Source organism: Gordonia sp. IITR100, from assembly GCF_002009645.1.
In the GTDB taxonomy this organism is placed as follows: Bacteria; Actinomycetota; Actinomycetes; order Mycobacteriales; family Mycobacteriaceae; genus Gordonia; species Gordonia hongkongensis.
The window spans coordinates 341286-398190 of record NZ_MVKV01000001.1; the positions used below are offsets into that span (position 1 = coordinate 341286).

At 68.5% G+C, this 56905-nt stretch carries 57 protein-coding genes, 1 tRNA gene and 1 pseudogene (2 of these 59 only partly in view); 21 read left to right on the forward strand and 38 right to left on the reverse strand.

Annotation, left to right across the window (positions count from 1 at the left end):
- The 3 genes from topA to B1818_RS01675 all read right to left on the reverse strand — a co-directional run.
- A protein-coding gene (gene topA, locus B1818_RS01665) for a type I DNA topoisomerase (protein ID WP_078111768.1) crosses the window boundary here: on the reverse strand, nt 1-2887 show its 5' portion. Its footprint begins 215 nt before the window's first position; 2887 of the gene's 3102 nt are visible here — the first part of the coding sequence; the start codon lies at nt 2885-2887; its stop codon lies off the left edge, out of view.
- A gap of 185 nt (nt 2888-3072) precedes the next feature.
- Entirely contained in the window at nt 3073-3657 is a 585-nt protein-coding gene (locus B1818_RS01670; RefSeq protein WP_078111769.1) for a hypothetical protein, read from the reverse strand.
- Nucleotides 3658-3830: 173 nt separating this feature from the next.
- Nucleotides 3831-4034: a cold-shock protein gene (locus tag B1818_RS01675; protein WP_004022110.1), complete on the reverse strand. Its 204-nt coding sequence runs from the start codon at nt 4032-4034 to the stop codon at nt 3831-3833.
- A gap of 337 nt (nt 4035-4371) precedes the next feature.
- On the opposite strand from B1818_RS01675, the gene B1818_RS01680 reads away from it, so the two are divergent.
- Nucleotides 4372-6699 (forward strand): DEAD/DEAH box helicase, encoded by a 2328-nt coding sequence (locus B1818_RS01680; protein WP_078111770.1) that lies wholly within the window; start codon nt 4372-4374, stop codon nt 6697-6699.
- Nucleotides 6692-7243: a hypothetical protein gene (locus B1818_RS01685; protein WP_065630533.1), complete on the forward strand. Its 552-nt coding sequence runs from the start codon at nt 6692-6694 to the stop codon at nt 7241-7243. The genes B1818_RS01680 and B1818_RS01685 overlap by 8 nt, the downstream gene beginning before the upstream one ends.
- Nucleotides 7244-7263: 20 nt before the next feature.
- Here the strand turns inward: B1818_RS01685 and B1818_RS01690 are convergent, their stop codons facing one another.
- The 9 genes from B1818_RS01690 to B1818_RS01730 all read right to left on the reverse strand — a co-directional run bounded on the left by B1818_RS01690 (nt 7264) and on the right by B1818_RS01730 (nt 14267).
- Nucleotides 7264-7635 (reverse strand): Rv3654c family TadE-like protein, encoded by a 372-nt coding sequence (locus B1818_RS01690; protein WP_078111771.1) that lies wholly within the window; start codon nt 7633-7635, stop codon nt 7264-7266.
- A complete protein-coding gene (locus tag B1818_RS01695; RefSeq protein ID WP_065630535.1) occupies nt 7632-8027 on the reverse strand; it encodes a TadE family type IV pilus minor pilin in 396 nt (131 codons plus the stop codon). Before B1818_RS01695 ends, B1818_RS01690 begins: the two co-directional genes overlap by 4 nt.
- Nucleotides 8027-8287, reverse strand: coding sequence for a DUF4244 domain-containing protein (locus tag B1818_RS01700; RefSeq protein WP_078111772.1), 261 nt, complete (start codon nt 8285-8287; stop codon nt 8027-8029). Before B1818_RS01700 ends, B1818_RS01695 begins: the two co-directional genes overlap by 1 nt.
- Before the next feature lie 127 nt (nt 8288-8414).
- Nucleotides 8415-8789 carry a VOC family protein gene (locus B1818_RS01705; protein WP_078111969.1) on the reverse strand — a complete coding sequence of 125 codons (375 nt, stop codon included), beginning with the start codon at nt 8787-8789 and terminating at the stop codon, nt 8415-8417.
- A 35-nt stretch (nt 8790-8824) separates the two neighbouring features.
- Nucleotides 8825-9445 (reverse strand): type II secretion system F family protein, encoded by a 621-nt coding sequence (locus B1818_RS01710; protein WP_078111773.1) that lies wholly within the window; start codon nt 9443-9445, stop codon nt 8825-8827.
- Nucleotides 9442-10293 carry a type II secretion system F family protein gene (locus B1818_RS01715; protein WP_078111774.1) on the reverse strand — a complete coding sequence of 284 codons (852 nt, stop codon included), beginning with the start codon at nt 10291-10293 and terminating at the stop codon, nt 9442-9444. Before B1818_RS01715 ends, B1818_RS01710 begins: the two co-directional genes overlap by 4 nt.
- Nucleotides 10290-11498 (reverse strand): TadA family conjugal transfer-associated ATPase, encoded by a 1209-nt coding sequence (locus B1818_RS01720; RefSeq protein ID WP_078111775.1) that lies wholly within the window; start codon nt 11496-11498, stop codon nt 10290-10292. The genes B1818_RS01715 and B1818_RS01720 overlap by 4 nt, the downstream gene beginning before the upstream one ends.
- The gene (gene ssd / locus B1818_RS01725) at nt 11495-12556 is read right to left on the reverse strand and encodes a septum site-determining protein Ssd (protein WP_078111970.1); all 1062 of its coding nucleotides are present in this window, start codon (nt 12554-12556) and stop codon (nt 11495-11497) included. Before ssd ends, B1818_RS01720 begins: the two co-directional genes overlap by 4 nt.
- Nucleotides 12557-13511: 955 nt before the next feature.
- Entirely contained in the window at nt 13512-14267 is a 756-nt protein-coding gene (locus B1818_RS01730) for a hypothetical protein (protein ID WP_058251097.1), read from the reverse strand.
- A gap of 396 nt (nt 14268-14663) precedes the next feature.
- Here B1818_RS01730 and acs point away from each other — a divergent pair, with 396 nt between their 5' ends.
- The 3 genes from acs to B1818_RS01745 all read left to right on the forward strand — a co-directional run bounded on the left by acs (nt 14664) and on the right by B1818_RS01745 (nt 18350).
- A complete protein-coding gene (gene acs / locus B1818_RS01735; protein WP_058251096.1) occupies nt 14664-16604 on the forward strand; it encodes an acetate--CoA ligase in 1941 nt (646 codons plus the stop codon).
- Between the two features lie 168 nt (nt 16605-16772).
- On the forward strand, nt 16773-17282 hold the full coding sequence (locus B1818_RS01740) for a phage holin family protein (protein WP_058251095.1): 510 nt from the start codon (nt 16773-16775) through the stop codon (nt 17280-17282).
- A gap of 3 nt (nt 17283-17285) precedes the next feature.
- Nucleotides 17286-18350 carry an alpha/beta fold hydrolase gene (locus B1818_RS01745; RefSeq protein WP_078111776.1) on the forward strand — a complete coding sequence of 355 codons (1065 nt, stop codon included), beginning with the start codon at nt 17286-17288 and terminating at the stop codon, nt 18348-18350.
- On the opposite strand, the gene B1818_RS01750 is transcribed toward B1818_RS01745, so the two are convergent.
- From B1818_RS01750 to nth, 4 genes are all read right to left on the reverse strand, one after another.
- Nucleotides 18265-19458 (reverse strand): MarP family serine protease, encoded by a 1194-nt coding sequence (locus B1818_RS01750; RefSeq protein WP_078111777.1) that lies wholly within the window; start codon nt 19456-19458, stop codon nt 18265-18267. The two genes, B1818_RS01745 and B1818_RS01750, sit on opposite strands and share 86 nt — an antisense overlap.
- A complete protein-coding gene (locus B1818_RS01755; RefSeq protein WP_078111778.1) occupies nt 19455-20291 on the reverse strand; it encodes a CoA pyrophosphatase in 837 nt (278 codons plus the stop codon). Before B1818_RS01755 ends, B1818_RS01750 begins: the two co-directional genes overlap by 4 nt.
- Entirely contained in the window at nt 20288-20908 is a 621-nt protein-coding gene (locus B1818_RS01760) for a TlpA disulfide reductase family protein (RefSeq protein ID WP_240199209.1), read from the reverse strand. The genes B1818_RS01755 and B1818_RS01760 overlap by 4 nt, the downstream gene beginning before the upstream one ends.
- Before the next feature lie 80 nt (nt 20909-20988).
- On the reverse strand, nt 20989-21678 hold the full coding sequence (gene nth, locus B1818_RS01765) for an endonuclease III (protein ID WP_226514344.1): 690 nt from the start codon (nt 21676-21678) through the stop codon (nt 20989-20991).
- 333 nt (nt 21679-22011) lie between these two features.
- Here nth and B1818_RS01770 point away from each other — a divergent pair, with 333 nt between their 5' ends.
- On the forward strand, nt 22012-22275 hold the full coding sequence (locus tag B1818_RS01770; RefSeq protein ID WP_058251089.1) for a hypothetical protein: 264 nt from the start codon (nt 22012-22014) through the stop codon (nt 22273-22275).
- Nucleotides 22276-22454: 179 nt separating this feature from the next.
- Entirely contained in the window at nt 22455-23129 is a 675-nt protein-coding gene (locus B1818_RS01775) for a Crp/Fnr family transcriptional regulator (protein WP_004022089.1), read from the forward strand.
- 65 nt (nt 23130-23194) lie between these two features.
- Here B1818_RS01775 and B1818_RS01780 read toward each other — a convergent pair whose 3' ends face one another.
- The 7 genes from B1818_RS01780 to B1818_RS23875 all read right to left on the reverse strand — a co-directional run bounded on the left by B1818_RS01780 (nt 23195) and on the right by B1818_RS23875 (nt 28311).
- A complete protein-coding gene (locus B1818_RS01780) occupies nt 23195-24016 on the reverse strand; it encodes an MBL fold metallo-hydrolase (RefSeq protein WP_078111781.1) in 822 nt (273 codons plus the stop codon).
- A 77-nt stretch (nt 24017-24093) separates the two neighbouring features.
- Nucleotides 24094-25236: a flotillin family protein gene (locus tag B1818_RS01785; RefSeq protein ID WP_058251087.1), complete on the reverse strand. Its 1143-nt coding sequence runs from the start codon at nt 25234-25236 to the stop codon at nt 24094-24096.
- Nucleotides 25237-25313: 77 nt separating this feature from the next.
- On the reverse strand, nt 25314-25550 hold the full coding sequence (locus tag B1818_RS01790; protein WP_058251086.1) for a hypothetical protein: 237 nt from the start codon (nt 25548-25550) through the stop codon (nt 25314-25316).
- 40 nt (nt 25551-25590) lie between these two features.
- Nucleotides 25591-26841, reverse strand: coding sequence for an MFS transporter (locus B1818_RS01795; protein WP_078111782.1), 1251 nt, complete (start codon nt 26839-26841; stop codon nt 25591-25593).
- A gap of 59 nt (nt 26842-26900) precedes the next feature.
- Nucleotides 26901-27662 (reverse strand): TSUP family transporter, encoded by a 762-nt coding sequence (locus B1818_RS01800; RefSeq protein WP_065630674.1) that lies wholly within the window; start codon nt 27660-27662, stop codon nt 26901-26903.
- An 8-nt stretch (nt 27663-27670) separates the two neighbouring features.
- Nucleotides 27671-28144 carry a RidA family protein gene (locus B1818_RS01805; protein ID WP_058251083.1) on the reverse strand — a complete coding sequence of 158 codons (474 nt, stop codon included), beginning with the start codon at nt 28142-28144 and terminating at the stop codon, nt 27671-27673.
- 2 nt (nt 28145-28146) lie between these two features.
- Nucleotides 28147-28311, reverse strand: coding sequence for a DUF4177 domain-containing protein (locus B1818_RS23875; RefSeq protein WP_004022081.1), 165 nt, complete (start codon nt 28309-28311; stop codon nt 28147-28149).
- Nucleotides 28312-28354: 43 nt separating this feature from the next.
- Between B1818_RS23875 and B1818_RS01810 the strand changes: the two genes are divergently transcribed.
- Both B1818_RS01810 and B1818_RS01815 read left to right on the forward strand, forming a co-directional pair.
- The gene (locus B1818_RS01810; RefSeq protein ID WP_078111783.1) at nt 28355-29425 is read left to right on the forward strand and encodes an ArsA-related P-loop ATPase; all 1071 of its coding nucleotides are present in this window, start codon (nt 28355-28357) and stop codon (nt 29423-29425) included.
- On the forward strand, nt 29425-30519 hold the full coding sequence (locus B1818_RS01815; RefSeq protein WP_078111784.1) for an ArsA family ATPase: 1095 nt from the start codon (nt 29425-29427) through the stop codon (nt 30517-30519). Before B1818_RS01810 ends, B1818_RS01815 begins: the two co-directional genes overlap by 1 nt.
- Before the next feature lie 263 nt (nt 30520-30782).
- Here the strand turns inward: B1818_RS01815 and B1818_RS01820 are convergent, their stop codons facing one another.
- The gene (locus B1818_RS01820; protein ID WP_004022078.1) at nt 30783-31091 is read right to left on the reverse strand and encodes a WhiB family transcriptional regulator; all 309 of its coding nucleotides are present in this window, start codon (nt 31089-31091) and stop codon (nt 30783-30785) included.
- Between the two features lie 320 nt (nt 31092-31411).
- Here B1818_RS01820 and B1818_RS01830 point away from each other — a divergent pair, with 320 nt between their 5' ends.
- From B1818_RS01830 to B1818_RS01845, 4 genes are all read left to right on the forward strand, one after another.
- Nucleotides 31412-33859, forward strand: coding sequence for a penicillin-binding protein (locus B1818_RS01830; protein ID WP_078111785.1), 2448 nt, complete (start codon nt 31412-31414; stop codon nt 33857-33859).
- 84 nt (nt 33860-33943) lie between these two features.
- Nucleotides 33944-34951 carry a metallophosphoesterase gene (locus B1818_RS01835; protein ID WP_078111786.1) on the forward strand — a complete coding sequence of 336 codons (1008 nt, stop codon included), beginning with the start codon at nt 33944-33946 and terminating at the stop codon, nt 34949-34951.
- Nucleotides 34948-35673, forward strand: a complete 726-nt coding sequence (locus B1818_RS01840; protein WP_078111787.1) for a haloacid dehalogenase type II — start codon at nt 34948-34950, stop codon at nt 35671-35673. Before B1818_RS01835 ends, B1818_RS01840 begins: the two co-directional genes overlap by 4 nt.
- Nucleotides 35670-35864 (forward strand): hypothetical protein, encoded by a 195-nt coding sequence (locus B1818_RS01845; RefSeq protein ID WP_078111788.1) that lies wholly within the window; start codon nt 35670-35672, stop codon nt 35862-35864. Before B1818_RS01840 ends, B1818_RS01845 begins: the two co-directional genes overlap by 4 nt.
- A gap of 71 nt (nt 35865-35935) precedes the next feature.
- Here the strand turns inward: B1818_RS01845 and B1818_RS01850 are convergent.
- A tRNA-Pro gene (locus tag B1818_RS01850) sits at nt 35936-36009 on the reverse strand.
- A 200-nt stretch (nt 36010-36209) separates the two neighbouring features.
- On the opposite strand from B1818_RS01850, the gene B1818_RS01855 reads away from it, so the two are divergent.
- Nucleotides 36210-36635 carry a hypothetical protein gene (locus B1818_RS01855; RefSeq protein WP_058251076.1) on the forward strand — a complete coding sequence of 142 codons (426 nt, stop codon included), beginning with the start codon at nt 36210-36212 and terminating at the stop codon, nt 36633-36635.
- A 142-nt stretch (nt 36636-36777) separates the two neighbouring features.
- A complete protein-coding gene (locus B1818_RS01860) occupies nt 36778-37392 on the forward strand; it encodes a lipocalin family protein (protein WP_078111789.1) in 615 nt (204 codons plus the stop codon).
- Between the two features lie 65 nt (nt 37393-37457).
- On the opposite strand, the gene B1818_RS01865 is transcribed toward B1818_RS01860, so the two are convergent.
- Complete coding sequence (locus B1818_RS01865) at nt 37458-37901, reverse strand: helix-turn-helix transcriptional regulator (protein ID WP_078111971.1); 444 nt, start codon at nt 37899-37901, stop codon at nt 37458-37460.
- Between the two features lie 213 nt (nt 37902-38114).
- Between B1818_RS01865 and B1818_RS01870 the strand changes: the two genes are divergently transcribed.
- Nucleotides 38115-39182: an acyl-CoA dehydrogenase family protein gene (locus B1818_RS01870; protein WP_078111790.1), complete on the forward strand. Its 1068-nt coding sequence runs from the start codon at nt 38115-38117 to the stop codon at nt 39180-39182.
- Here the strand turns inward: B1818_RS01870 and B1818_RS01875 are convergent.
- Together B1818_RS01875 and B1818_RS01880 are read right to left on the reverse strand one after the other, a co-directional pair.
- Nucleotides 39169-40475: pseudogene (locus B1818_RS01875) on the reverse strand (dipeptidase). The gene B1818_RS01870 and the pseudogene B1818_RS01875 overlap by 14 nt on opposite strands.
- 78 nt (nt 40476-40553) lie before the next feature.
- Nucleotides 40554-41930, reverse strand: coding sequence for a DUF2252 domain-containing protein (locus B1818_RS01880; RefSeq protein ID WP_078111972.1), 1377 nt, complete (start codon nt 41928-41930; stop codon nt 40554-40556).
- Nucleotides 41931-42195: 265 nt separating this feature from the next.
- Here B1818_RS01880 and B1818_RS01885 point away from each other — a divergent pair, with 265 nt between their 5' ends.
- Nucleotides 42196-42735, forward strand: a complete 540-nt coding sequence (locus B1818_RS01885; protein WP_078111791.1) for a hypothetical protein — start codon at nt 42196-42198, stop codon at nt 42733-42735.
- A gap of 77 nt (nt 42736-42812) precedes the next feature.
- Here the strand turns inward: B1818_RS01885 and B1818_RS01890 are convergent, their stop codons facing one another.
- The 7 genes from B1818_RS01890 to B1818_RS01920 all read right to left on the reverse strand — a co-directional run bounded on the left by B1818_RS01890 (nt 42813) and on the right by B1818_RS01920 (nt 49437).
- Nucleotides 42813-43286, reverse strand: a complete 474-nt coding sequence (locus B1818_RS01890) for a Dps family protein (protein WP_068969841.1) — start codon at nt 43284-43286, stop codon at nt 42813-42815.
- Between the two features lie 78 nt (nt 43287-43364).
- Nucleotides 43365-43796: an organic hydroperoxide resistance protein gene (locus tag B1818_RS01895; RefSeq protein WP_065630665.1), complete on the reverse strand. Its 432-nt coding sequence runs from the start codon at nt 43794-43796 to the stop codon at nt 43365-43367.
- 129 nt (nt 43797-43925) lie between these two features.
- Nucleotides 43926-44615 carry a hypothetical protein gene (locus tag B1818_RS01900; protein WP_078111973.1) on the reverse strand — a complete coding sequence of 230 codons (690 nt, stop codon included), beginning with the start codon at nt 44613-44615 and terminating at the stop codon, nt 43926-43928.
- A gap of 63 nt (nt 44616-44678) precedes the next feature.
- Nucleotides 44679-45941 carry a lipase family protein gene (locus tag B1818_RS01905; RefSeq protein ID WP_078111792.1) on the reverse strand — a complete coding sequence of 421 codons (1263 nt, stop codon included), beginning with the start codon at nt 45939-45941 and terminating at the stop codon, nt 44679-44681.
- A 127-nt stretch (nt 45942-46068) separates the two neighbouring features.
- On the reverse strand, nt 46069-47490 hold the full coding sequence (locus B1818_RS01910; RefSeq protein WP_058251068.1) for a hypothetical protein: 1422 nt from the start codon (nt 47488-47490) through the stop codon (nt 46069-46071).
- 31 nt (nt 47491-47521) lie between these two features.
- Nucleotides 47522-48919 carry a GntP family permease gene (locus B1818_RS01915; RefSeq protein WP_058251067.1) on the reverse strand — a complete coding sequence of 466 codons (1398 nt, stop codon included), beginning with the start codon at nt 48917-48919 and terminating at the stop codon, nt 47522-47524.
- Nucleotides 48919-49437: a gluconokinase gene (locus B1818_RS01920; RefSeq protein WP_078111974.1), complete on the reverse strand. Its 519-nt coding sequence runs from the start codon at nt 49435-49437 to the stop codon at nt 48919-48921. The genes B1818_RS01915 and B1818_RS01920 overlap by 1 nt, the downstream gene beginning before the upstream one ends.
- 125 nt (nt 49438-49562) lie before the next feature.
- Between B1818_RS01920 and B1818_RS01925 the strand changes: the two genes are divergently transcribed.
- Complete coding sequence (locus tag B1818_RS01925; protein WP_058251066.1) at nt 49563-50282, forward strand: FadR/GntR family transcriptional regulator; 720 nt, start codon at nt 49563-49565, stop codon at nt 50280-50282.
- Here B1818_RS01925 and B1818_RS01930 read toward each other — a convergent pair.
- Entirely contained in the window at nt 50279-51304 is a 1026-nt protein-coding gene (locus tag B1818_RS01930) for an aspartate-semialdehyde dehydrogenase (RefSeq protein ID WP_058251065.1), read from the reverse strand. The genes B1818_RS01925 and B1818_RS01930 overlap by 4 nt on opposite strands.
- A 2-nt stretch (nt 51305-51306) precedes the next feature.
- A complete protein-coding gene (locus tag B1818_RS01935; RefSeq protein WP_058251064.1) occupies nt 51307-52572 on the reverse strand; it encodes an aspartate kinase in 1266 nt (421 codons plus the stop codon).
- A gap of 226 nt (nt 52573-52798) precedes the next feature.
- Here B1818_RS01935 and B1818_RS01940 point away from each other — a divergent pair, with 226 nt between their 5' ends.
- A complete protein-coding gene (locus B1818_RS01940) occupies nt 52799-54022 on the forward strand; it encodes a mannosyltransferase family protein (RefSeq protein WP_254859541.1) in 1224 nt (407 codons plus the stop codon).
- Between the two features lie 310 nt (nt 54023-54332).
- Here the strand turns inward: B1818_RS01940 and B1818_RS01945 are convergent, their stop codons facing one another.
- Entirely contained in the window at nt 54333-54995 is a 663-nt protein-coding gene (locus B1818_RS01945; RefSeq protein ID WP_058251062.1) for a TetR/AcrR family transcriptional regulator, read from the reverse strand.
- 114 nt (nt 54996-55109) lie between these two features.
- Between B1818_RS01945 and B1818_RS01950 the strand changes: the two genes are divergently transcribed.
- Complete coding sequence (locus tag B1818_RS01950) at nt 55110-56726, forward strand: MFS transporter (RefSeq protein ID WP_058251146.1); 1617 nt, start codon at nt 55110-55112, stop codon at nt 56724-56726.
- A 40-nt stretch (nt 56727-56766) separates the two neighbouring features.
- Nucleotides 56767-56905: the start of a nitroreductase family protein gene (locus B1818_RS01955; RefSeq protein ID WP_058251061.1), read on the forward strand. 440 nt of this gene lie beyond the right edge of the window; 139 of the gene's 579 nt are visible here — the first part of the coding sequence; the start codon lies at nt 56767-56769; its stop codon lies off the right edge, out of view.

Below are 56905 nucleotides of genomic sequence, written 5' to 3' on the forward strand. Positions count from 1 at the left end.
GAGCCCGACGATCGGCGAGCAACTCCATCGCGCGCTCCGGCGTGATCGAGGCGACCTCGTCGCCCTTGCGCAGGCTTGCGTTGGTCTCGCCGTCGGTCACGTACGGTCCGAACCGACCGTCCTTGATGACCATCGGCTTGCCGCTGACCTCGTCGTCCTTGCCGAGCTCACGCAACGGCGGCGCGGCGGCCTGACGACCGCGACGCTTGGGCTCCGAGTAGATCTTCAGCGCCTCGTCGAGGGTGATCTCGAAGAGCTGCTCCTCGGTGCCGAGGGACCGCGAGTCCGAGCCCTTCTTGAGATACGGGCCGTACCGGCCGTTCTGCGCGGTGATCTCGTCGCCCGACTCCGGGTCGACGCCGACGACGCGCGGCAGCGACAGCAGCTTCAGAGCGTCCTCGAGCGTGACCGTCGAGATGTCCATCGTCTTGAACAGCGAGCCCGTACGCGGCTTGGGACCGGCCTTCTTCGCCGCCTTCTTCGCGGTCTTCTTCGCCGCCGGCTTCGTCTTGGTGGCCGTGCCCCCGCCGGGCGAGTCGAGCGGGACGATGTCGCCGTCGGCGGTGTCTGAACCTCCGGTACCGCCCCCCGACCCGCCGTCACGCGGCGTCGGGCCCGCGGGAATGGTTGCGGGCGTGTCCCCGTCGTCGTCATCGTCGTCCGACGGCAGGACCTCGGTCACGTACGGACCGAAACGTCCTTCCTTGGCGACGATCTCGTGACCGGTGGCGGGGTCCGTACCGAGCGAACGCCCCTCTTGCGGTGTCGCGAAGAGCTTTTCGGCGACCGCGAGGGTCAACTCGTCCGGGGTGATGTCAGCGGGAAGGTTGGCGCGCTGCAGATCCTCGTCCGCACCGTCCGCGGCGACATTGCGCTCCAGATACGGCCCGTATCGGCCGACCCGCACATAGATCGGGCGGCCCTCTTCGTCGTTGAACAGACGGATGGAGTTGACCTGCCGTGCGTCGATCTCCTCGAGATTGACACCGACGAGCTTCTTCAAACCGCCGTATTGCGCGATTGCCGAATGGGCGGAACGGGTTTCACCGTCGGCACCGGAATGGTCGTCGCCGAAGTAGAACTCCGACAACCACTTCGTGCGGTTCTCGTTACCCGTTGCGATCTGGTCGAGGTCGTCTTCGAGGGTCGCGGTGAAGTCGTAGTCGACGAGGCTCTGGAAGTACGCCTCCAGCAGACCGACGACCGCGAACGCGATCCACGACGGCACCAGGGCGTTGCCCTTCTTGACCACGTACCCGCGGTCCTGGATGGTGCCGATGATCGACGCATACGTCGACGGTCGGCCGATCCCGAGTTCCTCGAGCACCTTCACCAGCGACGCCTCGGTGAACCGCGCGGGTGGGTTGGTGGAGTGACCGTCTGCGGTCAGGTCGGTGGCCGTCAGCGACTGCCCCTCGGTGAGCTGCGGCAACCGGTTCTCGGCGTCGTCGGCCTGGCCGCCGCTGAGCTCGTCGACCGTCTCCACGTAGGCCGACAGGAAGCCCGGGAAGGTGATCGTGCGACCTGACGCGGCGAAGGTGCAGCGCTCTCCGGAAGAGGCGGTACCGGCGATACGCAGGCTCAGCGTGGTGCCCTTGGCGTCGGCCATCTGCGACGCGACCGTGCGCTGCCAGATCAGTTCGTACAGGCGGAACTCATCGGCCTCGAGCTGCCCGGCCACCTGGCCGGGGGTACGGAAGGTCTCACCGGCGGGTCGGATCGCCTCGTGTGCTTCCTGGGCGTTCTTGACCTTGCGGGTGTACTGGCGCGGCGTCGGGTGGACGAAGTTGTCGCCGTAGAGCTCGCGGGCCTGGGCGCGGGCGGCGTTGATCGCCGACTCGCTGAGGCTCGTCGAGTCGGTACGCATGTAGGTGATGAAGCCGTTCTCGTACAACCGCTGCGCGATCCGCATCGTGCGGTCGGAGGTGAACCGCAACTTGCGGCCGGCCTCCTGCTGCAGCGTCGAGGTCATGAACGGCGCGTACGGACGGCGCGTGTAGGGCTTCTCCTCGACCGAGGTGACGGTCATCCCCGCACCTCGCAGGCCGGTGGCCAGACTCTCGGCGCGGTCGGCGTCGAGCACGATGACGCCGTCGGACCTCTTCAGGACACCCGTCGACTCGAAGTCGCGTCCCGTGGCGACCCGGGCTTCGTCGACGTTGACCAGCCGCGCCTTGAAGGTCTGCGGATTGGAGCTGTCCGCGCTCTCCGCGCTCGCGTCCATCGTCGCGGAGATGTCCCAGTACTCGGCCGACACGAACGCCATGCGCTCGCGCTCCCGCTCGACGATGATGCGGGTGGCCACCGACTGCACGCGGCCCGCCGACAGCTTCGGCATGACCTTCTTCCACAGCACCGGCGACACCTCGTAGCCGTAGAGGCGGTCGAGGATGCGTCGGGTCTCCTGCGCGTCGACGAGGTCGATGTCGAGGTCACGCGGGTTCTCGGCAGCCGCCCGGATGGCCGGCTCGGTGATCTCGTGGAACACCATGCGCTTGACGGGGATCTTCGGCTTGAGGGTCTCGAGGAGATGCCAGGCGATCGCCTCCCCCTCGCGGTCACCGTCGGTGGCGAGGTAGAGCTCGTCGACGTCCTTCATCAGCGACTTGAGTTCGCTGACGGTCGACTTCTTGTCAGGCGACACCACGTACAGCGGCTCGAAGTTCTCGTCGACGTTCACGCCGAGACGTGCCCAGGACTGCCCCTTGTACTTGGCCGGCACGTCGGCGGCACCGCGCGGGAGGTCGCGGATGTGCCCTCGGGAGGACTCCACCACATAGTTCGCCCCCAGGTACCCGGCGATCTTGCGGGCCTTGGTCGGGGACTCGACGATCACGAGGCGTCGAATACCCCTGTTCGAGCGGGATGCGGTGCTGGTCTCTGCCACCGGGGCGTCCTTCGGTTGACTGGGTGGAGAACGTTCCTGCGTGTCAGTTCAGGTGTGTTCGATGGGTTTGTACCTTATGTATAGCGCCGTTTGCACATCTGAATTCCGTCTCGGACCCGGCGAGGTGACCGATCCGACACCGTTCTGACCCGTTGTAGCAGCTCAACGGCTCGAATGCGGGATGACTAATGCTCGTCGACCGGAGGCCAGTCGGCGACGGCCTCGGCACAGGGCGGCACACCGACGTACTCGTGCAACCGGGACAGGCGCCGGTGGCCGGCGATCCGCAGGGCCGGGGCCTGCCCGCGCGTACCGACGAGGGTGGGTGCGATGCCGACACGCATAAGCGCCGTCGCGAGTGCCGCGTGCGACTCCGGAGCGTGGGGATCCAATCCGAGCTGGTAGCGGCCGGCATCCGAGTGACCGGCGGCGATCACCCACAGGCGCAGGGCCCGGTAACTCGGAACCCAACCGGGGGGCATCGCCTTGACCGCTCCCGCGGACCAGGCCGCGTGCAGGGAATCGAGTTCATGGCAGGGCGCGGTCCGGGCCAGCGGGGTGCCCTCGTCCGAGACCGTCGACTCGGCTTCGAGGCCGGCCGCACGCATCTCGACGACGATCTGCTCTGCCCGCCAGCGGTCGGCGACCACGATCGAGACCCGCGTACCGGTTTCGGAGCGGACGGCCTGTCCGTGCGCCGCGAGCAGCCCCGCGAGGTCGGCGTACGCGGGCTGTTCGGTCTCCGCGGAGAAAAACGACAACTGGCCCACGAGTCGAGACTAGTGCTGTGTCTCGGAAATAGGTGGGCGGTTCCGGTGGCGCGTTCGCGACGCGCGGAGCGCTACGGAACAGGAGCCAGACAACAAACCGCTCCCGCCTCGACGAATCGAAACGGGAGCGGTGGTTTGCCCCGACTGCGTGGTGCAGTCACACGCGGGTCTTCTCAGACAGCGCGGACGCCGGTGGCCTGCGGCCCCTTGGTGCCCTGACCGACCTCGAACTCGACCCGCTGGTTCTCCTCGAGGGTGCGGAAACCGGATCCCTGGATCTCGGAATAGTGGACGAACACGTCGTCGGAACCCTCATCAGGCGCGATGAAGCCGAAGCCCTTTTCCGCGTTGAACCACTTCACAGTTCCCTGTGCCATTCTTGCAATCCTTTACATATCAACTGTCGCGACACGATGGGTCATCGTGTCGTGGCCGGTCGACCGCCATACCTCAAAGAGCCCCGCGAAGATCTGCATCGATCCGCCAAACTAACCTCAGTACCACGGCTGCAACATGCTTGTCGCCCACCGGGCGGTGGGTCGCGAAAGCTGCGGCCGGAACCAGTCAATCATGTTCGGCCCCCCAGCGATAGTCACACGAACCAAAGTGAGTCAAAACCTCGTCAAACTTCAGACCAACGACACCCGCCGGTAACATCGACGCAGGTCGGAGACCCGTCGCTGCAACGCTATTTCGAAGAGTTCTCACCAGAAGATGCAGTACTCCACATTCGGGACAGGCCTGTTGGCCCGTACCCTCGCGGGTTCCGACGCCGACCCCTCCCCTCTCACCCACCTCTCGGTAATCCCGTCGCGCTCACCATCTTTCGACGCCTGGCCGGAGTGGGTGCCGCAACCCCTGATCGACGCCTACGCCGACAACGGCATCGAGAAGGTGTGGACTCACCAGGCGCGCGCGGCCGATGCCGCATTCCGCGGCAATCATGTAGCTATTTGCACCGGGACCGCATCGGGCAAATCGATGTCGTATCAAATGCCCATTCTCACTTCTTTGCTGAACGAAAAGAATGCGACCGCGTTATACCTCGCGCCGACAAAAGCTCTCGGGGCCGACCAGATCCGGGCAGTGTCCTCGATCATCGCCGGGCGACCGGAGTTCGGGCACCTCCAGCCGTGCGTATACGACGGCGACACCGACCCCGAGATCCGGCAGTGGGCGCGCGCCCATTCGCGCTGGATCTTCACCAACCCCGACATGCTGCACATCGGCATCCTGTCCCATCACCACCGATGGCGTCAGTTCTTCCGTCATCTGCGATTCATCGTCGTCGACGAATGTCACCACTACCGAGGCGTGTTCGGGTCTCACACCGCCCTGGTGATGCGGCGTCTGCTGCGGATCGCGCGGGCCGCCGGTGCCGATCCGGTCGTCATCGGCGCGAGTGCGACGGTCGCCGAACCGGCCGAGGCGCTGGGCCGGTTGATCGGTGAACCGGCCGTCGCGGTGACCGAGGACGCATCTCCCCGCGGGGAGCGGACCGTCGCCCTCTGGGAGCCCGATTTCCTGCCGGTGGTCACCGGCGAGAACGGTGCACCCGTCCGACGCTCGGCCGGCGCTGAATCCGCCCGACTGCTGGCCGATTTCGTGGTGGAAGGTGCTCGTACACTGTGTTTCGCCCGGAGCCGGCGGGGCGTCGAACTGACCGCACTCAGCGCACGACACCTGTTGTCACAGAGCGCCCCCGAGCTCGAGTCCCGGATCGGCGCGTACCGGGCGGGATACCTGGCCGACGATCGGCGACGTCTGGAGAAGGCCATCTCCGACGGCGAACTGCTGGGCGTGGCCACCACCAATGCGCTCGAACTCGGCGTGGACATCAGCGGACTCGACGCCGTGATCGTCAGCGGGTACCCCGGAACGGTCGCCTCGTTCTGGCAGCAGGCCGGGCGCGCGGGACGCCAGCGCGAGTCCGGCGACTCACTCGTCGTGCTCGTCGCCCGCGACGACCCGCTCGACACCTACCTCGTGCATCATCCGGAGTCACTCCTCGGCAAACCCGTCGAGGCCACGGTCACCGACCCCGCCAACCCGTACATCCTCGGTCCGCACCTGCTGTGCGCCGCCATGGAGAAACCGCTGTCGGACAGCGAGATCGACGCCTGGAACGCCCGCGACGTGGCGCAGGACCTGGCCGCCGACGGCCTGCTGCGCAAACGTAAGTCCGGCTGGTACGTCACGGCCGGAACCGAACCCCACGCCGACGTCGACATCCGCGGCGGCATCGGCGGGCAGGTCCTGATCGTCGACACCACGACGTCGCAGCTGCTCGGTACCGTCGACACCGGCCGGGCCATGTCGACGGTGCACCCCGGCGCCGTCCACATCCACCAGGGCGAGACCTATCTCGTCGACGAGCTCGATCTCGACGACGGTCTCGCGCTGGCGCATCCGGAGGACCCGGACTGGACGACGTCGGCGCGGGAGACGACGGACATCAGCATCACCGCGACGCTCGCGAGCCGGCGATTCGGCCCGCTGACGGTCGCATTCGTGGAGGTCGACGTCACCCATCAGGTCGTCGGTTACCTGCGCACGTTGCGCACCGGAGAGGTGCTCGACGCCGTCGAGCTCGACATGCCCGAGCAGACCCTGAGCACCCGCGCCGTGATGTACACCCTCACACCGGAGGCACTCGCCGACGCCGGTGTCGACGAGACCCGGTTGCCCGGTTCGTTGCACGCCGCGGAACACGCGGCCATCGGCCTCCTCCCTCTGGTTGCGACCTGCGACAGGTGGGACATCGGTGGACTCTCGACCGACCTCCACCCGGACACCGGTCTGCCGACGGTCTTCGTCTACGACGGGTACATGGGCGGTGCCGGTTTCGCCGAACGCGGGCATTCGGCGTTCCTGACCTGGATCGACGCCACCCGAGACGCCGTGGCCAGCTGCGGTTGTGAGAGCGGTTGCCCATCCTGCGTCCAGAGTCCCAAATGCGGCAACGGTAACGATCCGCTCGACAAGAATGGCGCAGTAGCCGTCCTGGATCTTCTCCGTCGGGAATACTTGGCCCATGCATGACGAGGCATCCGACCGGGGGACCCACACGTATCGTCAGGTCACCCGACCCTCTCGTGCCTTCTTCCTGCTCGCCCGCCCGACGCAGAACACCGACCAGTTGCCGTCGTCCATCGGCGAGCGCGACGTGTTCTTCTCCGAAGACGAGGCGCTCGACGCCCTGGACCTCCACTACGCCTGGTGCGCGGCCCGTTCCGGAGGTTTCACCGATGTCGTGACCACGGCACAGTGGTATCTGCAGACGGCGATGGTCGGTCCGCGGGTCACCGCCTCCCTCGGTGAGGTCTATCTGGCGTCCACCGATGCCCACTCCGGTGAAACCTGGGCAGCAGCAGGCGGTTTCCTCACCGAGGGGGAACTCATCCACTGGTCGTCGTTCGTCCGGGCCGCCCGATCGTGGATTCCGCTGAACACCGGGACCGATGCGCTCGAACTCGCCTATCGCGGCGACACCGACGTGCACTTCCACCAATTGTGGTTCGCGCCCATGCAGTCCATCCGGGTGTACCCCAAGCGGATCTCCGTCGAATCCGACGGTCTCGGGTAGGGCCGCCCTTCGGCACGGGGTCAGTCCACCGGTCCCGCGCGCGCCTGGGCGGTGGCGTCGCTCGTCCCGAAGCTCCCGAGTGCCACCGGCACCCGAACCGTCACCACCACATCGTCTCCGGCGGTACGGCACTCCACGAGCTCGGCCCCCGAGTCCTGTCGGCGGCTCAGATCTCGTGCCGCCGCGCATGGATTCGGCTCACCCGCGGCATGCTCGATCGCCGCGGCCAGAGCGGACAGATCGGCCGCCGACTGGGCGCGGTGGCGGGCGAGCACCGCTGCCGCGACATAGATCACCATCACGAGAACCGCAGCCAGCGCCGCGATCACGAATGCGCCCAACACCGTTGCGTGACCGTCGTCGTCGGCGATCAGCCCACGACGGCGCGTCATGGCCCCACCCCCGGCGCGAACACCACCTGATCCGCACCTGTCGGCTCCTTGGCCGCGACCGCCCGGGCCGACACCGTGAGACCCGGCAGCATCGCCACACCCGATCGGACCTCGACCACGACGACCCGATCGTCCGCATCCGAGATCGACACGCGCGCACCGTCTCCGACCAGCCGTTGCGCGACCTCGCGCCCCGAAGCATCACCCGCAGCGGACAGGCGAGCCACCTCGCGCGCCGCATCGGTACAGCGGATCTGGGTGGTCACCGCGGCGACCGCACCCACGGCGATGAGCACCATGACGACGATCGCGGCGATCGCGTACGCGGCCTCGACCGTCACCATGCCTGATTCGTCGGCGAGCAGGCGTCGCAGCCACTTTCGGCGGTTCATCAACCGACCGAGGTGTTGAGCGCCTTTCCGATGATGCCCGTCAGGGCACTCACGATGTTGTCACCGGTGACGACCGTGTAGAGGATCGCCCCGAACGCCGCCGCGGCGATGGTGCCGATCGCGTACTCCGCCGTGGACATGCCTTCCTCGTCGGTCATCAGGCGCGTCATGTGCGCGCCGAGACGTCCGATCACATCGCTTCGATCGTGCGGCGCCGCGGCCTGGGTGGCGTCGTGGGTCCGGAACATGGTGCGTGACATGGTCTCTCCTGGGAGTCGATGGAACCGAGTGAACGGTGTTGCACGTACTTGGACGCAGCGCGTCGCCGTTCGGATCCCTCGGATTTGCCGACCATGCCGTTCCGGCGCAAACCCGGACGATCGTCAGTTACGAGGTCGACCACACCCCGAGTTCGTTGCCGCTGGGATCGGTGAAGTGGAACCTACGACCACCGGGGAAAGCATAGGGGCCGTTCACGATCTCGCCACCCGCCGCGCGCACCCGCTCCGCTGAGGCGTCGAGATCGTCGGAGTAGAGCAGCACCAGGGGACCACCGCGTACGGCCGCGACCTCGCTCGTCGCGAGACCCCCGACCTCGGGCAGGTCCGGGCCGCCCGGATTCGCGATTCCCGCGTATGCGGGACCGTAGTCGTTGAACTGCCAGCCGAACGCAGCCGCGTAGAACGCCTGCGCCGCGGCCGAGTCGGTGACGGTGAGTTCGATGTAGTCGATGGCATGGTGTCGGTGCCCGGAGTCGGTCATGGAGAACATTCTGCGTCGTCGCACCGACAGATACGTCAGATCGAACCCAGAACCGACGAGGCGAGCCCGACGACGACCGGGACGATCCCGAGACAGATGAACGCGGGCAGGAAGCACAGTCCGAGCGGGCCGCTGATCGCGACACCGGCCCGTTCGGCGGCGGCGAGTGCGTCGTCGTGCGCCCGGCGTCGAACATCATCGGCGAGTTCGGCGAGACCGCCCGCCAGCGACGAGCCGGCCCGCGCCGACCGGCGCGCCATCGCGGCGAGTGCATCGAGATGGTCGTCGGACGTCTCGCCGTCCGATCCGTCGAGCAGGGCCGACCATGCCGCGTCCGGATCGGCGCCCAGCTGCAGCAGGTCGGCGACGTGAGCGAGGGGCGCCGCCATCGACGCCGGCGCGCGTTCGGCGACCACCGAGGCCGCGGTCCCCACCGGCAGACCGGCGCGTAGGCACACCGCGAACAGATCGAAGGCCGCCGCGACCGCGAACGGGTCGTCGGCGGTGGGACCGGCACCGAGCCACCGCGGCGTGCGATCGGGCGGCGGCGGATCGGTCACCCGATAGAGCAGCCAGCGCGGCGCGGGCCAGATCCACAGCGCGGCCGCGAGCAGCACCGCCGAACACGCCGTGCCGGTGAGGCCGCCGGCGATCATCGTGCCAGCACCTTGCCGGTGATGCGCTCGGACCAGCCGATCCCCGCGGCGACCAGAGCGCACCCGACCACCAGCAGGATCCCACCCAGGCCACCGCCGAGGAGGACCTGGATCGGACCCGCACCGGTCGCCTGACCCAGGGCGATCCCGAGCAATGGCAGACCGGCGAGGACCGCCGCCGTCGCCCGCGGTCCGGACAGTCCGGCTCGCGTCCGATCCGCGAAGCCACGCCGCGCCTGAAGATCCGAACGCACTGCACCGAGCAGGTCGACCATCGGCAGGCCGCGGTCCTCGGCGATCTGCCAGGCCACGCCGATACGACGCCAGGACGCCTCGCCCGAGACCCTGCCCGCCAGGCCGGCCCCGGACACCGGGTCGATCACCGACCCGCCCAGGGCGGCCCGGAACGCCATCGACTCCAACCCGTTCGCGATCTCCGCTCCGGTGGCCGGGTCATGGGGCTCGCGACGACGGAGTTCGGCGACCGCGACCTCGCAGGCCCGGACCGGTGGCGCGCCCACCGACAGTTCGGCGATCATCAGCGACAGCCCCAGGAGCAAGTCATCCGACTGGCGGTCGAGGCGCTTCTCCGCCGACCGCCGCCGACGTACCCACAGCACGACCGTCACAACGATCGCGGCAGCGACGGCGGCCGCCAGTCCGCCGATCAGGAGCGCCCCGAACGGGACCGTCATCGGGATCAGCACGGCCGGTGCCGATCTCCGGGCGGGGCGGGGTTGTCCGGACACCGTCTGGAGTCGGTGTCTCGCTCGCGGCGCGGCCGACAGCGGCAGCGCGACGCCCACGGCTCCCAGGACCAGCGCGACGGCGACCGGCGTGGACATCATCGTCGGTCCCCCGACACCGGCCCACGCCCGGCGACCAACCGGTCGAAGTGATCGCGCTCCGCCGTGAATCCGCTGTTCCGCAACCAGATCGGCACGATCGTCACGCGTCCGGCGTCGTCGCGCCGGACGACCCCGACCTCGGCGAGTCCGCGGGTCCCGCCCGCGTTGCGCGCCACGCCGAGCACCACCTGCAGTGCGGCACCCAGCTGACTGTGGAGAGCGTCGCGGGCCATGCCTCCGAGGGCGGCGAGGGCCTCCATCCGCGCCGGCACCTCCGACGTCGAGTTCGCGTGGACCGTGCCGGCACTCCCGTCGTGCCCGGTGTTCAGCGCGGTGAGGAGGTCGATGACCTCACCGCCGCGAACCTCTCCGACGATGATCCGGTCGGGTCTCATCCGAAGTGCCTGACGGACCAGGGTCCGCACCGGCACCTCGCCCACGCCTTCGACATTCGACGCGCGCGCGACCAACCTCACCACCTGCGGATGGCGCGGGGCCAGTTCGAGCGCATCTTCGACGCAGACGACCCGCTCGCGCGGATCCATCGCTCCGATCAATGCGTTGAGCAGGGTCGTCTTGCCGGTCCCGGTACCGCCGATCACCAGGAATGCCAGGCGGTTCCGGAGGATGTCCCCGATGATCGGCACCACCTCGGACGGGATCGCGCCGCTCTCGACGAGGCTCGGCAGATCCTTGGATGCCGAACGCAGGACCCGCAAGGAGATACATGTCCCGTCCGCGGCAAGCGGCGGGATGATCGCGTGCAGCCGCACGGTGTATCCGCGCCGACCGACGTTCGACAACTGCCCGTCGACCCAGGGCTGGGCGTCGTCGAGCCGCCGCCCGGCGCCCAGCGCCAGCCGACCCGCGAGGCGGCGGACCGACGCCTCGTCCGGGAAGCGGATCGTCGTCTGCTCGAGTCCGGATCCGCGGTCGACCCAGACCTCGTCGGGACCGGCGACCAGGATGTCGGCGATGTCGGGTTCGGCGAGGAGTTGCTCGAGCTTGCCCGCCCCGGTCAGCTCGGTCTGCAGGAAGCGGAGGGCGGCGAGCAGGTCGGTGTCACCCAGCACTCCCCCGGCCTCTGCGCGGATCGCGTCGGCGATGACGGCCGGACTCGGGTCGGCCGCGTCGGCGGCCAGTCGCGAGCGCACCCGGTCCAACAGCGCCTCGTCGGCCGGTCCGTCGATTCGCGCCTGGGTCACGACGCACGCTGTCGGTGCTCGGCGACCCTGGCGTGCACGGTGTGCGCCGCGCGTCCGAGCGGACTGCGGCGTCGCAACCGCAACGGACCACCCTCCAGCCGCCCCGCGAGACGGGGCTCCGGCCGATAGGCGGCGAGCAGTGGGAGTCCGATGGCATCGGCGACCTGTTGCGGACGCAACCCGCCGGGCGACGGACCGCGCACCACCAGCTCGACGGCCACCTCGTCACCGACGACACGGTCGACGATGCGTCGAGCCGCGGCACATCCGCCGACGGTGGGTGTGGTCACCACCACCACGACGTCGGAGGATGCGATCGCGGCGCGCACCACCGGTGCGTCGGACCGGGGCAGGTCGAGCACGACGAGATCACCATGGGTGTGCCCCGCGTCGATGACCGCGGTGACCGCCTCGACACTCAACCCGGCGCTCGGCAGGCGTTGTGAGGTCAACACCGCCAGGCCCTCGCCCGCGCTCGGCAGCGCCTGGTGGAGCGCCGTACCGCCGACGACCCCGCCGTCGAGCGAGAGATCCTGCCACCGCAGCCCGCGGCGGCGCTCGATGCCCAGCAGGAGGTCGGCTCCGGCGCCCATGTCGTCGAGGTCGAGCAGCAGCGTGGGCGACTGGGCACCTGCCGACGTCAGCGCGACCGCCGCTGCCAGGGTCGACGCCCCGGCACCACCGTGAGCACCGATGAGCGCCACGACACCCGCGGGTCGGCGTCTGGGCACCCGGCACTCCGTCAGTACCCGGACGAGGCGTCCTTCGTCGGCCGGGAGCGTCGATGAGTCCTCGATACCCAGCTCCATCGCCATCCGCCAGATGTGTGCTCCCGGTTCGGCCGCACTCACCAGTACGAGGCCGGGTCGCCGAGGTGGGCGCACCCGGGCGAGGAGGGCGATCGCGGATGGGTCGGCCGCGACGGCCCGGGCGGTCAACCATTCGCGACGGCAATCGTCCGCCGGCGCGCTGAGCACGTGGTATCCGGCTGCGGCGGCGCACCGTGCGACGTCGTCGTGGAGTTCGGGGTCTACGAGAACCAGGAGTTCATCGGGCATGCGGCCGATCATGCGGCAGGTGCGGCGCTCCGACGGGTGGGGTCCCGGGCAATTGGGGATGGCGGCGAAGGCTGTGGACAAACTCTCGCGACCAGCGGGGTCTCGGGCTACAAAAGACCCCAGACAGAGGACAACCCCGGCCAGGGGGGGAGGAGGCCGGGGTCGTCACGTTTCAGCCCCGGGGGGTCGGGCTGAAACGCACCGGTATGAGAACCGGGTACCGATGACTATACACACGGTTTTGGGTTATTTGCAAGCACAACAATCCCATTCACTAATGTCCGTTCTACTGCGGAGTAACCAGCAGATCGAATCAGACGCCCGTTCCGGGCGCATATTCGGGAATCGCGATTCAGGCCCGCGAAACGCGCAACGTCTTTGCAACGTTCCCGCTCGAGGCCGCCGAACTCCGAATCGGCCACCTACCACCCCCGAACCAGCTGCCGATTGCGTCGAAGATGGTGAGTCGCAGAGTGTTTCGCTGCCATCCGCAAGTCGTTCAACATTCCGGCGCGGAACGCTTGATGTGATCGGCATCACGGTGTAGAACAGTGGTTACGGAATCTCGGAAGGCCAAGTTCGATCCGGAAGAGAAGGAACGAACCCCCACGCCGAGCACTTCCCAGCACGGGCGGCAAGCACCCACGCGGAGCACGCCGCATATGGCAAAAGTGTTGTGCGCCTGCGACATCACAGTCAGGACGACCGACCGCCACCACTCGATGCGCCACCGCCTTCCTCTCGTGAGGCGCCAGGCCCGAGAGGAATGGCCCACAGCTGGCAGCACGTGGACGGTCAGTAATCCCGACTCGCGATCAATCGCCGAGGCGGTGACCACAACCCACCAAGCACGCTTGGTAACTTGAGTCCGTGCTACGCGGGCGGCAACCGCGTCGTTTACGACGCCGGCGGCCGCCCGCAGTGCTGTCCGGGCCGGGTTCGAGACCTCGCGAGACTAACCAGACCGGGCCGCGTCCGCGATCGACTTCGCCTCGGCCGCACCGGCTTCCAGGGCCTCGCAGCAGAAGATGATCCAGTCCCGCAGGCCCGACTCGGTACCAGCCCCGAAGTTCGTAGCCAACGTGCGATACTCGCCGACCCGCTTGAACCAGGTCACCTCCGGCACGCCGAGGCAGTGCGGGTCCAGCCCGGTCGCGGCGCCGACGAGCCGAGACGCGGCACGAGCGACGACACCGTTGGCAGCGGGGAAGGCGTCCACCGCCAGCAACTCGCCGTGCACCACCGCCACGAGCACCGGCGCCGGAACCGAGGTGGCGCCGGTTGTCAACTGCCCCAACAAGTTGAGACGTTCGGCGACATCCGTCCCGCTCCGGGGCCGCCCGAGATCTTCCGGGTCGTCGACGAGGTCCGCGGCGGCAAGGGTGTGCAACCTCGCCAGCGCTTGCGCGGGTGCCCGGCGGATCACCGAGGTGAGTGTGACCAGCGAATCGCCGTCGAGGGCCTGCGACACCCGCATGGCGCCGGCCAGGATGGGGTCGTCGAAGTCGCCGTCGCGTCGGAGCTCGACACTTCCACCGTCGATCGCGGCCGAGGACCGGCCCGCCCGCCACGACGCCTCGGTGGCGGTCTTGTCCCATCCCCGCAGGTTGGCGGGGTGCCGGTGCACTGCGGACAGGGCATCCCGTGCTCGATCGGCGGCGGCGACGACGCCGGGCAGCTCCAGCAGGGGCATCAGTGGGTCGGTGGTCACGCACCGACGATAGTTGCGGCCGCGGACCGCTCACCAGGTCGCCCTCGGTCCGGTCGATCAGGGCTACCGATTCGGACACCCGCGGCGCTCAACCGAATAGATACCGATGATCCATTGTTAGTCACCGTTTCAGATATTGCGCACCTGTAATTGTTCACGGTGTTCGTCAGTTGACTGACTGAAACGCATCGCTCCGACGTCGGCGCGGGGTCCACAGGGCATCGCGACCGTTCGTCGCCGCCCACCCGCCGTTCGTCGCCAATCGGCCGCGCTCACATACCGGACGGTTCCACCCTAGACCGCGACGTGACTACGCTCACACTGATTGCCCGTTCTGACGCCAGGTCACCCTACTGTTGAGTGACCGCCGTCGACAGCGAAAGGCCCTTGTCACCGATGTCCTCCACCGTCCAGGCATTTCCTCCCTCCGACGAGTTCGCCGCCCAGGCCAACGGCACCGCCGAGATGTATGACCATGCCGATGCCGACCGCCTCGAGTTCTGGGCCGAGCAGGCCCGGCGGCTGGACTGGGCCACCGAGTTCACCACCACCCTCGACTGGTCCGACGCCCCGTTCGCCAAGTGGTTCGTCGGAGGCAAGCTCAACGTCGCGGTCAACTGCGTGGATCGGCACGTCGCCGCAGGCAAGGGCGACCGCGTCGCCATCCACTGGGTCGGTGAACCCGGCGACACCCGCGACCTCACCTACAGCCAGCTGCTCGCCGAGGTCAGCAAGGCCGCCAATTACTTCTCGTCCATCGGGCTGGTCGCCGGCGATCGCGTCGCCATCTACATGCCGATGGTCCCCGAGGCCCTGATCTCGATGCTCGCCTGCGCCCGCCTCGGCCTCACCCACTCCGTGGTCTTCGCCGGCTTCTCCTCCGGAGCGCTGCGCTCCCGCGTCGACGACGCCGAGGCCAAGCTCGTCATCACCACCGACGGGCAGTACCGCCGCGGCCAGCCGGCGCCGTTGAAGACCCAGGTCGACGAGGCGCTCGGCACCGGCGACGACGCCGCGAAATCCGTCGAGAAGGTCCTCGTCGTGCGTCGTACCAACCACGACCCCGACCTGAACTGGGTCGAAGGCCGCGACGTGTGGTGGGAAGACACCGTCGACGAACAGTCGGACACCCACGACGCCGAGGCCTTCGACGCCGAACACCCACTCTTCCTGCTCTACACCTCGGGCACCACCGGTAAGCCCAAGGGCATCGTCCACTCCTCCGGCGGTTACCTCACCCAGGTCAGCTACACGTTCCACTACGTCTTCGACCACAAAGAAGGCCGCGATGTCTTCTGGTGTGGCGCCGACATCGGCTGGGTGACCGGCCACTCCTACCTCGTCTACGGTCCGCTCTCCAACGGCGCTACCGAGGTCGTCTACGAGGGAACCCCCAACTCCCCCAACGAGCACCGCCACTTCGAGATCATCCAGAAGTACGGCGTCACCATCTACTACATCGCGCCGACCCTGATCCGCACCTTCATGAAGTGGGGACGGGAGATCCCCGACGCCCACGACCTGTCCAGCATCCGGCTGCTCGGCAGCGTCGGCGAACCGATCAACCCCGAGGCCTGGAAGTGGTACCGCGAGGTCATCGGCGGCGACTCCGCGCCCATCGTCGACACCTGGTGGCAGACCGAGACCGGCGCCATCATGATCTCGCCGCTGCCGGGCGTGACCGCGACCAAGCCGGGATCGGCGATGAAGCCCCTGCCCGGCATCAGCGCCAACATCGTCGACGACCAGGGCAACCCCGTCGGCGCCGGTGAGCAGGGCTATCTCGTGCTCGACCAGCCGTGGCCGTCGATGCTGCGCGGGATTTGGGGCGACGACGAGCGCTTCCGCGACACGTACTGGTCACGGTTCGCCGAGCAGGGCTGGTACTTCGCCGGCGACGGCGCCCGCTACGACGAGGACCACGCACTCTGGGTCCTCGGACGCGTCGACGACGTCATGAACGTCTCCGGCCACCGCATCTCCACCGCCGAGGTCGAGTCCGCGCTCGTCGGGCACTCCGGTGTCGCCGAAGCCGCGGTCATCGGCGCCGCCGACGAGACCACCGGCCAGGGCATCGTCGCCTTCGTCATCCTGCGCGAGGGCGTGGAGAACACCGGGGACCAGCTGATCGCCGAACTGCGCCAGCAGGTGTCGGTGGAAATTTCGCCGATCGCCAAACCCCGCGAGATCAACGTCGTGCCCGAACTGCCCAAGACACGCTCGGGCAAGATCATGCGCCGTCTGCTCAAGGACGTCGCCGAAGGCCGCGAACTCGGCGACACCTCCACCCTCGTCGACCCGTCGGTCTTCGAAGCGATCCGCGCGAAGAAGGCCTGAGGCCGTTCGAGTTCTCCAGGGCCTGCCGACCTGAGGTCGGCAGGCCCTGCCCGTCTTCGCGCCACGCCATTCGATGGGTGGCTCGCCACTCCATTCGACGGGTGGCTCGCCACCCGGATCGCCCGCGCATGGCAACATATGGCCATCAGCCGAACAACGGAGGATTCTGTGAGCCCCAACGAGCACGGCCTGCCCGACGCGGGCCGGGACTCCGTCCCGTCGATCCCGCTCTCCGACGCCAACGCCGGCCGCAACGGCGAGCCGACGATCGGAAGCCTGGTCAAGGACGCGACCGCCAGCGTCTCCACCCTGTTCCGATCCGAGGTCGCGCTGGCCAAGGCCGAGCTGGTCACCGAGGCCAAGAAGGCCGGCGCGGGCACCGGGCTGCTCATCGTCGCCGGTGTGATGGCGCTCTACGCGAGCTTCTTCTTCTTTTTCTTCCTCGCCGAACTGCTCGACGAGTGGGTCTGGCGCTGGCTGGCGTTCCTCATCGTGTTCCTCATCCTGGTGGCGGTCACCCTGATCGCCGCGTTCGTCGGATACCTGTTCTTCAAACGCGTGCGCGGACCCGCGAAGACGATCGAGACGGTCAACGAACTGCCGACCGTCCTGCCCCACCGCGGCTCGGCGCACGACACCACCACGCACCCGAGAATCCCGCCCGCCCGCGAAGGGTGATCCGTGAGCGAGGAGCCCGACCCCTCGACCGTTCGTCTCCCGGGTGATTGGGAGCATCTCGACGTCCGCGCCAACGGAGTCCGTTTCCACGCCGTCCAGCCCGCCGGCGTTCCCGCCGACGACCGCCCGTTGGTGCTGCTGCTGCACGGATTCGGCGAGTTCTGGTGGAGCTGGCGACATCAGCTGACCGCGCTCACCGACGCCGGCTTCCGCGCCGTCGCCGTCGACCTCCGCGGCTACGGCGACACCGACAAACCACCGCGCGGCTACGACGGCTGGACCCTGGCCGGCGACACCAACGGCCTCGTCCGCGCGCTCGGACACACCCGGGCCACCCTGATCGGACACTCCGACGGCGGCCTGGTCTGCTGGGCGACCGCCACGCTGCACCCGCGCGTCGTCGACCGGATCGTCGTCATCGCGTCCCCGCACCCCCGCGCCCTGCGTCGACGCGTGTTGCGGGACAAGGCACAACGCGCACAGTTCTTACCTCTGTTCCTGCGCAACCAGATCCCCCGCCTCGGTGAACGGCAGGTCACCCGCGACGACGCGGCCTTCGTGTCCGACTACTTCGCGGAACGGTCGTCTGCCCCCTGGCGCGGTGAACCCGACTACGCGCACACCGTCGAACTCAACCGGTCGGCCATGCTGATCCCCAACGTCGCGCACTGCAGCCTGGAGTACCGGCGCTGGGCGTTCCGTTCGCAGTTCCGACCCGACGGCGCCCGCTTCATGGAATTGATGGACCAGCGGCTGCATCTCCCCGTGCTGGCCCTGCGGGGCCGCGACGACCCGTACATCCTCGACGACGCGATGGCCGACAGTCACCGATGGGCCGCGCACCAGACGTATCGGCAGGTCGAGGGCAGCGGCCACTTCGTCCATCAAGAACAACCGGCCGCGGTGACCGACCACATCCTCGAGTTCCTACGCCACGAACCCGCACCCACGCCTGACCGCGCGCGCCGATCGGCCCGCGAGGTCAGGCGAGGACGCAGCGTTGCGTACTCACCCGCTCGCTTCGTCGCTCGGATTCGTCGAAGTCGGAGCGCACCTGACGGGCGGTGAGCACGAAACCGGTCTCGTCGGCGGCATTCTCGGCCGCGCCGAAGACCACACCGAGCACCTCGCCGTCCGAATTCAGCAGCGGCCCACCCGAATTGCCCTGCCGGATCAGACCACGGACGGCGTAGACCTCACGGGTCACCTGCCCGGTCCGGTAGATGTCGTCACCGGTGTGGGCGAAGACCGCACGCACCCGCAGCGGGCTCACGTAGAACGGTCCGGCCTCGGGGAAACCGAGTGCGATGGCGTCGTCCCCGGTCGACGCGGGGCGTGAGGCGAACCGCAGGGCCGGCGCCCGGAGGCCCGGCACGTCGAGCACCGCGACGTCGTTCTCGCTGTCGAAGAGCACGACGCGCGCCGGGAGCTGCGCCCCCGTCGAGGTCTGGACCTCCAGCCGTTCGGTGCCCGCGACCACGTGCGCGTTCGTCATGACGCGCTCCGGAGAGACGACGAACCCGCTCCCCTCGAGCGCCTGCCGGCAGCTCGGCGCCACGCCTTCGATCTTCACCACGCTGGGACGCGCCTGCGTCACCACCGGCAGTTCGGCCAGCGCCTGATCGGGAGGGTCGACGTTCGTCGACGGGGTGCTGACGAACGGGAGCTTCGGGAGTCCCGAACTGTCCAGGAGCGCCTTGAAGTCGTCCGGGATGTCGTCGACCCACTGCGGCGACACCGCGTCGACCCCGGTGAGCACCTTCGAGTCCCGAACCGCCCCGGCGATCGCCGGGTCGGCGGACTCGCGCAGCGGGATCGCCAGCAGGCCCGCGGCCAGCAACACCGCGACCACCTGTAGGAGCGAGCCGACTCCGCTGTCGACGGCGCGCAGCCCGGGCGACCGGATGCCACCGCGAGCCGCACGTCCCAGAACCATGCCGGCCACCTCGCCGACGACCACGAGCACGACCAGCACCAGAATCCCGGCGAGCACCCGCACCTGCAGATCGTCGAACTGCTCGATCAGGCGGGGCGCGAGCAGCAGACCGGCTACGGCGCCGAGTGCGACTCCGATGAACGCCAGGGCCGAGGCGACCGCACCCGACCGGTACCCGCTGGCCGCCGCGAGCAGGGCGATGCCGATCACGATGATGTCGACCCATGTCGAGCCGGTCATCGGGCACCTCCGGACTCGGCGTTACCGGCGTCGACCACGTCGCGGTCGTCCGGGTACAGCTCTGCGAACCCGGATTCCTGCCGGCTCCCGGCGAGCTCGATCATCTTCTCCAGCGAACGAACGTCGGCGGAGTCCCACGGACGGTCCCAGCCGGACACCTCGCTGATGGCGGCGATGAGCCCACCCGTGAATCCCCAGACGAGCAACTGGTCGACGAAGAACGCGGGCCCCTTGTAGACGATGCCGACCGCCTTGCGGCGGACCTGGAACCGGTTGTCCGGGTTCAGCAACTCGCGCAGATTGATCCGGTCCACGCGCGCGGTCTCGCCCTGGTCGACGACGCGCACCTCGCTCGGGCGGTGCCAGTAACCGATCACCGGGACGACGTCGAAGCCCGACACCCCCACGGGAAAGCTCGGCAGGGTCGCGAGGATGGTCACCCCGGATGCGTCGAGGCCGGTCTCCTCCGCCGCCTCGCGCAGCGCGGTGCCCACCGGGAAGTCGTCGCCGGGATCGGCCGCGCCCCCGGGGAACGCGACCTGCCCGCTGTGCTGGCGAAGTGTGGGAGCGCGCTCGGTCAGCAGGACCTCGGCGTCGGCCGGCACCCCGCCGGGATGATCGTCGGCCGACTCCCACGTACCCGAGAACAGGATCAGAACGGCCGCCGACCGGGAGTTGGTCGGCAACATCGTCGCCCAGCGCGATCGATCACCGCCGCGGTTGTCGACGCTTGTCGTGACGGCGCTGACATCGTCGGTCAACGCCCGCAGCCACGGCGGGATCTCGTCCCGCGGGACCAGCGGTCCCGCGTCGGCGCGCGAACGCCCGCTCATATCCGCACGCCCAGATGCTCGGCCACCGAATCGGCGATCTCCTCCGGACTGTCGAAGACACCGGGATAGACCTCGGCGACCGTGCCGTCGGGTCGAAGGAAGACGGTCGACGGGAACACCCTGGGTGCGTTGATGGCCGCGGCCACCTTTCCGTCGAGGTCGAGCACGGACGGCAAGCGGACTCCGATCTCGGTGAGCAGCGTCAGCGGGAAGAACGGGTTGCTACCGCCTTCCTTGGCGTGCAGGGCCAGCACGGTGACCCGGTCGCCGGCCCGCGCGGCGAACTCCTCGAAGTAGGGCAGCTCGGTCTTGCACGGACCGCACCACTGCGCCCAGACGTTGATGACGAGCGGTCGGCCGGCCGTCGAGGCACCGAGGTCGTAGGGCGCTCCGGTACTCAAGCAGGGTTCGACGACGCCGTCGAGGACGGAGTCCGGCGACTCCGGCAGTCCGGTGACCGGGCAGTCCGGCAGGTCGGCGGTGCTGCGCGCCTCCGCCAGACGCGCCTCGTCCACCGGCGCATCGATCGGGCGGACTCCACTCGACGAGGGCGGTGCGCTCGACATCGGCGACGGATCGTCCCCGCGCGGCCAGATCGCCACGATCAGCGCGATCATCACGACCACGAAGACCACGGTCCACCGCGCGGCAGGTGGAAACCGAGAACCCCGGGGTGACGTCGGCCCGCTTGGTTCGCTCACGGGGCCGCGATCCCGGCCAGCGCGAGGAGATGCTCGGTCTCCGGCCCTTTCACCAGGGCCGCGGCCTCGGCCTTGTCCATCGGTCCGGTGCCCACCGACGGACAGTCCTTGGCGAGGACGCACACCCCGCAGGCCGGCTTGCGCGCATGACACACCCGTCGGCCGTGGAAGATCACCCGGTGCGACAGATCCGTCCACTCCCGCCGCTCGATCAGCTCGCCGACGGCGTGCTCGACCTTCACCGGATCGGTCTCCTCGGTCCACTGCCAGCGCCGGACCAGGCGGCCGAAGTGGGTGTCGACGGTGATGCCTGGCACACCGAAGGCGTTGCCCAGCACCACGTTCGCGGTCTTGCGCCCGAACCCGGGCAGCGACACCAGATCCTTCAGATTGTCCGGGACCTCCCCGTCGAACCGCTCGACGAGCGCCTGCCCGAGTCCGATGATCGAGTTCGCCTTGTTCCGGTAGAAGCCGGTGGGACGGATCATCTCCTCGAGCTCGGTGCGGTCCGCCCCGGCATAGTCCGCGGCCGTCCGATACCTGGCGAACAGCGCGGGGGTGGTCATGTTCACGCGCACATCGGTGCACTGCGCCGACAGGATCGTCGCCACCGAGAGCTCGAGCGGGTCGGTGAAGTCGAGTTCGCAGTACACGTGCGGGAAGGCGACCTGGAGGGTCCGATTCATCCGCCGAGCGCGCCGGACCAATCCGAGATGGGTCTCCTGCTTGCGTGCCGGGGTCGGTCCCGCGGCCGCAGACTTGCGTGCGCTCACCTGATTCAGGTTAGCGATGCGCACGGCGAAGCCCGATTCCGCTGGCCCCCGACACGGGGCGAAGCACTCTCACACACCCCCTGAATGGAACATCACCGCAGGTCAGAACCGCGTGTTCGCCCTGGGCGAAGGGCTGGTCACGGCCACATCGGCGTGCTCACGCGCAACCTACGGTCAGGTAACAAGTCAATGACGGCGGCCCTCTCGATGCGGTTCCGGGCGGGTCGATTGTGTTTACTTGTCCCCATGCACGGTCTCGCGGCGCTGCTGTTCCCGGCTGTACTCATGTTGTTCGCCATGGGCATGGACAAGGTCCAGTCCCGGATCGACCGCTCGGCGGTCTCACGCGATGAGGTGGAGGACTTCCTCGACTCGGCCGACGCCCAGAACGTCCAGACCCTCGCCCGCGAGGGCATGCCGGCCGCGCTCGACGAACTCCGCGACCGACGGGTCACCCGTCACGAATCAGCGGTGTCCGGCCACACCGAATCGCCGCAGCGGGCCAGCTGACCGGCCGTCGCCGCCCCCGCTTCCGTACCGCCCGACCACCGCGTCGACACTCCGCCAATCGGACACACCCGCAATGAGCTTCCAGTGACCCATCCAACACATATGCTTGTGCGCGGGGTAGCGTAGCCAACGGCGCGATCTGACGCGGGCTGTAGAGAGATTCGAGAAAGGTTCCCTAGGTGGAAGAAGTACTGGCGCGGGCGGGCATATTCCAGGGCGTCGAGCCCTCCGCCGTCGCGGCGCTGACCAAGCAGCTTCAGCCCGTCGACTTCCCTCGCGGACACGTGATCTTCCACGAAGGCGAGCCCGGCGATCGGCTCTACATCATCATGTCCGGCAAGGTGAAGGTCGGCCGACGCTCGCCCGACGGACGCGAGAACCTGCTGACGATCATGGGCCCGTCCGACATGTTCGGCGAACTCTCCATCTTCGATCCCGGCCCCCGTACCTCGTCGGCGACGACGGTCACCGAGGTCCGCGCGGTGTCGATGGACCGTGACGCGCTGAAGGCGTGGATCAAGGACCGTCCGGAGATCGCCGAGCAGCTGCTGCGCGTGCTGGCACGCCGCTTGCGCCGCACCAACAACAACCTCGCCGACCTCATCTTCACCGACGTGCCCGGTCGCGTCGCCAAGCAGCTCCTGCAGCTTGCGCAGCGCTTCGGCACCCAGGAGGGCGGCGCGCTGCGCGTCACCCACGACCTGACCCAGGAAGAGATCGCCCAGCTCGTCGGCGCGTCGCGCGAGACCGTCAACAAGGCGCTCGCCGACTTCGCCCAGCGCGGATGGCTGCGCCTCGAGGGCAAGAGCGTGCTCATCGCCGACTCGGAGCGTCTCGCGCGCCGCGCGCGCTGACTCGAGTTCACCACGAAGCCGCTCGGTCCTCCGGGAGCGGGCGGCTTTGCTCTTCCCTCGAAGGGTCAGGCTTCGCGCAAATACTCCAACTGTGCCTTCACCGACATCCGCGCGGCGGGCCACAGCTTCTTGTCGACGTCGGAGTACACCTTTCGCACCACCTTCATCGGCTTCGCGTCGCGGGCCGAGACACCCATCGTGTCCAGAGCGGCGACGATCTGGTCGATCCGCTCCTCGCGATGCGCCTTGTAGTACCGCGCGACGGGGCCCAGATCGGGATGGTCCGGACCGTGCGCCGGGAGCAGTGCCGCTCCTTCCCCTTCGACGATCAGACGGTTCAGCGAGTTCAGATAGTCGCGCAACCCGCCGTCGGCGGGATCGAGCACGGTCGTGCCACTCCCGAGGATCGTGTCGCCGGTCAGGACCGCACGTTGTCCGTCGTGTTCGACGAGGAAGCTGACGGAATCCCCCGTGTGTCCCGGGGTGAACAGCACCGTGATCCGCAGACCCGCGGCCTCGATCACCTCACGGTCCCGCAGTGGCGCCCCGTTGCGGCAGTGCTTCTCCAACCGAGCGCGTACCGGCGCACCCGTGCGCTTGTGCAGGCGCGACACCCCGCCGGTGTGGTCGAAGTGCCGGTGGGTCACCAAGACCAGTGCGACCCCGGGCAATTCGGCGAGGCGCCGGGCGTGGTGTTTGTACTTCGGCGGTCCCGGGTCGACGACCACGCATTCCTCACTGCCGGGAGCGCGCAGCACGTAGGTGTTCGTGCCGTCGAGTTCCATCATCCCGGAGTTGTCGCACAGCAGGACCGACGCGAAGGGGGTCACTTCCCGCAGCACCCCGTAGGCAGGGTGCGTGGGTGCGGCGTCGTTCGGTGAGCTCATGGTCCCCGAGCCTATCCACTCGGTGCGAGGAACCGGGCGAAGCCCGACGATCCGACCATGCCGAGTCGATCCCCGGGTCAGACCCCGCCGACCGTTGCACCGTTCACGGACTGCTCGCCGGCCGACCCGTCCACCACCGTGGGCGCCACCTGATCCTGCAGGCTGCGCAGCAGCGCGGCGCCCTGGGTGATCACACCGGTCATGATCTCGTTGACGCCCTCGGCCCCGTTGTACACGGTGAGGTTCGCGGTGCTGAGGCCCTTGGCGACCTCGCCGACAAGCGTGGGCAGGGCCTCGATGAGCTGCTGATCGAGGGCGATGCGGTTGTGCTGTGCGGCGGCCGCCGACTGGATCTCGACCGCCTTGGCCTCCGCCTCGGCGATGATCTGTCGTCGTAACGCCTCGGCCTCGGCCGGTTTCACCACTTCGGAGATCAGCTCCTGCTCACGCAGTTCGGCCTGCGCCTGCGCGAGCACGGACTGTTCGCGGATGACCTCCTGGTTGACCCGCGCCTGCGCGAGCGGACCGGCCTGGGCGGCTTCGGCATTGGCCTTGTCGGTCTCGGCCTTGATCGCAGCCCGCTTGATCGCGGTCTCCCGCTCGTAGTCGGCCTGGTTCCGCAGCGACTCCTGCTGCGCCTTCGCCGACTCCTGGTCGGCGCGAGCACGTTCGACCGCCGCCTCGCGCTGCACCTTGGCGATGTTCGGGGCAGCCAGCGCGTTGATGTAACCGGAATCCATGTCGTCGATCGACTGGATCTGGAACGAGTCGACGACGAGACCGATCGATCCCATCTCACGCTTGGACGCGTCGAGCACCTGACGGGCCAGGGTGTCGCGCTCGCGAATGATCTGCTCGACGGTCATCGAGCCCACGATGGAACGCAGGTGACCCGAGAAGATCTGTCCGGTCAGTTGATTCATCTCGTTCTCCTGCTCGGAGATGAAGCGCTGTCCGGCGTTGACGATCGACGCCACGTCATTGCCGACCTTGTGGGCGATGACCGCCCGCACGTTGAGTTGGATGCCCTGGGTCGTCACACAGACCTCTCGGATAGTCGCCTCGTGCAACGCCATCGACAGGAAACGGACCTTCCGGAAGAAGGGCATGACCCACTTCCCGTGCCCGACGACGACCACGAATGGCGCATCGTCGAAGTCGGACTTGGCGCCGGAGATCAGCATCGCCTCATCGGGTTCGGGAACGTAGTAGCCGAGCATGGTCTCTCCTCGAGCGGCAGGCGATATGTGTCGACGTCAGATCCTGCCGCATCCGGGACCTTTCGACGATCGGTTGTTCACATGGTTCGGTTCGCCGTGCCGGGGACCGGTACCCATGGCTCGACATCGACGACTCGGCCGGAACGTTCGGCGATGACCAGAACGGGCGCGTCGAGCCCGATCGGTGCGGCGGCGCGGGCGAGGAACCGCTCGGTTCCGCCGGCCAACGGCAGTTCGATCTCCCCGAGGAGTTCGCCGCCCGGTATCGACATCGTCACCGTCCCGGTACGCCCGACGAGTTGCGATGCTGCCATCCGACGGCCTCCCCAGTGTCCCCGATCCGTGTGTCGAACCCTAGGCCATGGCGGTCCGTCGTCGGTCGCGGACACCGTCGAGCACCACGTAGGCCGCCGTGAGCACCGCGATCACGGCGGCGCCGAGCACCAGCACCCCGTAGCCGAAGGCCCCGACGACGAGTCCGGAGAGCGCGCCCGCGGCCGCGCCGGCCAGACTCATCGCGGTGTCCGAAACCCCCTGCGCCGGTGCGCGTCGCGCGGTCTCGACACTGTCGGTGAGGAGCGTGGAGGCCGCCACCGTCGACGCCGACCATCCCACGCCGAGCAGGACCAGCGCGACGACGAGACCCGTCTGCGATTCCGCGAAGACGAATCCGACGACGCAGCTGACGACGAGTGTCGCCTGACCGCCGAGGATCACCGGGATCCGGCCGGTCCGGTCGGCGAGCAGGCCCATCACCGGTGCGAGCGCGTACATCCCGGCGATGTGCGCGCTGATCGACAGGCCGACCAGCGTCACCGAGGCGCCCCCGTGATGCATGTGGACCGGCGTCAGCGCCATCACCCCGACCATGACCGCGTGCGCCGACACCACCGCGGCCATCGCGGCCCGCGCCGGCGGCGAGTGCGTGATCGCCGAAAGCCCCTCGGCCAGCGACACTTTGACACGTCCCCCGTCCGTGTCGCCGGTCGCCACGACCAGCGGGTCGGGGCGGAGGCCGACGAACAGCACGGCCGCCGCCCCGAGGCACCCGACCGCACCCACGAGGAACGGACCCGACAGATCGGCCATCGCGAACCACCCGGCGACGGTGGCACCGATCGGGACCACCGCCGGCCCGATCACCGCGCCGACCATCGTCGTCCACACCACGAGCGAGAGGTCGCGGCCACGAGTGCCGGCCGACGACAGATCCGTTGCCGCGAAACGTGCCTGCAGGCTCACCGCGGTGCCCGACCCCACCCCGGCCATCCCGACGAGCATCAACGCGAACCAGCCGCGATCGACGGCGGCGGCCACGACCAGCGAACCGGCCCCGGCGATCACCAGGCCCGTGGTCAACGCGGGACGCCGCCCGCGTCCGGCGGCCAGGGACGCCAACGGGAGACCGGCGGCCGCAGCCCCCAGCGTGACCACGGTCGTCGGTATCCCGGCCAGGGACGCCGTTCCCGACAGTTCCTCACCGAGGATCGCCCCGAGCGCCAGCGCTCCGCCCATCGACAGGCCGGCCAGGATCTGGGCTGTGCCCAGCAGGACGATGGTCCGCCGTTGCAGAGCGAGGCGACTGGAGGCGGCGTCGATGTTCACCCGATCAGCATCGACGTTGACCCGGCGCCCGCCAAGTCGGATCGCACCCCGGCGCGGTGTCAGCCGACGATCAGGTCGTACCCGAGCTTCCCCACCATCACGACGACGACGGCCAGCAGGACCCACCGCACGAACGAACTGCCGCGGCCGATCGCCATGTGCGAGCCGATCTGGGCGCCGACGATGTTGGCGACGGCCAGGCCGAGACCCAAGAGCCACAGCACATTTCCCTGCAGGCCGAAGACCGTGAGGGCGCCGAGGTTGGTACCGGTGTTGATGACCTTCGCCATCGCCGAGCTCTCCAGGAAACTCGTCCCGACCAGCGCGGTCAGGCTGATGATGAGGAAGGTACCGGTCCCGGGACCCATCACCCCGTCGTAGAAGGCCACGACGACACCGGCCAGCACGAGGCCCGCGATCGTCGAGACGCGCGAGCGCGGTCCCGTCGACGCGTCGGTCCCGAAGCCGGGATTGAGCGCGACGAACAGTCCGACGCCGACCAGCATGACCAGCACGATCGGCGTGAAGATCTCGGTGGGCAGGACGACGGCCACCGTCGCGCCGAGGGCCGAGAAGACGAGCGCCGCAACGAACACCGGGATCAGGCGACGAAGATCGATCCGGACGTGCCGCACATAGCGCCACGCCGCCGACGCGGTCCCGAAGACCGCTGCCAGCTTGTTGGTCCCCAGGGCCGTCGCGATCGGCAACCCCGGCTGGGCGATCAGCATCGCCGGGATCAGCACGAGGCCACCGCCGCCGACCACGGCGTCGACCCACCCGGCCGCGGCGGCCGCCGCGATCAGCAGCGCGACGTCCAACGGAGACGTCAGGCCACTTCGACGATCAGTTCCACCTCGACCGGCGCACCGAGCGGGAGTTCGGCGACCCCGACAGCGGACCGGGCGTGCACGCCGGCGTCGCCGAAGATCTCACCGAGGACGTCCGACGCCCCGTTGATCACCGCCGGCTGCCCGGTGAAACCCGGTGCGGACGAGACGAACCCCACGACCTTGACCACCCGGACGACCGAGTCGATCCCGACCAGCGCGTGGATCGCGGCGAGGGCATTGAGCGCACAGACCCGAGCTGCCGCAGTCGCCTCATCCGGCCGAACGACGCCTTCGGCGCCCTCATGGACCTTGCCCCGCGCCGACAGTTCGCCGTCGACGATGGGCAGCTGTCCCGAGGTGTAGACGAGGTTGCCGGTGCGCACGGCCGGGGTGTAGCTCGCAACCGGTGGCACCACCGACGGGAGTTCGATGCCCAGTTCGGCCAGACGATCGGTCCACGTGGTCGCCATGGTCAGCCCTTCGGTCGCTTCAGGTAAGCGACGTGCTGCTCGCCGGTGGGACCGGGCAGAACCGAAACCAGTTCCCAACCGTCTGCGCCCCACTGATCGAGGATCTGCTTCGTGGCGTGCGTCAGCAGCGGCACGGTCACGTATTCCCACGCGGTCACTTCACTCATGGACTCACCCTATCTGGCGACGGTCAATGGATAAGGTGTTGCGGTGGCCAACGAACAGGGCTCACGATCCGGGTCGGGTGAGGCGCTCGATTCCGGCGTGACAGACAACTCCTCCGTCGCGCGCGACAACGAGTGGCCGGCGGCCGCCGCGCGCGCACGCCTGCACTTCGTGACGGGCAAGGGCGGCACCGGCAAGACCACGATCGCGGCGGCGCTCGCACTCGCGCTCGCCGCCGATGGCAAGAAAGTCCTCCTCGTCGAGACCGAGGGTCGCCAGGGCATCGCGCAGGTCTTCGACATCCCGCCGCTGCCACCCACCGACACCCGCATCGCGACCGCCGAGGGCGGCGGCGAGGTGTCCGCGCTCGCCATCGACATCGAGCACGCCCTTCTCGAATACCTCGACATGTTCTACAACCTCGGCTTCGCCGGCCGCGCGATGAAGCGGATCGGCGCGATCGACTTCGTGACGACCGTCGCTCCCGGACTCCGCGACGTCCTGCTCACCGGCAAGATCAAAGAGCGCATCATCCACACCGACAAGCAGGGCAACCGCGTGTACGACGCGGTGGTCGTCGACGCGCCGCCGACCGGCCGGATCGGCAATTTCCTCGACGTCACCCAGGCCATGGCCGACCTCGCCAAGACCGGCCCGATCCGCAACCAGAGCGAAGGTGTCGTCCGCCTGCTCCACTCGGAGGAGACGATCATCCACCTGGTGACGCTCCTCGAGGCGATGCCGATCCAGGAGACGATCGAGGCGATCGACGAACTGCGGGGCAAGAACCTCAACCTCGGCAGTCTCGTCATCAACCGCGTCAGCGAGCCCCATCTGCCCGCCGAGGTGATCGACGAGATCGCCGAAGGTCGGGTCGACGCAGGGCGTGTCGAGGACGGCCTCACCGCCGCCGGACTCAAGCTCGCCGACGGCGACCTGGCCGGCCTGCTCACCGAGACCATCGAGCACGCGACCCGCCTGCAGGCGCAGCAGATCGCCAAGGCGCAGCTCGACGAGGTGGAGATGCCGACACTCGAACTGCCGTCCCTCGGTGACGGCGTCGACCTGGGGTCGATCTACGAGCTGGCCGACCTCCTCCAGAAAGCGGGTGCGTGATGCCACTCGACCTCAAGATGGGCGCGGTGCTCACCGACCCCGCGACCCGCGTCGTGATCTGTTGCGGCGCAGGCGGAGTCGGCAAGACGACGACGGCTGCCGCGATGGCGATGTACGCCGCCGAACAGGGCCGGACCGTGGCCGTGCTGACGATCGACCCGGCCCGGCGCCTGGCGCAGTCGCTCGGGATGTCCGAACTCACCAACGACCCGCAGCCGGTCTCGATCGACGGCAAGGGCACGCTCGACGCGATGATGCTCGACATGCGACGCACCTTCGACGAGATGGTGCTCGAGTACTCCACTCCCGAACGCGCCGAGGCGATCATGCAGAACGCCTTCTATCAGACGGTCGCCTCGTCGTTCTCCGGGACGCAGGAGTACATGGCGATGGAGAAGCTCGGCAAGCTCCTCGAGCAGGACCACTGGGACCTGATCGTCGTCGACACCCCGCCGTCGCGCAACGCACTGGACTTCCTCGACGCCCCGCAGCGGTTGGGGTCGTTCCTGTCCGGGCGTCTGATGAAGGTGCTGGTCGGCGGCGGTCGCGGCGTCGGCCGGATGGTGACCGGCGCGATGAGCCTGGCCATGCGTGGTGTCTCGACGATCATCGGCGGCGAGATGCTCCGCGACGTGGCGACCTTCGTGCAGTCACTGGACTCGATGTTCGGCGGCTTCCAGGATCGCGCCGCGAAGACCTATGCCCTGTTGAAACAACCGGGCACCCAGTTCGCTGTCGTGGCCGCGGCCGAGGCCGATGCCCTGCGGGAGGCCGCGTTCTTCGTCGACCGCCTGTCCGAGGAGTCGATGCCGCTGGCCGGACTGATCCTCAACCGGACCCACCCGAACCTGACGTCGATCCACGAGGAGGCGGCGCTGGTCGCCCTCGAGTCGGTCACCGACGAACTGGCTCGCGGTGTACTCCGGATTCACGCGGATCGGGCCGCCACCGGGAAGCGCGAACTCCATCTGCTGCAACGGTTCACGGCGTCGCACCCGCGGGTGCCGATCGTCGGGGTGCCGGCGCTGCCGTTCGAGGTGGCCGACGTGACCGCCCTGCGCGCGGTGGCCGAGCAGATCACCGGCCGCGGCTGATCACCGAGCGCGACGAGCCGTCCCCCGCTGGTCGAGAAGGCGAGGAGCGTGCGACGAACCGTTCCCCCCGCTGGTTGAGCAGGCGAGGCGTGCGCCGAGACCGCCCCCTGCTGGTTGAGCAGGCGAAGAGCGTGCGACGAGCCGTCCCCCGCTGGTTGAGCAGGCGAGGAGCGTGCGACGAGCCGTCCCCCGCTGGTTGAGCAGGCGAGGAGCGTGCGACGAGCCGTGTCGAAACCACTCGACACGGCTCAGGGGAGAAGAGGTCAGACGGCGTCGCGGTGCCGCCGGCGCTGCGCGGCGAAGAACGCCGACCAGGACGTGACCTCGGGATGCTGGCGGAGAAGTGCGCGACGCTGACGTTCGGTCAGTCCGCCCCAGACGCCGAACTCCACGCGGTTGTCGAGTGCATCGGCACCGCATTCGAGCTGCACCGGGCAGTGGCGGCAGATCGTGGCGGCCTTGCGCTGGGCCGCACCCCGCACGAACAGATCATCGGGGTCTCCCCCTCGACAACGCGCCTGAGCAACCCACGCCAAGCGATCCTCTTCGTTGGAAACTGCCGCTGTCGCCATCCGCCACCCCTACCTGTCGTATCTGCGTAGCTGCGAGAACGTCTCAACTCGCTGCTCAAGCCACATTTGCAGCGAACTGTTAAGTGAGTCACATTCTGCACTCAATCTAGGGATCTGTGCTTGGGGGCGCAACCCCTGGAGCCGACAAAGTGGGACAACCGTGCAAACTCATCCGAACGGACGGCTCGCGGGCGGCGGTTTCCGGCGCATACACCGGCGATCCACCAGCCCCCCGACCGTCGGCTCGGGGCCAAGCTGCGCCGATGCCGCGGGCGAGGCAGGACGATGTTCGGAACCAACGCACGTATCCTGTCGGGGTGATGTCGAAGAAACTGTGGTCGCTGGCGTGGGCGAGCCTGCTGGCCGGAGTTCTCGTCGCCGGCCTGCTGTACCCCGTGGCCAGCGGAATCGGCGTCGTCTCCAACCGGGCGGCGGCCGCTGTAGAGAACGTGTCCTCCGAACTGCTCAACGGCACGTTGCCGGAGGTCACCACGATGACCGACGTCGACGGGAAGCCGATTGCGGTGCTGTTCGACCAGTACCGATATCAGGTCGGCTACAACGACATCTCGCCCGATATGATCCGGGCGATCATCTCCGTCGAGGACCGCCGGTTCCTCGAACACGACGGCGTCGACTGGAAGGGCACCATCCGTGCCGCGCTGAAGAACTCGTCGTCGGGCGAGGTCCAGCAGGGAGCGTCGACGCTCGACCAGCAGTACATCAAGAACTATCAGCTCCTGGTGCTCGCACGGACCGAGGCGGACCGCCAGGCCGCGATCGAGACCACGCCCGCGCGCAAGCTCCGCGAGGTGCGCATGGCGCTCACCCTCGAGCAGACCCTGATCGACCAGGCCAAACGCGACAAGGGACTCGACGACGCCGCCGCCAAGCAGGAGGCGAAGAAGCAGATCGTCACGCGGTACCTGAACGTCGTCCCGTTCGGCAACAACGCCTACGGCATCGAGGCCGCCGCGCAGACCTACTTCGGCATCCCCGCCAAGGACCTGCGGGTCGAGCAGGCCGCGTTGCTGGCCGGCATGGTGCAGTCCAGCTCCGCGCTGAATCCGTACTCGAACCCCGAGGCCTCCCTCGCGCGCCGGAACGTCGTGCTGGACACGATGATCGACAACTTCCCGGAACGACGCGCCGAGCTCGTCGCGGCCAAGGAGGCGCCCCTGGGCGTGCTCCCGAGTCCGCGGACCCCGACCCAGGGCTGCATCGCGGCCGACAACAACGGCTTCTTCTGCGACTACGCCCTGCAGTTCCTGGCAGAGAACGGCATGTCCCGCAATTCGGTCCTGCGCGGCGGCTACATCATCCAGACCACGCTCGACCCCGAGGTCCAGCGGTCCACGGTGCGGGCGGTGAAGAGTCAGGCGAGCCCGACCGCCGACGGCGTCGCCGACGTGATGAGCACCCTGCGTCCGGGCAAGAAATCGCACGACGTGCTCTCGATGGCGTCGAGCCGCGACTACGGTCTCGATCTCAACCGCGGCGAGACGATGCAGCCACAACCCTTCTCGATGGTCGGCGACGGTGCCGGCTCGGTGTTCAAGATCTTCACCGTCGCCGCCGCGATGGAGAAGGGTCTCGGCGCCGGCTCGAACATCCCCGTCCCCGGGTCCATCGCCGTCGAGGGCATGGGCAACAGCGGCGGGGCCAACGGATGTCCGGCCAATGCGTACTGCGTCAAGAACGACGGCCGCTACCCGGCGTCGATGTCGGTGACGAACGCCCTGGCCCAGTCGCCGAACACCGCGTTCGTGAAGCTGCTGCAGCAGGTCGGCGTCAAGCCGGCGGTGGACATGGCCGTCCGCCTGGGCCTGCGTTCGTACACCATCCCCGGGTCGTCGGGTTACGGCGAGAAGAGCATGGCCCAGTACGTCAAGGACGGGAACTTCGGCTCCTTCACCCTCGGCCCGCTGCCGCTCAACGGCCTCGAGCTCGCCAACGTCGCCGCCACCATCGCGTCGGGTGGCACCTGGTGCCCGCCCAACCCGATCAAGTCGATCAGCCAGATCAAGCGGGACCAGTACGGCAACCCGGTCATGGGACCGGACGGCCAACGCGCCCTGACCGCGGTGCCGTTCACACCACCGCCGTGCGAGCAGGTCGTGGACGAGGGCCTGGCACACACCCTCGCCAACGCCATGAGCAAGGACGACGTGGGTGGTGGTACCGCGGCCGGTGCGGCCGGCTCCGCGGGCTGGACGCTGCCGATGTCGGGTAAGACCGGCACCACGGAAGCGCACCGCTCCTCGGCGTTCGTCGGGTTCACCAACCAGATCGCCGGCGCCGCGTACGTCTACAGCGACGGCCCGAACCCGCAGGGCGTCTGCAGCAGTCCGCTGCGCTCCTGCTACGACGGCGACCTCTACGGCGGCATGGAACCGGCGCGCACCTGGTTCCAGGCCGTCAAACCGGTGGCGACGAAGTTCGGCCCCGTCAACCTGCCCCCGATCGACCGCGAATACTGGAACGGCAGCGACCGGGGCCGCATCCCGCAGGTCAGCGGCCTACCCGCCAGCGAGGCCACATCGCGGCTGCAGGGTGCCGGGTTCAAGGTCAGCGAGCTCGACGTGGACAGCGGACGCCCGCAGGGAACCGTGGTCTTCACCGCACCGTCCGACTCGGCCATGCCCGGCAGCACCGTGACGATCTACGTCAGCAACGGCCGCCGCGCCGACGGTGACGAGGGCGGCCCCACCGAGACCACCGTCGTGGTACCCGGCGTCGGCCCGGTGGTGATCCAGCTACCTGGCTGACCCGCGATCAGACAATCGACGCCCCGCCCGCGCTGCTCACGAAACCGGGGCGGGATCGTCGTGGGGGATGCGTATTCTGGGGTGATGCAGCACTCCGAACTCGACATCGCACGCCTCGGCATCTCTCGCCTCGGTCCGTCCGGTTCCGGGGTACCCGCGCGCGCTCTGGCCGGCGTGGCGGGGCTCGCCGCCGCCGGACTGCTCTACTCGACGGTGATCGAGCGCAACGCTTTTGCGTTGCGACACACGACGCTGTCCGTTCTCGAACCGGGCGCCTCGCCGTTACGTGTCCTGCACATCAGCGACCTGCACATGATGCCCAACCAACGCCTCAAGCAGGCGTGGATCGCCGAGCTCGAGGCGCTCGAACCCGACCTCGTCGTCAACACCGGGGACAACCTCGCGCACCCGCAGGCCGTGCCGTCGGTCATCCAGTCGCTCGGCGGCTTGTTGTCGCGGCCCGGCCTGTTCGTCTTCGGGTCCAACGACTACTTCGGTCCCAAACCGAAGAATCCGTTCAAGTACTTCAAGAAGGACCATCAGCGCACCCAGGGCGATCCCCTGCCGTGGCAAGATCTGCGTGCCGCATTCACCGAGCGTGGATGGCTCGACGCGACGCACACGGTCCGCGAGCTGGAGGTCAGCGGCGTGCGGGTCGTCGCGGCCGGCGTCGACGATCCCCACATCGAACGAGACCGCTACGAGACGATCGCGGGCCGCCCGAACCCGCTGGCCCACCTGCGGCTCGGGCTCACCCACTCTCCCGAACCGCGGGTCCTCGACCGGTTCGCCGCGGACGGCTACGACCTCGTGATGGCCGGACACACGCACGGCGGCCAGCTCTGCCTGCCGTTCTTCGGCGCGTTGGTGACGAACTGCCAGTTGGATCGCTCCCGGGTCAAGGGTCCGTCGAGCTGGGGGTCGTCGATGAAGCTCCACGTGAGCGCGGGTCTGGGCACGTCCCCGTATGCCCCGGCACGCTTCTGCTGCCGCCCCGAGGCCAGCCTGCTCACCCTCACGCCGGTGTCGCACGGTGACGCCGACTACGACGCCGACCAGTCGCTTCCGCAGCTGGCCCGGGAGACCATGTGAGCGTTGACCTTCATCCCCGTGTGAAGGTCCTGGCGTTCGACACCTTCGGGACGGTCACCGACTGGTTCACCGGGATCTCCGGTGCCGTCGGCGCGATCGCCCCGGAGGTCGACGCAGCGGCGTTCGCCAAGGAGTGGCGACGCCGGTACTCGCCGATCCTGGCTCGCGTCGAATCCGGCGAACTGCCGTGGCGTCGCCTCGACGACCTGCAGACCGAGACGCTGCACGACGTCGCCTCGCTGTTTGCGCTGACACTCGACGACGATCAGGCCCGCACCCTCGTCCGAGCCTGGCGGACGATTCCCGCCTGGCCGGACGCGGTCGAGGGTCTGCAACTCCTCAAACGCGATCACATCATCTGCGCACTGAGCAACGGCACCGTCGCGCTGCTCACCGACATGGCCCGGCACAACGCGTTCCCCTGGGACGTGATCGGCGGGTCCGACCTCTGGCGGCACTACAAACCTGCGCGCGAGACCTACTGCGGGCTGGCGGATCTGCTCGAGGTGGAGCCCGCCGAGGTGATGATGGTGGCCACCCACCAGAGCGATCTCGACGCCGCGCGCTCCTTCGGCCTGCGGACGGCCTTCGTCGAGCGGCCGGACGAGTGGGGCGGGGACGAGAAGGATGATTCCGGCTCGCCGGACAACGACTTCCACGCGACGGATCTCCTCGACCTCGCGCGGCAGCTGAGCCCGTCGGTGACCGGCCCGTCCCGATGACCCTCGACGACCTGCTGCGCTGGGAAGATTCGGGGGCGTCGTGGCGGGTGGTCCATCACGGACCGGATGGAATCACCCTGGGTCTGCTGCGCTGCGACGGTGGCGAGGAGGTGGACCGCGTCGTCACCGACGATCCGATCATCCTGGCCCACATCGGTGGCCGGTCGTCGTCGGACGAGGAACCGGAGTGACCCCACAGAGACGAGGAGACCCCGACCGGATTTCTCCATGTCAGGGTTTCTTCTGCAATCTCAACCTTGCGTCGGGGTGGCGGGATTCGAACCCACGACCTCTTCGTCCCGAACGAAGCGCGCTACCAAGCTGCGCCACACCCCGTGTGTAGCCTGCGATAGCTTATACCCCGCCCCGGCCGACTACTAAATCGCCTGGTCAAAGATGCGTCCGGTCTGGCTGAAACCCGTGCGGAGGAGAGTCGCACACCCCATCCTTGCTGTGGTCCATCCGTACCAGTGCCGCCGCGCCGTCGGTCGGGACCAAGGAGTCGGCGCACAACCACTGAAAGGACACGCCAAACAATGAGCGCTTCCCCCGATCAGCAGGCCAACTCGTCGGCCAAGCAGGGTTTCGCCTTCGGTATCGCGATCGTGGCCGCCGCGCTGCTCTTCGTGGCCGGCTTGGTCTCGATCTTCCAGGGCATCTCGGCGATCGCGAACGACGACCTGTTCGTCGCCGGCCAGAACTACATCTTCGAGTTCGACCTCACCACCTGGGGCTGGATCCACCTGATCCTCGGCATCGTCGGGGTCCTCGTCGCCGGCGGTCTCGCGGTGGGCGCCGACTGGGCGCGGATCTCTGCGATCATCATCGCCTCGCTGTCGATCATCGCCCAGTTCCTGTGGCTTCCCTACTACCCGGCGTGGGCCATCCTGATCATCGTGCTGGACCTGATCGTGATCTGGGCTGTCTCCACCTGGAACCCCAACAACGAATACAACCTGTGACCGACCGCTCTGACGCAGTGACGACAGTTCGCTGAGACGAGGGCTGCGGGGGAACCAATCCACGACGCGCATCCGGTCCGAATCGTCTCGTGACGCTGCTCCACCTGGGCGGCGCGACGACGAACCGCCCGAAAGGAACACCATGCGCATCACCCGGTCCCTCGCAGCCCTTGTCGCCGGCGTCCTCCTCAGCGTCGGCTTCGCCGCCGGGACGGGTCCGGCGCAAGCCGCGCCGCTGGCCCCCGTGGCGAAGGTCGAGGTGGATCGCTACCTCGGCGAGTGGTGGCAGCTCGCCACCGTGCCGTCCTTCTTCGGGGTCACCTGCGCCCGGGACACCAGCGCGACCTACACCTATATCGACGCCAAGACGATCGGCGTCGACAACCGCTGCACCGGGCCCACCGGCATGCGTGGTGGCGTCGTCGGACGTGCGACGGTCGTCGACCCGCAGACCAATGCCCAACTGAGCGTCCGGTTCCCACAGACACCGGGCAGCATCAACCCGGGCGGCGCACCGAACTACATCGTCGCCTACCTCGAAGACGGGCCGGATCCCGCCGGGCCGTACCGGTACGCGATCGTCGGGGACCCCTCGCGCGGATCGGGATTCCTGCTGTCGCGCGACAAGGTGGTCCCCAACTCGGAGTTGCGTCGCCTGGCCAAGGAGATCGAGAAGGTCGGGTACAACCCGTGCACGTTCCTCGTCTCGCCGACCACCGGTGGTCGCAGCGACTATTCACCGCTCTGCACGGTGTGACGGTCAACGCCAGACGGTGACGACGACTCCGGCGCAGACTTGAAAAGGTCTGCGCCGGAGTTGTTTCAGCCGGCCTCGGCGTCCGGTCCCGACGCCGGCGCCATCCGGCGGAACTCGTCGGGGGTGCACCCGAACTTCGACCGGAAGCGGTTGCGCATCGTCGCCGTCGAGGCGAATCCCGACGCGTGGGCGATGGCCTCGAGTTTCAGGTTGCCCGGACCCATGAGCAGCGCCTCCGCCCACTCCAGACGTCGATCGGCGATCATCTCGGCGAGCGACGTGGTGCCACCGGCGAGCACCCGGTACAGGTGCCGGCGGCTCACGTGCAGGTGCCGGGCGACGACCTCCACACTGAAGTCGGGATCACGGAAATTCTGCTCGATGAGGTCGGCGACCGCGGCACGCAGGTACCGCTCACTCGTCCGGACGTCCGACCGTACTACACTCGAAACCGATTCCGGCACAACACGTATCGACTGAACGTCACGACCATTGAGGACTGCGGTCACCTGGGTTCCTTCCACGCGAGAGAATGCTCCCACCCGATACACGAGTTTATCGACGGTCACACCTGCGGTCTTGGGCCTTTGGTCCCACTTTCAAGCATTCCGGTCCCGCGATTGTGCTGCGCGACGCGAACTTCCGTGAGCGGCCGCGACGGCGGAGTCGGTCAGTCGTCCAACTTCCCTGCCGGCCCGGACACTCGTCGTACTGTGAGAGTCGTGACCACCCAGGACGCCGGAGCCGAGCGACGAGCCGAGTTGCGAACAGCAGCGCTCAGGGTTGCCGACGAGGTCCTGTTCCCGGCGGCCGGCGAGGTGGACCGCACCGGAGCGGTCCCCGAATCCCACTGGCGAGCGCTGGCCGACGCCGGCCTGTACGGCATCGCGGCGCCGGTCGAGGCCGGCGGGCCGGGACTCGAATTCGGTGAGGTCACCGAGGTCCTCGAGGTGCTCACCAGTGGTTGCCTCGCCACCGCTTTCACCTGGATCCAGCACCACGGCGTCGTCCTGTCCCTCGCCCGGAGCACCAACGACGAGCTACGTGGCGAACTCCTCGACGCGACCGTGAGCGGACGTCTACGCGCGGGCGTCGCCTACGCCGGAGTCGTCCCCACGCCACCACGGATGGTCGCGACGCACACCGACGACGGCTGGCTCCTGAACGGGCACGCGCCGTTCGTCAGCGGCTGGGGTGTCGTCGACCTGCTTCAGATCTCGGCGCGCGACGCCGAGACCGATGACGTCATCTCCGCGATCCTGCGCATGCCCGACCTGGTCGGCGGCAGGTCGTCCGCAGCGGTCCGGGTAACACCCGTGGATCTGTCCGCCGCCGCCGCGACGACCACGGTGTCCCTACGGGTCGACGGTCTGATGGTCCCGTTCGATCGCGAGGTCACGCGCGTGGGCCTCGCGGAATTCTTCGCGACCCAGAACGTCGGCGTCCGACTGAACGGCACCCTCCCGTTCGGCCTGGTGCGGCGCTGTGCGGCACTGCTCGATGTCGGCGGCCATCACCGGGAGGGGCGGGCGCTGCGCGAGCGCGCCGACGTCGTCCGAACCGCGCTCGACGCCGGGATGGCAGATGCCACCGCACTGCTGGTGGCCCGGGCCGACGCCGCGGCGCTGGCGCTCGATGCCGCGGCCGCGCTGGTGTCCGCGGACGGCGGCCGCGCCGTCGAGCGCGGAAGTGATTCCGAACGGCTGTTCCGCGAAGCCGCGTTCGTCCTGGTGGCCGCGAGCCGCCCGGAACTCAAAACAGCTCTGCTACACCGCTTCAGCGGTACCTGAAGTCGCGCAGGAAGAGCGCCTCGGCCAGGGCGATCCGCTCGATCTCGGACGGGTCGACGCTCTCGTTGGGTGCGTGGATCAGGCACCGCGGCTCCTCGACGCCGAACAGCATGACCTCGGCGTCGGGGAACAGCGACTGGAGAACATTGCACAACGGGATCGATCCACCCTGCCCCTGGATCAGCACTTCGCTGTCGTAGGCGGTCGACAGGGCGCCGGTGAGCGTGTCGTACGCCGGGCCGCTGGTGGATCCGACGAAGGGCGCGCCCACCGCCTCACGCTCGAAGGAGACCCGTGAGTTCCAAGGCGCGACCTTGCGGAGATGCTCGACGAGCGCGTCCTGCGCAACCATCGGGTCCATCCCCGGTGGCACGCGGAGGTTGATGCGCGCCCGCGCCCGCGGCTGCACCGCCGCCGACGATCCGACCACCGGCGGGCAGTCGATGCCGAGCACCGTCGCGGCCGGGCGCGCCACACCATGTCGGACACCGATCCCGATCCGACCAGGTCGACCCCGTCGAGAACCGTTGCATCGTTGCGGAATCGGTCGGGCGGGTAGGACACACCCGGCCACCGGGCGTCGGCGTCGAGTCCGGCGACGGTGGTGTTGCCGTGCTCGTCGCGCAGGGTCGCGAGCATCGAGATGAGCGCCGCGAGTGCATCCGGGGCGGCCCCGCCGAACATTCCGGAGTGCATCGCCGACCCCAGCGTCTCCACGGACACGACGACGTTCGCGATGCCGCGCAGCGTCGTCGTCAGACTCGGTTTCCCGACCGCGAAGTTGCCGGAGTCCGCGATCAGGATCGCGTCGGCGGCAAGCAATTCCGGATTGCGGACCGCGAAGTCCTCGAGGCCTCCCGTCCCCTGCTCCTCGGACCCCTCGCCGATGATCTTCACCGTCACCCCGGCCTGGCCGGCGACTGCGCGCAGCGCGGTGAGGTGCACGGCGATGTTGCCCTTGCAGTCGGCAGCGCCGCGGCCGTACCACCGCCCGTCCCGCTCGGTCAGTTCCCAGACGGGAGAGTCCCATTCGTCGTCGCCGAGCGGCGGTTGCACGTCGTGGTGGAAGTAGAGCAGGACGGTCGGAGCACCCTCCGGGCCGGGAATGGACCCGGTGATCGCCTTGCTGCCGTCGCTGGTGACATGCGCGGCAGCGTCGTCGACGCCGACGGCACCGAAGGCCGCCAGCAGCCAGTCGACCATCCCGTCGCACTCCTCGACGGGAAACTGCTGCGGGTCGTGCACCGACCGGAACCGGACCATCTCCGCGAGATCCGATCTCGCCTGCGGCATCAGCGCGGCGACCTGCTCCCGCAACGACGTCTCATCCTCGCGCGCAGTCGGTTCCACCGGCAACCTTCCCTGTCGGACTCAACTCTTACCCTCGGCCGCAAGGTCGTACACCTCGAGCTCGCCTCGACCGATGGCCTCCATCATCCGGGTGTGATCGGAGTCGTTGAGATCCGCGTACGCGAGCGAGAACTCGGCGATCGCGTCACTGAAACCCTTCGTGCTCCCGAGGTACTCGGCGATCCGGAACCGGCTCGCGGTCCGGGCGTGCGCCTGACCGAGAACCAGCCCGCACAGCTGTGCGTACAACTTCATCCCCTCCGCGCTCAGGGCCTCGACGACGACCGAGCCCTTTCCGTCGCGGAGCTGCCGCACATAGAAGTCGCGTCGCTCACCGTTCTCGTCGATCCCGGTCGACCAGCCGAGGAAGAGGTCGCTCGTCGCCTGGAGCAGGCGCTGCCCCTCGACCACCCGCTGCCCTTGGTTGTCGAAGCCCGATGCCGGCACATGGTCGGCGAGCACCGACCGCTGCGCTTCCTTGACCTGCAAGAACAACGGATCACCCAGTACCTTGCCGGTGAGCAGGATGATCCACGCCCGCGTGCCGACACTGCCGACGCCGACCACCTTGAACGCGATGTCGACGATCGCGAACTGGTCGAGGAGCGCCTGCACGTGCAAGGGCACGGTGTCGCGGTAGGCGCTGACCCGCTCGCGGACCCGTTCGGCCACGATCTCGGCGGTCTCGGCCGGGAACCGCTCGTGCAGGGGTACCAGCAGCGGCGGGTCGCTGCGGATGTGCGCGGAGCCGTCGGCGCCGATCACACAGAGCTTCGCGAGGGCCTGCGCACTGTCGCGGTGCCGCGCCTTCTTCAGCGCCTTCTGCGTCCGCTCGCTCATCGACGTGTCCAGCTTGGGTCCGAACTCCGCCAGGAAATGGTCGACGTCGATCCCGGCGTACCAGTTCTCCAGAGTCGTCTTCGACGCACTGCGCACGACCGTCCGCCGGTACGCCTTGGCAACGGTCTTGGCGACCCTACGATTGGTCGCGTCGTCGAATCCGTTGTTACGTCCCGCGATCGCGAAGCTCGCGGCGAGACGCTTGACGTCCCACTCGAACGGTCCGATGTGCGTCTCGTCGAAATCGTTCAGGTCGAACACCATTCGACGCTCCGGGCTGAAGAAGAGGCCCAGATTGCTCAGGTGGGCATCGCCGCACAGCTGGGTGATGATCCCGGTGTCCGGCGTTCTCGACAGGTCGTCGGACATCACCGCGGCCGCACCACGATAGAAGGTGAACGGCGTCGCCGACATCCGCGCGTGCCGCACCGGGATCAGATCCGCGACCCGGGTCTGCGCCTGCGCTTCCAGGATGCGCAGCGGGTCGGCCCGCTCCGTCGGCGTCGGGCACTCGGCGAGTTCGACAGCGGTGGGCGGAGTGGACAGGAGTGTCGACACGGAGTGCTCCTTCACGTCGATGCGGGCCCGCCACAGGCAGAGGTCCGTGTGTCCGGGCCCGGTCGGAACCCGCGGGTGAACGCCGCCGAAAACGAAGTCCTCCGAGGGAGAATTCTCCCAGCCCGTCGGCAGTTCCGCCGATGGATCGGTGATCAATCTGCGCCACGTTCCCTCGGTCGCGTCCGGGTCGCGTCCACCGGGATCTGCCGACCGCCGCCCAGGGTGTGTGACCCGCTTCACGGCTGCAACAGGTTCTAGTTGTAGCGTGAACGTCGTGGATTACTGGGGTGTGATGGTCGGGTTGGGGCTCGTGGCGACGGCGCTCGGCGTCGTCGGGTTCGTGCGGTACCGCGAGCGGGAATCGACGAGTCTGCAGCGGCAGACCCAGCTGGCGCGCGAACTGCGTGACCTCGCCGGCGGCGACGAGGTCCGGCTGGCCGCGGTCGACGAGTTCTCGCTGACCATCTACCAACGGCTCTTCTACGTCTCGGTGGTGGCCCCGTGGATACGGAGTGCCGCGTGGGCTCTGCTCGGCGCGGCGCTGGCCGGTGCGGGAGCGCTCGCGACCGGGCCGCTCGACGGGGTGTTCGCGACCGTCGCACACATCGCGGCGATCCTCGTGTCCGCGGTGTTCGCGGTGGCCGCCCTGGTGTACGTCGGCATCGCGCTGTACCACTCGGCGACCACGCCTCGGGTGTCCTTCAGCGACTCCTATGCCGACGATGACGCCGATCCCGCCCCAGACACCCCCGATCCCGGCACCTCCGATCCCGGCACCCCCGAATCTACTCGGTCCGTCGACTGATCAGGCCCCCGGACACAACGAACCCCCGTCGCGAGTCGACGGGGGTTCGTTGCTGTGAGAGGGTCAGGCGTACTCGCTCACGCGATCTGCGCCTGCCACATCCAGTGCAGCTGCTCGAGTTTCGACGCGAACGAGATCAGCAGGTCCTGAGTGACCGGATCGGCCTCCTCAGTGACCCCGATTCGCTCGCGGAGACCCGCGACCACTGCCTTGAGATTGTCGACGATCGACTCGACGACGTCGCTGTCCTTGGTCCAGCCCTCACCGAATCCCTTGGTGTGGGCGGTCTTTGCAACGGTCTCGGCACGGCCGTCCGGGCTCACGCCGATCGCGGTGGCCCGCTCGGCGGCCGCGTCGGTGAACTCCCTGGACACCGTGACCAGTTCATCGAGGTCGAGGTGTACCGACCGGAACTGCTTGCCGACGACGTTCCAGTGCGCCTGCTTCGCGATGAGGGACAGGTCGATGAGGTCGACGAGGGTGTCCTGCAACGCCTTTCCGGCGACGGACTGCTGCTCGTCGGTGAGCGTGCTGGTGATCGGGTTGGTCATGATCAAGAACTCCCTTCTTGTCATATCTGGGCGCAGTACGACTCCGACTGCGCTGGTGATTGCCGGTTATCCGGGCGATCAGACGCGTACGGTGACCGACGAGTCGATGTTGCCCTTGGTCGCCTTCGAGTACGGACAGAATGTGTAGGCGAGGTCGGCGAGTTCCTTGGCCTTGGCCTCGTCGAGGCCGGGCAGCGAGACCTCGATGGCGACGGTGAGACCGAATCCGTTGTCCGCCGGGTCTTTTCCGATCCCGACGGCCACGTCTACGGTCGCCCCGTCGGGCACCGGGGTGTCGGCCTGCTTGGCGGTGGCGCGCAGCGCGCTCAGGAAGCAGGCCGCATAACCCGCCGAGAACAATTCCTCGGGATTGGTCCCCTCACCGCTGCCACCCAGTTCCTTCGGCGGCCGCAGGTCCAGATCGATCTGGCCGCTCGCCGAGACGACTTCGCCGTCGCGTCCGCCCCCGGACGCCTTCGACGAGATGGTGTACACCGGTTCGATTGCCATTCGAAATCCTCCTGGATGCTCAGTGCGGGTTCGGGCCAACGGTCGGTTCAACCCACCCCGCTCGCGGAACATTCCGACGACACCGGCGACGGCGACGTGATGGTCACGACACCGGCGTCGGAGTCCGGTTCACCGTCCGCGCATCATCCGCGTGGGCTTCATCCGGGTCGACTCCGGCAGCCACTGGTTGACCGGTCGCCGGAGGGTGCAGAGGGCGGCGACCACCAAGAGACCGAACTGGAGGTAGCTCAGGACGACCATGACGGACGACACGTCCGGGTATCGGAACAGCAGGTCGACTCCGACGGGGATGCACAGCAGATGCACGACGACGGCGGCCAGGAAGAAGTTACGGAGATGGCGGCTGTGTTGCGACGCAGCGGTCACCAGGCACGCGTACTCGATCGCCAGCACGACGACGATCATCACCAGCATGAACGGCGGGAAGAAGCCGGCGAGGGTCTCGACCTCACTCTCGGGTGCGGAGTTCGCCGGGTCCGAGACCACGCCTTCGAGCAGTCGGCTGCGCAGATCGTCGGTGATGGTGCCGAGGTTGAAGAAGCCGTAGATCGTCAGCACGAGACCGATCACGGCCGCGCCCCACCACACGATTCGTGCGTGCACCGCCAGCGCCTCCGGCGGCGGTCCCGGCTCGCCCGGCCGCGTCGGATAGAGCGCCGACTGGTCCCGATCGCGCGAGGACCGCTCGATGGCCGCCAGATCCTCGGCGTCCAGCTCGGCCTGGCTCGGGACGCGATCGGGGTCATCCGCGGCAGAATCGCCGGACGCGCCCCCGGCCGGGTCCTTCGGATCCGTCATGCCCCGATCCTGCCACTCACCCCGGCGGGCCTCCAGCATCGAGGAGGTTCGGCCGCGAGCGGCTCACTTCCGGAACTCGGCGAGGACGAACTCCATCCCGGGGACGAATGTGCCGAGCATGGGGACGACATGGTTCACGATCGACTTCGTCAAGATGGGCGGGGTGGGGTCGGTGACGAAGGTGACGTCGGCGCCCTGGGCGCGCCAGTCCGCCGCGAGTTGCGCGACCTGGCCGTACGGGATCACGTCGTCGTGCAGTCCGCCTTCGACGAAGACGGGCGCGTTCGGCTTCAGGCGACCGATCCGCTGCTGGCGGACAACCTCTTGCAGTCCCGGGGATCGTGCGATGAGGGACGACAGTGTCTCGCCGGTTCGGGTCCAGGTCTCGACGCGGCGGAAACCGAAGGCCGGGATGATGTCCCCGATGCAGCTGGTCGAGAGCTGTTTCAGCGCGGCTTTGCCGGTGGGGTTGGTCTCTCGTCGCACCACGTCGGCGACGTTCGGATACCGCTCGGTCAGCCCGTTGACGGCGAAGCCGATCGCCCCCGCGATGGTGGTGCCGTCGATCGCGGGGATGACCTTCTCGAGGTCGGCCGGGGGCGCGCCGGCGTAGGTCGCGCGCACGTCGAGTTCCGGTGCGTAGGTCTCGGCGAGTTCGGCGGCCGACGCGGCTGCGCCACCGCCCTGCGAGTAACCGGCGAAACCTACGGGGGCGTCCTTCGGGGCGCCCGAGATCGCGAGTGCGGCCCGGGCGCCGTCGAGCATCGCCTGACCGGTCTCCGCGCGGTTGACGTAGGTGTGGACACCGGGCGTGCCCATCCCGATGTAATCGGTGATGAACACCCGCACGCCGTTGACGAGCATGTAATACATCTCCGGCGCGGTGTAGTTGACCGAGATGCCCGGCTTCGTGATGTCCACCGCGAGGGGCACGGTCATCAGCTTCGATGGCGCACACTGGTCGCCCTGACCGATGGTCCCGGAGCCGACGACGACGGTCGGGCGCGGACCCGGGCCGCGCCATGGCGCGGTGGGTTCGATGACGGTTCCGGTGACCGCGGCGGGTTTCCCGTCCTGGTAACGCGAGGTGTACATGACCTTGCGGGCGGTCCCCGGCCACTGACCCGCCATGCCGGGGATCTGGAGCAGCAGCGGACTCGGCTGACTGCGGATCACCGATCCCGGCTCGGACGCGAACCGGGCCGGCGGGGTGTAGAAATCCGCCGCCGCTGCAGTACCGACCGCTGTTGGGGCCAGCGACGCGACGCACGCTGCCACCAGCGCGGCGATCCCGAGCGTCCGTCTCGATGTCTTGCGATGGGTCATGGTTCTCCCCGACTTCCAGTTCATGGCTGTGTAACCTACCACACAGTAACTTGAGGTAGGTGACTGGTGTCGCTTCCGGGCGCGCGACGCCTCGCAGAGGGCCACAGGGGTGTCGCCGATCGACGGCCTAGCGGCCCGGCGTCACCTTGAGCATGCGGCTGAGAGTTGCCTGCCACAGCGATCCGTCGGCCGTGATCGTCCCGGTCAGCTCGAGTGGTTCGTCGAACGGCGCCGTCCCGACCGGCACCGTCGCCACCCGCCGGCCGGTCGCGAAGTCGGTTGCCACGTAGGCGACTTCGCCGATCTGCTGTGGGAGGTTCGGCCGGATCGGGCCATACCCGATCGCGTGGATCAGACCGTCTGCGCGAGACAACTTGGGGAGCGTCGCGATCCGGTCGCCGTTCTCCCACACGCGACGGCAGCCGCCTTCCCCGACGTCGATCCGGGTGGCGCCGCCGACGAACGGGGCGTCGGCCGGGACCGACGGACCCTGTACCGCCATCGGCGGGTACTGGTAGCCGTAGGTGCTCGGGATGACCAGCGAATCGCCCCAGGCCATCGGCGAGTTCTCGGTGCCCGGCCCGGACGTCGAAAAGGCCCGCATGCGGCAGACCTCGGAGCCGTCATCGCTGCGCAGCACGCGGAGATCCGGCGGTTCCGCGTTGTCGACGATGGCGACCCAGCCATCGCCACCGGGACCGAAGTACGTCGGCGTCGTCCCCGAGCCCCAGGTGAGCTGTCCGGGTTTGCGTGCTGGTCCCCGGTCATACGCGCGACGCCAGACGACTCGCGGTGCGCGCCCCGGTTCGGCGCGCATCTCGTACAGCGCGTGCGTCGTCAGGATCGACGCCCCCGTTCGCCGGATCGACAAGCCGTTGCCCAGTTCCTCTCCCGCCGGCAGCCGGGTGGCCTGCACGGTGTCATGCCGGTCGACTGTCCCGACCACCCCGCGCGTCGTCGCGAACCACACGCGGCCGTCGAAGTCGGGCGCCAGGCCGGTGATGGCGTCACCCGCCGGTACCGCGTGGTCGACGTCGACCCGATCGTCGACGAACACCCGCCAGCCGCTGGCCGTCTTCGCATGCGCGACACGGAGAATCGACCCGGACCCGTCGGCGACGACCACCCGGTCGCGGTCGTCGAGATAGCCGTACACGCCGCCGAGCAGTCCGCCCTTCGTCAGCTGCGTCGACGCCAGTGGTTGCGCGGTCCGGGGATCGAAGAGGACGACCGACGGCGCCGCGAATGCCGGTGGCGACGATCCGACGAATTGCGTGCACAACGCGACGGGCATCCCGTCGCGTCCGACGAACGTTGCCGCGCAGGCGCCGCCCGGGATCGAGGAGCCGGCCAGTCGAGCCCCGCGGCCGGGGCCTCGATGCGCCGTGGAGTCCGTGGAGGCGAGGTCGCCGTGTATGAGCGAGGTGTCGCTCGGTCCGAGTCCGGTGCTCGGCGAATCGGGTTGTGCCGCTGCGGGGTACGCGAGCGTCGCCACCAACGTCAGAACCCCGGTGACCACCGCCGCCCGGACCCGCATCTTCCGTGTCATGAGTGGTCAAGCTACCGCACAGAGGGCCGGCTCAGATGACCAGACCGAGTGCGAGTACCACGATCAATCCGGTCACCGAGAGGACCGTCTCCATCATCGACCAGGTCTTGAAGGTCTGTCCGACGGTCATGCCGAAGTACTCCTTCACCAGCCAGAAACCGGCGTCGTTGACGTGGGACAGGAACACCGACCCGGCACCGATCGCCAGGACGACCAGCGAGAGTTCTCCCGAACCCATCCCGTCGACCAGACCCAGGATCAGCGACGACGCGGTGATCGTGGCAACGGTCGCCGATCCGGTCGCCAGGCGGATCAGCGCCGCGAGCGTCCAGGCCAGCAGGAGCACCGAGACGTTCGCGCCGGTCGCCCAGTCGGCGAGCAGGGTGCCGATCCCGGTGTCGACGAGGACCTCCTTGAATCCGCCACCCGCGGAGACGATCAGCAGGATGCCCGCGATCGCGGGGAGTGCCGCGCCCGTGCACTTCGAGATGGTCTCGCGGTCCATGCCGGAACCGCGGCCGAGGGTGAACATCGCGACGATCACCGCGATGAGCAGCGCGATGAGGGGCGTGCCGAGGATGTCGAGGACCTTGCGCACGGGCTGGTCCTCGTCGGCGATGAAGATCTCGGCGAGTGCCTTGCCGAGCATCAGCACGACGGGCAGCAGAACGCTGAACATGGTGATCGCGAAGGACGGTCGCTTGGTGGTCGGGCCGTCGGACGGATCGACGTCGAAGGTTGTCGGGGCCTCGACCGTCACCCATCGCCCGGCGAGCACGCCGAAGAGCGGCCCGGACACGATGATGGTCGGGATGGCGACCAGCACACCGAGTCCGAGTGTCATGCCGAGATCCGCGCCGAGGGCGTCGATCGCCACAAGTGGGCCGGGATGCGGCGGGACGAACCCGTGCATCGCCGACAACCCGGCCAGTGCGGGAATGCCGATCGGGATCAGGCCGAGACCCGAGCGTCGGGCCACGAGGTAGATCACCGGCATCAAGAGTACGAGACCGATCTCGAAGAACATCGGCAGACCGATGATCGCGCCGACGAGCGCCATCGCCCACGGCAGCATCCGCGGTGAGGCGTGACCGACGATCGTGTCCACGATCTCGTCGGCACCACCGGAGTCGGCCAGCAGCTTGGCGAACATGGCGCCGAGTGCGATCAGGATGCCGACTCCCGCTGCGGTGGTGCCGAACCCGGCGGTGAACGACTCGAGGACCGTCGGGATCGACTCACCCGCGACGATGCCGACGGTCGCGCCGCCGCCCACCAACGCGAGGAAGGGATGGACCTTGGCGATCGTGATCGCCACGACGATGACGGCGATACCCGCCAGCGCCGCGACGATGAGTTGCCAGCCGGGCGCGACCGGCTGCGGCAGATCTGTGCTCGCGGCGAGGATCGTGGTGGTGGTCGGCGACATCAGTTCTCCTCGGCGTCGAGATCGGAACCGCGCGAGAGGGCCTCGACCAGTTCATCGATGATGGCGTCCACGCTCTGGTCCACGTCGACGGTCAGGCCGCATTCGTCGGGGGTCAGCTGCTCGAGGGTCTCGAACTGCGAGGCGAGCAGGGCCGGTGGCATGAAATGCCCCGGGCGTGATGCCTGCCGTCGCGAGATGACCTCGACCGACCCGGCCAGATGCGCGAACAGCGTCGTCGGTGCGTGATCACGAAGATGGTCGCGGTAATGCCGTTTGAGCGCGGAGCAGCTCATGACACCGCCGTCGGCGTGTTCGGCGAGCCAGACGCCGATCGACTCGAGCCAGGGTCGGCGGTCGTCGTCGTCGAGCGGTTCTCCCGCCGACATCTTGGCGATGTTCTCGGCGGGGTGGAAGTCGTCGGCGTCGGCGAACGGCACCCGCAGGCGCTGTGCCAACGCCGCTCCGACCGTCGACTTCCCGGACCCCGACACCCCCATGACGACGATCCGCGATCGCATGTTCACTCCTCACCACGCTGTGCTGCTGATCACGTAGGCTGCCTCAATAGTCATACTTTTGCAAGCCTTTGCTGAGTTTAAGTACGCACATTGGTCCGTACCTCGATGAATGAGAAGATGAAACGGTGAGTCAGGGCACACGGAGCACAGGCGAGCGGCACGACGAGATCCTCGCGGCTATCGGCCGACGCATCGTCTCGGGAGCGCAGCCGGCCGGCAGCGTGCTGACCCTCGACGCCATCAGCGCCGAACACGGGGTGTCGCGGACGGTATCCCGCGAGGTGATCCGGGTTCTCGAGTCGATGGGCCTCGTCGAATCCCGACGCCGCGTCGGCATCACGATCCAGCCGCGGACCCGATGGAGCGTGTTCGACGCCCGGCTGATCCGTTGGCGCCTCGACGGCGCCGACCGCGCCGAGTTCCTCGCCACCCTCTCGGAGTTACGACGCGGCTTCGAGCCGGTGGCGGCGGCCCTTGCCGCCGAGCGCGCGAACGAGCACCAGTGCCGCATCCTGGCGGCGGCGGTGTCGGACATGTCGGTGCACGGGCGCAACGGCGATCTCGAGTCGTACCTGTTGGCCGACAAGGTCTTTCATCGAACGCTCTTGGAGGCCAGCGGCAACGAAATGTTCCGGTCGCTCACCGGCGTGGTGAACGAGGTCCTCGCCGGCCGCACCCATCACGGGATGATGCCCGCGACACCGAGTCCGGTGGCCATCGCACTGCACGACGATGTCGCCAGAGCAATACGCCTCCGCGACCCGGAGGCCGCGGAGGCGTCGATGCGCGCGATCATCACCGAGGCGGCGGCTGCTGTATCGCCCCCGCCACCTGAGGTGCTCTAGACCAGCAGCTCGGCGATCTGAATCGTGTTGAGGGCAGCGCCCTTCCGGAGGTTGTCCCCCGAGACGAACAGCGCGAGACCCCGGCCGTCCGGAACACCCGGGTCCTGCCGGATCCGGCCGACCAGCGAGGCGTCCTTGCCGGCGGCGGCCAGTGGCGTCGGCACGTCCACGAGCTCCACACCCGCTGCGCCACCGAGGATCTCCTGTGCACGTGCTACCGACAGCGGGTTCGCGAACTCCGCGTTGATCGACAGCGAGTGGCCGGTGAACACCGGCACGCGTACGCAGGTTCCGCTCACGAGGAGTTCGGGCAGCCCGAGGATCTTGCGCGACTCGTTGCGCAGCTTCTGGTCCTCGTCGGTCTCACCCGAACCGTCGTCGACGAGCGAACCCGCGAGCGCCACGACGTTGAACGCGATGGGCGCGACGTATTTGTTCGGGGCGGGGAAGTCCACGGCGGAACCGTCGTGCACGAGCTTCTCCGCGTCGCCGGCGACCGCACGCACCTGGGTGGCCAATTCGTCGACACCGGCCAGACCGCTACCCGAGACCGCCTGGTAGCTCGAGATGATCAGGCGCTGCAGACCGGCCTCGTCGTGGAGCGGCTTGAGGACCGGCATGGCCGCCATCGTGGTGCAGTTCGGGTTGGCGATGATGCCCTTGGGCGGGTTCTTGGCCAGCTCACCGTTGACCTCCGAGACCACCAGCGGCACCTCGGGATCCTTGCGCCAGGCCGACGAATTGTCGATGACGGTCACGCCGGCCTCGGCGAAGCGGGGCGCCTGCTCGCGCGACATCGTGGCACCCGCCGAGAACAGCGCGATGTCGAGTCCGGACGGATCGGCGGTGGCCGTGTCCTCGACGACGATCTCGCCGTCGCCCCACGGCAGCTTCTTGCCCGCCGAGCGCGAGGACGCGAAGAAGCGCACCTCGTCGGCCGGGAAGTTGCGCTCCGCCAACAGGGTTCGCATGACGGCGCCGACCTGACCGGTCGCGCCCACGACTCCGATACGTACGCCCACTGCTATCGCCCCGTTCCGGCGTAGACGACGGCTTCTTCTTCGCCGCCGAGATCGAAGGCGGCGTGCAGAGCGCGCACCGCGTCGTCGAGTTCGGTGTCCCGGCACAGCACCGAGATCCGGATCTCCGACGTGGAGATCAGCTCGATGTTCACGCCGGCCTCGCTGAGGGCCTCACAGAACGTGGCCGTCACGCCGGGGTGCGACTTCATGCCCGCGCCCACGAGCGACACCTTGCCGATGTGATCGTCGTAGAGCAGATCGGTGAACCCGATCTCGGACTGCAGCTTGGTGAGCTTCTCGACGCCGAGCGGCCCCAGCTCGCGGGGCAGGGTGAAGGTGATGTCGGTCTTGCCGGTGTCGACCTTCGAGACGTTCTGCAACACCATGTCGATGTTGATCTCGGCGTCGGCCACGGCGCGGAACACCCGCGCGGCGTAACCGGGCTTGTCGTCGAGGCCGACGACGGTGATCTTGGCCTCGCTGCGGTCATGTGCGACGCCGGTGAGAATGGCTTCTTCCACGGGGATGTCCTCCATCGATCCGGTCACAATGGTGCCGGGTTTGGTCGAGTACGACGAGCGCACGTGAACGGGAACGTTGTATCGGCGCGCGTATTCGACGCACCGCAGCATCAGCACCTTGGCGCCACAGGCAGCCAGCTCGAGCATCTCCTCGAAGCAGACGGTGTCGAGACGGCGGGCGTCGGGCACGATCCGCGGATCGGCCGAGTAGACGCCGTCGACGTCGGTGTAGATCTCGCAGACGTCGGCCTCGAGCGCGGCCGCCAGCGCGACCGCGGTGGTGTCGGAGCCGCCGCGTCCCAGTGTGGTCACGTCCTTGGTGTCCTGCGAGACGCCCTGGAAGCCGGCGACCAGCACGATCTTGCCCTCGTCGAGTGCGCTGCGGACGCGTCCGGGCGTGACGTCGATGATCTTGGCCTTGCCGTGGCTGCTCGTCGTGATGACACCGGCCTGCGAGCCGGTGAACGACTGCGCCTGCGCGCCCATCGAGCTGATCGCCATCGCGACGAGCGAGTTGGAGATCCGCTCACCCGAGGTCAACAGCATGTCCATCTCACGGGCCGGCGGCGCCGGGTTGACCTGCTGGGCGAGGTCGAGGAGCTCATCGGTGGTGTCGCCCATCGCCGACACGACCACGACGACGTCGTTGCCCTGCTTCTTGGTCTCGACGATCCGCTCGGCGACGCGACGGATGCGTTCGGCCGTTGCGACCGAGGATCCGCCGTACTTCTGCACCACGAGGGCCACGTCGAGTTACCTCCCGCCGGCCAGTGTGCCGGTCGATAGACGTCAACTTGCCGGGACAACCTTACCGGGACCGCCGCGACCGCTCTGACCTGGTCTCCGCCCCACCCGACGGGACCGGACCGAGGTGATCCGCCCTAGGATCGCTCGCGTGGCCTCCCCAACCGACGTCGGTGACACCGGAACCGGTCCCGTCGGTACAAACAGCTACGGCCGTCGACTGGCGTCGATGACCCGCGGTTATTTCGGTCCTCTCGGGTCGTCGCCCGCCGCGGTCCGTGGTCATCGCTGGTGGCTCGACGCGCTGCTCGTCTTTCTCGTCATCCGCGCCATCGGCATCCTCGTCCTGGCGCGGTTCGCCGATCTCCGGGGCACCACGCTGGGCGACTCCCTGGCGGTCTGGGATGGGCAGTGGATGATCGCGATCGCGACCCACGGCTACGACGGCGTGCCCTACACGCTCACCGACGCCCGGGGTCTGCACACCGTCGACACCGCGTACGCCTTCTTTCCCGGTTACCCGTACCTGGTGGGCTTGATCGCGAAGCTGCCGGGCCTGAGTCCCTTCGGTGCGGCGATCACGGTGAACCTGATCCTGGGATGCGTGGCGGCGGTCGGTGCGGCACGTCTCGGAATGGTGTGCGCCCGACTCATGGCACGACGGTCCCCGATCGGCCCGGCACCCGAACGCGGAACCGGACTGTTCCTGGTGGCGCTCTTCGCGGCGACGCCGATGTCGATCGTGCTGAACATGGCCTACACCGAGGCGCTGTTCTGCGCGCTCGCGGTGTGGGCGCTGGTGGGGGTCCTCGAGAAGCGCTGGCTCCTCGCCGGCGTCGTCGCCGCGCTCTGCGGTCTGTGCCGGCCGACGGCGGCGGTCCTGATCGGGGTCGTGATGCTCGCGGCCCTCGTGTTCCTGTGGCAGGCGCGCGGGACCGACGTCCCGAGCGCGGCACGCGTCCGCGCGATCGTCGCCATCGCCATCAGCCCGCTCGGTTACCTCACATATCTCTGCGTGGTGTGGGCACACACCGGCTCGCCGACCGGGTGGTTCCGCATCCAGACCGAGGGCTGGGACACCCAGTTCGACTGGGGCGTGGCCGCTTTCGAGTTCATCAACGAAATGCTCGTCCATTCGGCCGAGATCGCCCCGGTGGCCACGTCGTGGATCGTGCTGAGCACGCTGGTGATGCTGGGCGTCGCCGTCTGGTCACGGGTGCCGTGGCCGGTCCTGCTCTACGGTTCGCTGCTGGTCGCGCAGATCGTGCTGTCGAGCGGACTGATGATGAGCCGGCCCCGGTTGCTGTTGCCCGCCTTCGTCCTGCTGATCCCGCTGGCGATGGCGCTCGCACGGATGCGACCCGTGGTCGCGGGACTGATCGTCGTGCCGATCGTGGTCGGCAGCTCGTGGTTCGGCGCGCACATGCTGACCGTGTTCCCCCACGCCATGTGACAACCGCTTGCCCTGCTCCCCGAGGAGCGCGACCCCTCTACCCCCAAGCGCGACGAGCGGACCCCCTCTGCCCCCAAGCGCGACGAGCGGACCCTCTGCTCCCTGAGGTGCGAGGAGCGATAGCGACGAGCCTCGAAGGGCCTGGTGAGATGCCGTGCGAGACCCTTCGAGGCTCGCTACGCTCGCACCTCAGGGAGCAGGAGACGACCCGCTACGCTCGCACCTCAGGGAGCAGGAGACGACCCGCTTCGCTCGCACCTCAGGTAGCAGAAAAACCCTCTTCGCTCGCCTCTCAGGGAGCCGAAGGTTGTCACACCGCCGACGCCGCGAATCCCAGGCAGAGGTAGTCGATTCCGGCGTCGAGCCGCGCCCGGGGATCGAGCAGCCGGCCGGCATCGCGACGGCCGGCGAGGCGGGCGAGATGCGACGGGACCTCGACTTCGGACTCCCCCGAGATCACCTCGGCCAGTCCCGCGGACGGCAGCAGGGCGTCGTCGTGGAGCAACTGATCGCTCACTGCGACAAGGGCGACGCCGTGGACGAAGCTCCAGACCGACAGCGCCATGTCGGTGGCGCGTTCGATGCCGACGCCGAGCTCGAGGAATCCGGCCGCCAGCCAGTCGAGGCACGCCAGCGAATCCTCGCCGTAACTGTGCCGGGGCGACGAGTAGGCCAGGACCACCCACGGATGCCGGGTGTAGAGGTCCCAGTCGACGTCGACGGCGATCCCGACCCGGGTCCGCCACTCGGGCGCGGTGTCGACGGGGTACGGAAACCGCCGGCCGACCTCGGTCGACATCGCCTGCAGCAGCGCGTCCTTGTCCTCGACGTGGCGATACAGCGACATGGCCCCGACCCCGAGCTTCTCGGCGACCCGCCGCATCGACAGCGAGCCGATCCCGGCATCGTCGGCCACGGCGATGGCGGCATCGACGATCGTCGCCGTCGACAGTTTCGAGGTGTCGGCCGTCACGTTCTCGTTCCTCCTGCTCAGGGCGGGAATAATCCGATTGCGTACAGCGTACTCATCCCCGTACGCTGACCCGCGTACACCGTACGCGTAGGTAGCTGCCGCGAAGGAGGAATGATGTCCGCCCAGCTCGACCCGTCGAACCGGCTCCGCCCGACCACCTCGGGTACCGCCGACCGGCGAACGTGGCTGGGACTGGCCGTGCTGACCCTGCCGGTGTTCCTGGTCTCGATGGATGTCTCGGTGCTGTACCTCGCCATCCCGTCGATCACCGATGCACTCGCGCCGTCCGCGGCCCAGCAGCTGTGGATTCTCGACATCTATGGCTTCCTCATCGCCGGCCTGCTGATCACGATGGGCAATGTCGGCGACCGCGTCGGCCGGCGACGGATCCTCCTCGCCGGCGCCGCCCTGTTCGGCATCGCGTCGGTCATCGCCGCTTTCGCACCCTCGCCCGAGATCCTGATCGCGGCGCGCGCCCTGATGGGCATCGGCGGTGCCACCCTGCTGCCGTCGAGCCTGTCGCTCATCGCCAACATGTTCCCCGACGCCCGCGAGCGCGGGCGCGCGATCGGTGTGTGGACCGCGGCGTTCGCCGGCGGCAGTGCGGTCGGCCCGGTCATCGGAGGCGTTCTGCTGCACCACTTCTGGTGGGGCGTGGTCTTCCTCATCAACGTCCCGGTGCTCGCCGCACTGTTCGTCTTCGGGCCGCGCCTGATCCCCGAGTACCGGGCCGCGACGAACGACCCGTTCGATGTCGTCGGCGTCGTGCTCTCGATGGCCGGAATCCTCCCGCTCGTCTATGCCGTCAAGACGGTCGCGAGCGAAGGCGCCACGACCGGCGTGGTGGTCGCCGGAGTGGTGGGTGCCGCGCTGCTCGTCACATTCCTGCTGCACCAGCGCCGGGTCACGTCACCGCTCCTGGACCTCAAGCTGTTCGGCAACGCGCAGTTCAGCGGAGCGGTCGCCGTTGCGCTGATCGGCATGATGGCCCTCGGCGGCATGTCGTACCTGACCGGCGTCTACCTCCAGTCGGTCATGGGCCACGACGTCCTGGCCGCGGCCATCGCCGGCCTGCCGATGGCCGTCGCGGTGGCGGTGTTCTCCATCGGCGCGACCCGGGTCGCCGCGTTCCTGGGCACCCGGCTGGCCTTCGTCGGTTCTGTCGGCCTGGCCGCCGCAGGCAATCTCGGCATGCTGACCCTCGGCACCTCGACCCCGGTCTGGGTGTACGTGCTGTGCACGACGATCGCGGGCGTCGGCTACGGCATCCAGTTCAGCCTGGTGTCGGTCGTGGTCGTCGGCTCGGTTCCGCCGGAGCGGTCGGGCGCCGCGTCGGGTATCTCGGAGACGAGCTTCGAGCTCGGGACCGCGATGGGCCTGGCCCTTCTCGGATCGCTGGCCACCCTCGTGTTCCGAGACGGCGACCGGGGTTGGTCGTTCGGCGACACCCTGGGCGAGACCCTGCACCGGGCGACCGACATGGGTTCGGCCGGAGAGGGGTTGGCCACCGCTGCGAAGCAGGCCTTCGTCGACGGCATGCACGCGGCGTCGCTGGCGAGCGGTCTGGCGCTCCTCGCACTCGGCACGGTCCTGCTGTTCGTGATGCGCGACGAGCCCACCGATCCGCAGGCCGAGGTCGCCGAGGTGCAACTGCCGGACGGTGCTGATTCGGTCCCGCTCGCTTCGCTCCCGGCGACCGGCCCCGTGGGCGTCGCACGCACCGACTCCTGACGGCGAGCCCGGCGGTCGCCGCGCCACTACCCTCGGGCGGATGCACGAACTCATCTCGGGCCGCCGTAGCGCCCGCGGCTACGATCCGTCCGCGACCATCTCGCTCGACGACGTCACCACGATCGTCGACGCCGGGCGCTGGGCTCCCACCTGGGGCCGGGTGCAGCCGGTGCGCTTCA

Coding starts and splice junctions, on each gene's coding strand:
- B1818_RS01675 (WP_004022110.1), bottom strand. CDS start 4,034: ATGGCACAGGGAACTGTGAAGTGGTTCAACGCGGAAAAGGGCTTCGGC.
- B1818_RS01680 (WP_078111770.1), top strand. CDS start 4,372: ATGCAGTACTCCACATTCGGGACAGGCCTGTTGGCCCGTACCCTCGCG.
- B1818_RS01685 (WP_065630533.1), top strand. CDS start 6,692: ATGCATGACGAGGCATCCGACCGGGGGACCCACACGTATCGTCAGGTC.
- B1818_RS01690 (WP_078111771.1), bottom strand. CDS start 7,635: ATGACGCGCCGTCGTGGGCTGATCGCCGACGACGACGGTCACGCAACG.
- B1818_RS01695 (WP_065630535.1), bottom strand. CDS start 8,027: ATGAACCGCCGAAAGTGGCTGCGACGCCTGCTCGCCGACGAATCAGGC.
- B1818_RS01700 (WP_078111772.1), bottom strand. CDS start 8,287: ATGTCACGCACCATGTTCCGGACCCACGACGCCACCCAGGCCGCGGCG.
- B1818_RS01705 (WP_078111969.1), bottom strand. CDS start 8,789: ATGACCGACTCCGGGCACCGACACCATGCCATCGACTACATCGAACTC.
- B1818_RS01710 (WP_078111773.1), bottom strand. CDS start 9,445: ATGATCGCCGGCGGCCTCACCGGCACGGCGTGTTCGGCGGTGCTGCTC.
- B1818_RS01715 (WP_078111774.1), bottom strand. CDS start 10,293: ATGATGTCCACGCCGGTCGCCGTCGCGCTGGTCCTGGGAGCCGTGGGC.
- ssd (WP_078111970.1), bottom strand. CDS start 12,556: ATGCCCGATGAACTCCTGGTTCTCGTAGACCCCGAACTCCACGACGAC.
- acs (WP_058251096.1), top strand. CDS start 14,664: ATGTCCTCCACCGTCCAGGCATTTCCTCCCTCCGACGAGTTCGCCGCC.
- B1818_RS01750 (WP_078111777.1), bottom strand. CDS start 19,458: ATGACCGGCTCGACATGGGTCGACATCATCGTGATCGGCATCGCCCTG.
- B1818_RS01755 (WP_078111778.1), bottom strand. CDS start 20,291: ATGAGCGGGCGTTCGCGCGCCGACGCGGGACCGCTGGTCCCGCGGGAC.
- B1818_RS01760 (WP_240199209.1), bottom strand. CDS start 20,908: ATGATCGCGCTGATCGTGGCGATCTGGCCGCGCGGGGACGATCCGTCG.
- nth (WP_226514344.1), bottom strand. CDS start 21,678: ATGAATCGGACCCTCCAGGTCGCCTTCCCGCACGTGTACTGCGAACTC.
- B1818_RS01770 (WP_058251089.1), top strand. CDS start 22,012: ATGCACGGTCTCGCGGCGCTGCTGTTCCCGGCTGTACTCATGTTGTTC.
- B1818_RS01780 (WP_078111781.1), bottom strand. CDS start 24,016: ATGAGCTCACCGAACGACGCCGCACCCACGCACCCTGCCTACGGGGTG.
- B1818_RS01785 (WP_058251087.1), bottom strand. CDS start 25,236: ATGCTCGGCTACTACGTTCCCGAACCCGATGAGGCGATGCTGATCTCC.
- B1818_RS01790 (WP_058251086.1), bottom strand. CDS start 25,550: ATGGCAGCATCGCAACTCGTCGGGCGTACCGGGACGGTGACGATGTCG.
- B1818_RS01805 (WP_058251083.1), bottom strand. CDS start 28,144: ATGGCGACCACGTGGACCGATCGTCTGGCCGAACTGGGCATCGAACTC.
- B1818_RS23875 (WP_004022081.1), bottom strand. CDS start 28,311: ATGAGTGAAGTGACCGCGTGGGAATACGTGACCGTGCCGCTGCTGACG.
- B1818_RS01815 (WP_078111784.1), top strand. CDS start 29,425: ATGCCACTCGACCTCAAGATGGGCGCGGTGCTCACCGACCCCGCGACC.
- B1818_RS01820 (WP_004022078.1), bottom strand. CDS start 31,091: ATGGCGACAGCGGCAGTTTCCAACGAAGAGGATCGCTTGGCGTGGGTT.
- B1818_RS01830 (WP_078111785.1), top strand. CDS start 31,412: ATGTCGAAGAAACTGTGGTCGCTGGCGTGGGCGAGCCTGCTGGCCGGA.
- B1818_RS01835 (WP_078111786.1), top strand. CDS start 33,944: ATGCAGCACTCCGAACTCGACATCGCACGCCTCGGCATCTCTCGCCTC.
- B1818_RS01845 (WP_078111788.1), top strand. CDS start 35,670: ATGACCCTCGACGACCTGCTGCGCTGGGAAGATTCGGGGGCGTCGTGG.
- B1818_RS01855 (WP_058251076.1), top strand. CDS start 36,210: ATGAGCGCTTCCCCCGATCAGCAGGCCAACTCGTCGGCCAAGCAGGGT.
- B1818_RS01860 (WP_078111789.1), top strand. CDS start 36,778: ATGCGCATCACCCGGTCCCTCGCAGCCCTTGTCGCCGGCGTCCTCCTC.
- B1818_RS01890 (WP_068969841.1), bottom strand. CDS start 43,286: ATGACCAACCCGATCACCAGCACGCTCACCGACGAGCAGCAGTCCGTC.
- B1818_RS01895 (WP_065630665.1), bottom strand. CDS start 43,796: ATGGCAATCGAACCGGTGTACACCATCTCGTCGAAGGCGTCCGGGGGC.
- B1818_RS01900 (WP_078111973.1), bottom strand. CDS start 44,615: ATGACGGATCCGAAGGACCCGGCCGGGGGCGCGTCCGGCGATTCTGCC.
- B1818_RS01905 (WP_078111792.1), bottom strand. CDS start 45,941: ATGACCCATCGCAAGACATCGAGACGGACGCTCGGGATCGCCGCGCTG.
- B1818_RS01910 (WP_058251068.1), bottom strand. CDS start 47,490: ATGACACGGAAGATGCGGGTCCGGGCGGCGGTGGTCACCGGGGTTCTG.
- B1818_RS01915 (WP_058251067.1), bottom strand. CDS start 48,919: ATGTCGCCGACCACCACCACGATCCTCGCCGCGAGCACAGATCTGCCG.
- B1818_RS01920 (WP_078111974.1), bottom strand. CDS start 49,437: ATGCGATCGCGGATCGTCGTCATGGGGGTGTCGGGGTCCGGGAAGTCG.
- B1818_RS01940 (WP_254859541.1), top strand. CDS start 52,799: ATGACCCGCGGTTATTTCGGTCCTCTCGGGTCGTCGCCCGCCGCGGTC.
- B1818_RS01950 (WP_058251146.1), top strand. CDS start 55,110: ATGTCCGCCCAGCTCGACCCGTCGAACCGGCTCCGCCCGACCACCTCG.